Raw genomic sequence first — 57,671 nt, 5'->3', positions numbered from 1 at the left:
TCTGATTATAATCTTTACCATTCGCCCATTTCACTTCCACCATGTCGAGTAGCCGATGATCGTCGATACCTTAAAAAACCGCCATATTTATCAATCCTTAAGCCCTCGGCTTGCGACTGCATTAGCACATCTTGCCACCACAGACTTTAGTCAGCTACCCGTAGGCAATTATCCCCTCGATGGCGACAATATTTTTGTGATAGTCAACGACTACCACACTAAGCATAGATCGACAGAACCCTTTGAAGTACATCAAAAATATATCGATGTGCAATATGTGTTCAGCGGTGAAGAAGAGTTTGGTTATTTGCCACTAGCGGACCAAACACCCTCAAAACCCTATTTTGACAAACACGATTACGCCGAGTTTGATTACGAGACAAACAAAGCCAATGCCTCTTATGTGCAACTCAAAGCGGGTATGTTTGCACTATTTTTCCCCGGCGATGTGCATATGCCTGGCACGGGCGATATTGCCACTGCGGTGCGTAAAGTCGTGATAAAAGTAAAGATCTAACCCTTAAGCCACCTTTACCGAATCTCAGCTCGGGATTTTTAGCGTTATAGCGTCTTAAGCGCGCAGTGATATGCGCTTTGGCTATTTCCGAACCGAGCCAAATATTGCTAAAATTGTCACAAATTTAAAGGAGAGTCCCTGAAATGCCTATTTACGTTGTCGGTCACAAGATCCCCGATTCTGATTCAATCTGCGGTGCTATCGCGTTAGCCTATTTAAAAAACCAAATCGGTGAAGAAGCCATTGCCGCACGTTTAGGTGAATTGTCACCCGAAACCGCTTTTATTCTAGAACGTTTCGGCTTCGAAGCACCGGAATACAAAACCAGCTACGCTGGCGAGCAAGTGTATATCGTTGACCATTCAGAACTGACTCAAGCACCGGATGATATCGCCCAAGCGACCATAGTCGGGATTGTCGATCACCATAAGCTTGGCGATCTGACCACAGATACCCCGTTAGAATGCTGGATCCGCCCAGTAGGTTGCAGCAACACAGTGATCAAGATGATGTTCGACTTTTACCAAGTCGCTATCCCTAAAAATATCGCTGGCATCATGATGTGCGCCATTCTGAGCGATACCGTGATTTTCAAATCACCGACTTGCACTACTGCCGACATTCGTTGCGTTGAAGCCTTAGCTGAAATCGCTGGTGTTGAAGATTTCAAAGAACTGGGCATGGAAATGTTCAAAGTGAAATCAGCCGTACAAGGCACGCCAGCACGCGACCTCGTTATGCGTGACTTTAAAGACTTCAACATGAACGGTAACTTAGTCGGTATCGGCCAGTTAGAAGTCATAGACCTGTCAGTATTTGACGATATCAAGGCCGAGTTAGAAGCCGATATCAAAGCACTAAAAGTGGAAGGTAACCGCCACAGCGTATTGCTACTGCTGACTGATATTATGAAAGAAGGCTCAGAGCTATTAGTCGTTTCTGACGACGCCGACTTGATCAATCGCGCCTATGGCAAGACTCCTGTCGATGGCAAAGTGTGGTTAGACGGTGTATTAAGTCGTAAGAAACAAGTTGTGCCACAACTGCAAGCCGCATTCGCTTAAGCACGATAATAAATATTGAGGGCCGAACTCAGTTCGGCCTTTTTTATTCCCGCCATATTCACCATTAGGCTTGCCGCTTTAGCGCTAAAAATCCTAGATGAAACTTTGCCCATAAACCTATCCAGAGGTTTAGTGTGGCGAGTATGATTGGCCCATCTAGCGTCAATATTGTCTTTATCCCATGCCCGAAGTTCTACAACATCTCATCACCGAAATGACACCTTGGTTGCAGCAATACGGTTATCTGCTGCTATTTATCGCCATCGCCCTTGAAGGATTTGGTATTCCAGCGCCGGGGCAATCCTTATTGATTGTCGCCAGTTTATTAGCTGCTACAGGGCAAATGTCACTGCCATTGGTGTTGATCGTCGCAGCTTGTGCTGCACTCTGCGGTAACAGCTTGGGATATTTTATCGGTTGGCGCTTTGGTGATGTGTTGCTTAAGAAGGGCTGGATAAAACCGCAATTGGAAGACAAAATCCACGGCATTATCGGCCAATATGGCATTGTGGCCTTAGTACTTAGCCGTTTTATTGAAGGATTAAAACAATTTATGTTTATCGGCTGCGGCCTAGCGAAAATGCCCTTTCGGCAATTTGTAGTTGGTAATGTCCTCGCCACCAGCATTTGGGTCACATTGTTTGGTTTAGGCCCAGTGTTAATCCGCGATGAAATCGCCCCAATGCTGGCGTTTTATCATCAACATAAATATCCCACATGGGCTATAGTGAGCCTGCTAATTGCCTTTTTGCTTATCCTCACTTGGCGAAAGTGGCAGACAAAAAATTCGCAATAACTTGTTTATTAGGCATTTTAATGCACGACTAGCATGAACTAGCATTGTAACAACCAATCTGCTTGAGCACGTGGCTAAGGTTTCACCTGAAGCGGCAAACATCAATCTATTAATATGGTTGTTGAGTGATCTAAAATCGTCACGTTAACGTACACTAAACATCAAATAGCAAGAAACCTAATATCAAAATAAGGTGTTATAAATGAATGTAATAAAACGTTTGTATTCAGGCTTCGCAGTGCTGCTATTGATCATGCTTGGTATAACACTCTTTGGCCTGTTCAAAATCAGCATAGCAGATCAAAATTTGACAGAACTGTCCGAGCAAACCGCCGTAGAACAACGTCAAGCCATCAACTTCCGTGGTAGCGTGCATGATAGGGCTATTTCTATTAGGGATGTCGTTTTAGCCAAAGATAGCGATAAATCAAAATTACACCAAAATGACATTATTCGTCTGAATGAGTACTACCAGAAAGCGGCACTTGTATTAGATAACATGTACGCAAGAGTGAAGCACAGTCAAGAAGAGCAAAACCTGTTACGGTCAATTAAAGAAACCGAGGCTTCAACTTTATCTTTGACCGAAAACTTACTGACTATGGTCAACAATGGCCGCCAAGCCGAAGCAACCGATTATTTGATTACCACAGTTTCACCTGCATACAGCGAATGGCTTAAGCGAATTAATAAGTTAATCGATTATCAAGAGGAAGCAATACAACATCAGGTTGCCTCCGCCCGTGAGCAAACAAACAGTTTTCAGTGGATTATGCTCGTTGTGACCACTATTGCGATTATTATCGGCTCCCTTGTGGCTATGAGTACCGTCAATCGATTAAAAAAACTCGTTGGTGGCGAGCTTGAATATGCGGCTGCTGTGATAAAAGAAATAGCATCTGGTGATTTAACGACACAAGTCAAATTCCATACTTCCGAAAGTATTTTAAGTGCACTTAAAGATTTAACTGACCATATGTCGGGGATCACTAAAAATTCGATCAAAGCGGCCAGCGAGTTACTTGCCGCATCAAATGAATTATTACTCACCGCACAGTACAACGAGGAGTTAATAGGTAATCAAAAAGCTGCCACAGAACAAGGCGCAACGGCAATTCATCAAATGTCTTCGACTGTTTCCGAGGTCGCAAACCACACCAGCGATGCGGCGGTGTTAGCGCAAACCGCCATGAATGAATTCACGGCTGGGCAGAATGAAGTCGCTAAAACCCAAGCAAGCATTAATCAGCTCGCGGATAAAGTCAGCGAAGCGGCTGAGGTTATCAATAATCTGTCGGAAGATAGCCGTCAAATTGGTTCAGTATTGGAAGTTATCCAAAGCATTGCAGAGCAAACTAATTTGCTTGCACTCAATGCCGCAATTGAAGCGGCAAGAGCCGGCGAACAAGGTCGTGGTTTTGCTGTTGTTGCCGATGAGGTTCGCAATCTAGCCCGCCGCACTCAGGAATCCACAGGGCAAATACAAACGGTTATCGGGAAGATGCAAGGCAACTCAATGAACGCCGTTGCAGTGATGAATGAAGGTAAAGTTCAGGCTGATATCAGCGTCCAACAAGCCAAATCTGCAGGAGACTCCTTGTATGCGATCAATCTATCAGTCACTAAAATAAGTGATATGAACACCCAGATTGCTACGGCAGCGGAAGAACAATCCGTTGTCGCCTCAGAAATCAATCATAACTTTAGCGAGATAACCCATTCAGCTTCGCTCGCAGAGGAACAAGCCAGTAAAATTACCATGGCAAGTGAAAAGCTTGAGGTGCTGGCAAAAACCTTAGAGCAAAATGTTAAACAGTTTAAAACGGCATAATCTCGTTCAAACGACCACCAGATTGGCAGATAACATCAAGTTCAATCTGGTGGTTATTCGCCCTATCTTTAAGTGATTAAGCGCTTTTCTTAGACTTAAATGTCTTTATTCTAAGGTTGCTATTCAAGATTGTCCTTTAGCTGAATCTCAGGCTGTGGTTCAGGATCAATTGGTGCTGGTGGTTCTTTGGAGATAGATGACTCACCTTTCTTAGAGTCTGAATTTTGCTCACTCGGTAAAGGCTCGACAATTATCACTGGCTCTTCTGGCACTGGCGCTTCACCTTGTGTGGATGTTGCAGCTTCTGACTCTGGTGCTAAAGTACCGAGATCTTGGTTGGCGAGACTTTCAACCGCATGTTTAGGTAATTGATTTCGATACAAATCAATCATACTCATCACTTCAGACAAAGCTTTGGCATGATCCGGTGTGAGAATACCATTGTGTCCTGAGACGATTTCATCTGACACCGCCAGCACCCACACGGCCTGCATATTGGCATCGGGACAGGTTTGCACACTGCGGCGAGCCTGCAGACGAGCGCGAATTTTCCAACCAGAATGGGGCAAGGTCATCATACAGCCAGGGATTTGATCGTGCGCCATCAAGGCCGAAGGCATCTTCATTGGCGTAGTGCAATTACCACCAGAGCATTTGTCAATATCGTGAGTAATCGCCCAAGAGTTCCCGACAGCGCGCTCGCCGTCCTTGATGTAATTGAAGGCTTCTTTCACTGCAAAATCCCCCTTCGATTGCAACACCACCATACTCGGTTTTTGCCTATCTAAGCTCACCAAGGTATCGAGTGGTTGATACTCCTTAGCGGGCACGGCAGGGTTTAACAGTAAGAATAAATTAGGATTATCCTGCTGATGATCGATAGCCGCCTTGATGCGATCTTTGCTGGCATGCAAAACAACTGCCCCGCCAAGACTATGACCAATCACGGTATAACGCAGCAGTTTATGCTCGGCGACTAAGCCATCGAGCTTATCAAGCAGTTGGGATAAACCTAGTTGACCTATGCGTTTAGCAACCCGTTTACGCTGTAAAATGGTAGGAAAATCTAAGGGTTCAATCCAGCTTTTCGCATCATCTGAGCCATCGAGCCAAAAGGGATCGTATTTATCGCCGCGCCAGCCAATATACAAACCCAATAAGTTGCGCTGCGTATCGGACGCTGCCATCTGCTGATAAAACTGCTCGAAGGCGATAAAGTTTTCATCTTTAGGCTCTGCACTATGGTGCCAGCCGTGGACAAAAATCAATAGTTCAGGGATCTGTGCAGGTTCTGGCTGGGATATGCGCGCCTCTAGACCTTGCCATTGCCTTTCGTCATGGGGCTGACCTTGATCGTTAAACTCAATCACATGGAAGTTTTGCTTCGCGATATCTGGTCCGGGAATGTGGTAAGCCTGATCTGGAATAAAAGGGAGTAAGACACAAAGCGACAACAACATTAAAAACAGTAACTTGTACTGGGTAAACTTTTTCAGGCTCATTTATAACAACATAATTAACGGCCAAGCTAGGCCAAAATAGACGTGCTGAAAGGGGCTAACAGCAAAAGTGCCGAAATTATACGCTAACCCCATTGACCCAGCTAGTGCCTAAATCGCTTTTCAACGCGGCAAATAAGCCGATTTAACGCCAAGTATCAGGCAGCGTAACTTGGCTCCACAGCTCTTTACATAGCGGCTGGCTATCGTGCCAATCGCCGCCATCAATCCATTTAACCAGCGCATCCCCGACTTGAGGATAGGCAATCGGATTAGGTGATGCCGTTTTCAGCCAGCGCTTCACGACGCTCACATCGAGACTCATCATGCTGTCTGCGGCCGCCAAGAGTTGCAGCGCCGCCACATTCGATAATTGCTCAAACTGGCCAATCAGTGGCTTCACTAACAGCTTTTTACCTAAGGTTAATGCTTCGCTGGCAAGCTCAAAGCCCGCATTGCCTATCACACCGCCGCAGCTGGCAAGATGTTGCTTAAAGCCCTCACGATTAAAGCCGTGCCACTTAATGTGTTCCGCAACTTGTCCCTTAGGCTGTTGGCTGTGGTACACCAAAAACTGATAGTCACTGAAATGCGACAGGAAACGGGCAATCACATCCGCATCCTCAAATGGCAAATACACTAAGATTTGATGCGTGTGTTCGAATGGGCTGGCATCCACTTCGACAAAAGGCGGCAAGATAGGAAAACCAAAGTGGTGCCAATGACAACCCAGCGCCACATCCACAGGGGCAAAGTTATTGAGCAGCATTTCATTAAACCAAGTGCTACCGAGTTTCGGCACTGGGTGAGTCAACGCCGCCTGATGGCTAATGCCAATGGATGGCACGCCTTGGCGCCGCGCCGCCCAAGCCGATACTGGTTCAAAGTCGTTGAGCACGAGATCGTAGCAACTGAGATCTAAGGCTTTAATATCTTTAAATAACGACAATGACAGATTCTGCCGAACCGTTTGTGGCACATTCACGCGCCCGGAGTGAGTCGCAAACGTCATGCCCGCTTGTACGCGATAATCGCCAAAACACTCCATATCAAAAAACTGATCAGGCTTACGCCCCGAAAATAAAAAGTCTACTTCAATATCTTTTTTCATCAGTGCTTTAGCCATGACGCGTGCACGACTTAAGTGGCCATTCCCTGTGCCTTGAACTCCGTAGAGTATTCGCATTACGTATCCTTAAACTGATGAGTGAAGGAGAATTCCAACTAACTAATGAGATGAAATGATTAACGTGCGTTTGCTTGAATTAAATCACCGGATGAACCAGCAATACCGACCCAATCCCCAATGAGGCTCCCGCCAGAATATCTAAGGGATAATGCACGCCAAGTGCAATACGTGAGCCCCCTATGCTAAAAGCCCATAAATACGCCACAAGAGCCGCAGCTGGATAGATTTGCGCCACGCTCGTTGCCATCACAAAGGCGGCGGCCGTATGTCCCGACGGTAAACTGAAGCGATCCGATGGCTCAAAACCACTCTCAAATCCCACAAGCGCATGGCAAGGTCGTGTACGGCGAATGCTATTTTTCAACACTAAATACAGCGGCAACTCAACCAAAAAACTCGCTAACATCAAGTTGAATAAGGCCTGCCCTTGAGCGTGAGTCAACATCAAGCCCACTGACAAATATAAATACACATGCCCATCGCCACTCGCCGATACCCGCTTTGCATGGGCGTATAAACCATGACGTTGGGTAAAACTCACGATATGGCAAAACATTCGCTTATCTAAGTCTGCAACGTAACTCAACATAAAACAGGCTCCTTGCTGGCATGCCAGCGAGTTTTACTGCGATGTTAATCTGTGCATTCTCTCGACGACGCTTAGAGTGCTTGGTATCACGCAACCAACTCACCAAGGCCCTACTCACGATTGAATTTGTTATTTACTGTTTGCTGGCTAATTTACGGTTTGCTAATAGTCAAACCCAAATCGAATTAGCTAAAGTACTATTAGATAACTTGAGACTAAGAAAGACCTGTGACGGCTAAGTGACATCTGCCCGAAGGTTTTATGACAAGAAGCATGGCTTGGGCTTTGATCTAGAAGGATTCTAGGGACGTTATGCTGGAGCTAAGGGATTTATTTAGGAATAGTGATAGGACTGAGACAGGATATTGTGTTGCTCTAAACGTGAATTCCAAGAGCAACACAATCAAATAAACTTAGGCTGCGGCGGGAGTATTCGCCTTAGCGCGGTAAATTTTCGTCAGATGGTAAATATTAATACAAGCAACAAACGCATTCATACCGGCCACTGGCCAAGCAGAAATAAACACCCCATAAACAACAAACAGGGTACATCCCACAAAATTCAACCATCGCAACCAAATGATATTCTTCATCATTAGAGAGATCGCCACCATTACAGAGGCAAAATAACCAATAATTTCAATCGTATTTACAGCTTCCATAGGCACCTCTCGAAGGCCCTCTACCGTCCATAAGCGTAACGGGGGGTCCATGCCCCTAAAGCAAATTAAGTTAAGTAAGTTAATTTAAACTTGGGATATAATACCAAAGCACGCAACAGAGTTGTAATAAAAAACCGTTATTTAATGACTAATATCAAGTTTTACCGCATAACTTCTAAAGTGCGACGAAAATTTACTACAGATGTGTTAACAGCCCAATGGCAACAATACCGTGATTGATAACACTTTTCTTTTCAAGAATCCCTTTTATACTGGCGTAAACTCGCTAAACTGTACGCAACGCGGATCAATAGGAGTGTAAATATGGAATACAACACCTCAGAATTATGTGACATGTACTTAGATGTCGTAGATGTAGTCGAGCCCATGTTCAGTAACTACGGTGGTTGTAGCTCTTTTGGCGGTTCTATTAGCACCATCAAGTGCTTTGAAGACAACGGCCTAATCACCGAAGTCCTACAAGAGGATGGTCAAGGTAAAGTCTTACTCGTTGATGGCGGTGGCTCATTACGCCGTGCGCTGATCGATGGTGCTATCGCTGAACTTGCGGTTAGCAACAACTGGGAAGGCATTATCGTTTACGGTTCTGTACGCGATGTGGATGCATTGGAAGAGTTAGACATTGGTATTCAGGCTCTTGCCTCAATTCCAGTGGGTGCTGATGGCAATTCAGTGGGCGAAGTGGAAATTCCGGTCAATTTTGGCGGTGTGACTTTCTTACCCGGCGATCACATTTATGCTGATAACACAGGTGTGATTTTATCACCTGAACCACTCGACATTGAGTAATCTCACTGTTCAGCCAAGAAAGCCAGCTAAGCTGGCTTTTTTATTCACTATTTTCAGCGTTTCCCCATTGAATCCTCGCGCCACACTGGCCACAATAGCTCGACTCCGGCCGAATAAGAATATCAATCTATGCCTGAATTTATTCCCTTTACCCATACAGATATTGCCTCATTAGTCAGCCCAAGAACCGGCGAAACTAAGTTAGGCCAATGCGTCCATCTGGCTAATCACGAACACACGTTAGAGACCATACTCGCCACAGCCAAAGCCCATGGGGCAAACTTTGCTATTTTCGGCGTTGGCGAAGATATTGGTCCACGCGCCAATTTGGGCCGCGGCGGCGCGACCGATGCGTTCACAACCTGTATGCGCCAATGGCTCAATCTGCAATCTAATCGCTTTCTTTCCGGTGCCGAATGCCTAGTATTAGGCCAAGTGAACACCGCCGATCTGCAGCAACAAACCGCGGGTAATACAACAGCTAACACTCACGTCACCTTAGATGAATTACGCGATGCGGTGGAGCAACTCGATGAGCGCGTTATCCGTATCGTTAGTACAATTTTAAAAGCGGGTTTAGAACCCATACTCATCGGCGGCGGTCACAACAATGCCTATGGTTTATTGATGGCGACCTACGGCCATTACCAACGCCAAGTGGCCGCAGTGAATCTCGATCCTCATTCGGATTTTCGTCTGCTTGAAGGTCGTCACAGCGGCAATGGTTTTAGTTACGCGGCTGATCGCGGCGCCTTAGGTTGCTACCATGTACTGGGTTTACACGAGTTAAAAAACAGCGAAGCCAACCTAAGCCAACTCATCGAATTTGGTGGCACTTGGCATAGCTTGCAACAAATTTGGGTACGCCGCGAAATCAGCCTCAGCCAAGCCTTGCTTGAGATCGCCGCCAGACTGAATGACACAGGTTTGCCCGTAGGGCTGGAGCTCGACGTCGACGCTATCGCTAAAATGCCCAGTAGCGCCTCAACGGCAGCGGGTGTGCCGCTGCTCGATGCGGCACATTATGTCAGTTATATCGCCCGCCACTGCCCTTGTGCTTATTTGCATTTAGCCGAGGCTGCGCCAAGTTGCCACGAAGCGGGAATTGAAGCCGGATTTAGGGATGTTGGCCAAAGCCTCAGCGAGCTTATCTACGCTTATGTGCAGGCTCGGATGCAGTTTTTGGCGCAATGAGCGCCACCAGTTACCGCCAACTGGGCGCTAAGCTATTCACCAAATCCTGATATTGTGGTCTAATGCCAGGTCAATTTTACGTGGTCGACAAGCACTGAATCCTACGACTGCTAGGGAGTGCCTCAAGCTAAGGCATTGCAGTTAGTTTACTAGCTCGATCACAGAGTGATAGATCAAAGATTCAGCAAATGCAGGCGATGGCTTACACTCGCAACTAATACATTGCAAAACAATAGGAACACATTGATGTCTGAGGGCGAATCTAAAAGTACCCACTTTGGTTACAAAACCGTAGAGGCCGATAAAAAGGCCGAACTCGTTGCCGGCGTGTTTCATTCTGTTGCCGCTAAGTACGACATAATGAACGATGTGATGTCCTTCGGCATTCACCGTTTTTGGAAGCGTTACACCATTGAAGTCTCTGGCGCCCGCCCTGGCATGAAAGTGCTCGATTTGGCTGGCGGCACAGGTGACTTAACCGCAAAATTCTCTCACTTAGTGGGCGATAAAGGTGAAGTGGTTTTAGCTGACATTAACGATTCCATGTTAAAAGTCGGGCGCACTAAACTGCGCGACAAGGGCATAGTCAGCAATGTCAGTTATGTGCAAGCCAACGCCGAAGCACTGCCGTTTCCCGATAACCACTTCGACATCATTACCATCGCCTTTGGTCTGCGTAACGTGACCGATAAAGATGCGGCGCTGCGTTCGATGAACCGCGTGCTTAAGCCAGGTGGCAAGTTATTAGTGCTTGAGTTCTCTAAGCCTCAGCATGAAATCATGCGCAAAGTGTATGATTTATATAGCTTCAAAGTCTTACCTAAGATGGGCGAACTCATCACTAAAGATGCCGACAGCTACGAGTATCTGGCCGAATCGATTCGTATGCATCCAGATCAATATACATTAAAGCAAATGATGGTAGATGCCGGCTTCGAGCAAGTCGACTACACCAACATGACCGACGGCATTGTCGCATTGCACCGTGGTTATAAATTCTAATGATGCCGCAAGAAGTTGTGCTGCTTGTCTGCGCCGCAATTGAAACGGGCCTGAAAAAACTTCAGGCTCAAGCGGGTGACGACTATTCGCGCCAGCGCCAGTTGCATGGCAAAGTGTTTCGTATCCAATTATCGCAGCTCAGCTGGCCACTCTATTTGGTGTTTGCCAAAGAGATCCAAGTACTGAGCCGCTATGAAGGCAATGTCGATGTCAGTCTGCATGCCGATGCGACCACACTTTACCGTGTGTCCGAAGGCGCAAACCTGACTGAACTTATCAAGCAAGATAAGCTCAAGCTTGAGGGCGATCTCAATCTATTACAAAGCTTTAGCCAATATCTACGCGGTATCGAGTTTGACTTTGCCGAGCCAATTTCGCGTTATTTAGGCGATGGGCCCACCCACAAGCTCATCAGCACTGGCCATCAGGCAAAGGGTTTTGCACTCGAAGTGTTGCGTAAAACGCGCTCCCACTTAGGGCAACTCGCCGTTGAAGAGTATCGCCTCGCACCGCACCCAATTGAGTTACTTCATTTTCGCGATCAAATGGATGATTTAGTTGCCGATACCCGCGCGATTGAACAACGGATTGCCCAATTAAGAGACCAAATTAAGCCATGACCCTTGCCAGTATCCGCCGTGGTTACCATGTCATCAAGACCTTGCTTCAGTACGGGTTAGATGACGTATTGCCGCCAAAGATGACACCTTGGTACTTTAAACTCGCCCGTAATAGTCTGTTCTGGATCCGCAATAAGCATAAGAATAAGCCCGGTGGCGAACGCTTAAAATTGGCGATGCAGGAACTCGGCCCCGTTTATATTAAGCTTGGGCAAATGCTCTCGACCCGCCGCGATTTACTCAGCGATGAATGGGCCAGTGAATTGGCCATGCTGCAGGACAAGGTGCCGCCCTTTGATGGCGCGCTTGCTCGCCAAGCAATTGAAGCTGAACTAAAAGCACCAATTGAATCCCTATTCGATGACTTTAATGAAACACCGCTGGCCTCAGCCTCTATTTCGCAGGTGCATACCGCGACCCTGAAATCTAACGGTAAGGACGTCGTACTTAAGGTGTTACGACCGAATGTAGAAGCTAAAATTCAGGCCGATCTGCAGTTGATGTCGCAAACAGCCAAGGTCATCGATTATCTCCTCGGTGAAGGTAATCGCCTGCGCCCTGCTGAAGTGATTGAAGATTACCGCGTGACCATTTTAGGCGAGTTAAACCTTAAGCTCGAAGCCTTAAATGCAGTCAAGCTACGCAATAACTTCCTCGACTCAGATGCGCTCTATGTGCCTTATGTGTATGAAGAGTTTTGCTATCCGCGCCTAATGGTGATGGAGCGCATTTACGGAATTTCGGTCTCAGATATTGCCGCCCTTAAAGCGCAAGGCACCAACTTTAAGTTATTGGCTGAGCGTGGTGTAGAGCTGTTTTTCACCCAAGTGTTCCGCGATAACTTTTTCCATGCCGACATGCATCCGGGCAATATCTTTATTTCCCGCGATCATCCCGAGAACCCTTACTACATTGGCCTCGATTGCGGCATCATGGGCACACTCAGCGAAGTGGATAAACGCTATCTCGCCGAGAATTTCCTCGCCTTCTTTAATCGCGATTATCACCGAATCGCCCAACTCTATATTGAGTCTGGCTGGGTATCGGAAAAAACCGATCTACAAGCTTTTGAACAGGCGATCAAAGTGGTGTGTGAACCTATGTTCAACAAACCGCTCGATGAGATCTCCTTTGGCCATGTGTTGCTGGAACTATTCCGTACCGCACGCCACTTCGATATCGTGGTACAGCCGCAATTAGTATTGCTAGAAAAAACCTTACTCTATATCGAAGGCTTAGGTCGTCAGCTGTATCCGCAGTTGGATTTATGGCAAACCGCTAAACCGTTTTTAGAGCAGTGGATGGCCGACCAAGTGGGTCCTAAGGCTATGTTTAAAAAGGTATCCACAAAACTGCCATATTGGGCTGATAAACTACCAGAATTCCCTGAACTGATTTACGATAACCTTAAATTAGGCAGGAAATTGCTGAGTTCTCAGCAACAAATGCTAGATAAGTATTTGAAATACCAGCAGCAGGCACACAAGAGTAACTACTTGCTTATCACTTCTGCAGTTTTATTGATCTGTGGCACGTTATTGATCAATAGAGACGCTACACTATGGACCCCTTATGTTTGTCTAATTTCAGGCATTATATTGTGGTTTGTCGGATGGCGATCTAGGCCAAAGAATCGCAAATTTTAGCTAGCACTAATTAATCATAGGTTCATAATAGAACCGATATCAATTAAGAGGATACCTTCATGGGTGGTATTAGTATTTGGCAACTTCTTATCGTTGCGTTAATCGTTGTTTTGTTGTTTGGAACTAAGAAATTACGCTCTTTGGGCGGCGATTTAGGTGGTGCGGTGAAAGGCTTCAAAAACGCCATGTCTTCAGAAGAAGATAAAAAGGCATTAGAAGACACCGAAGCGGCTAAAACAGCACAAACGACTCAACAGGCGACTGAAAAGAAACCTGAGTCTAACAAAGAACAGGCGTAACTCTTTATGTTTGACGGTATCGGCTTTATGGAGCTGCTGCTGATCGGTGTTTTGGGGCTAGTGGTTCTTGGCCCCGAACGTCTACCGGTTGCGGTACGTTCGGTAACGAGTTGGATCCGTGCGATGAAACGCATGGCAAACTCGGTAAAAGAAGAACTTGAGCAGGAGTTGAAGATCGAGCAGTTGCATGCCGATCTAAAAAAAGCCGAGAGCAAAGGTTTATCTAACCTCTCGCCGGAACTCAAAGAGTCTATTGAACAACTGAAGCAAGCGGCACAGTCAGTGAACCGTCCTTATCAAGTTCAGGACCCGGTCAAAGACACGCCTGCATCAGAGAATCAAATACATTCTCCAGTTGCGGGCACAGTTCACACTAGTTCAGCTCAAGCGAGCCCAGCTAATCCGACTGCCACAGTAGAGGCGAGTCCAACATCGGCATCTCCCACTACGCCAAATGAGCCAACTCAGGGCGCGGATACCCGTTCTAACCCGAAAGCCAACGGATAATTCATGTCGCAACAGCAGCCACTTATCAGCCATTTGCTTGAACTTAGGTCCAAGCTGCTAAAATCCATTGCCAGCGTGTTATTAGTGTTCATTTGCAGCGTGTACTGGGCAAATGACATTTACCATTATATGGCAATACCTTTAATGCAATCTTTACCCCTTGGTGGCAGCATGATTGCGACTGATGTCGCAGCCCCTTTCTTCGCGCCTTTTAAATTGACCTTAGTATTATCGTTTTTTGTCGCAGTGCCCTATGTGTTGTTCCAGATCTGGTCTTTTGTCGCACCGGGTTTATACAAGCATGAAAAACGTTTAGTGATGCCTCTGCTGTTTAGCAGCACCTTATTGTTTTATCTCGGCATCGCCTTCGCTTATTACATAGTGTTCCCCGTCGTTTTTGGCTTCTTCGCCAATACTGCACCTGAGGGTGTACAAGTCGCGACTGACATTACCAGTTACCTTGATTTCGTCTTGAAGCTGTTCTTTGCCTTCGGCCTGTCCTTTGAAATCCCTATTGCCGTTGTTTTACTCTGTTGGGCGGGCGTGACAACACCTGAAGATCTCAAGCAAAAACGTCCTTATATCGTTGTGGGCGCTTTCGTTGTAGGCATGTTATTAACCCCACCGGATGTAATTTCCCAGACTATGCTTGCGGTACCAATGCTGTTATTGTTCGAAGGCGGTTTATTAGCGGCTCGTTTCTACAGTAAGCAAGGTGATGACGAGTCAGACGAAGATAGCGAACAAACAAACGACTAACGTCCTCGATGGCGTTAGGGGAATAATATAATAAGGAACATTCTCATGCGCTTAACTCTTATGGCAGCAGCAATTATGCTGGTATCAGTCCAAGCAAATGCCAGCATTGAACAACAGTTAACCCAATGTGCTGCAACCGCCGATAAACTCGACCGCTTAATTTGTTATGACAAGCTAGCCGAGAGTGTCAAAGGCGTAACCCCAGCCTTGGCGAGCACTCAAGTTGCGCCAGCGACTGTAGCGACCGTTGTAGCCCCGACTGCTGTAGCAGTAGCGGCCACCGCACCACAAGCGGCAGCGGCTAATATTGTCGATGACTTTGGAATGGAAGCTAAGCGCGTTCAAGAGAATACTGTCGATAAAATTTATCTTGAAGTACAGTCTATTACAGAAGATCCCTACGGTGCTATCAAAGTAACATTCACTAACGGTCAGGTATGGAAACAAACTGACGGCCGTAAGTTCAGCCTAAAGCAAGGCGAAAAAGTCTACATTGAAAAGGCCGCCTTAGGATCTTTCTTAATGGGTACTGATAATCGCAATGCTAAAGCACGGGTGAAACGCCTAAACTAATGCCCTCATACATAGATATCGCTGTCAATTTACTTGGCAGCGCACTCGAACCAGACACAGCATCAATAATACAAGCGGCGGCGGACCAAGGGGTTTCGCCGTTAATTGTTATTGGCAGCGATTTATCTGAAAGTGCAGCAGCAATTGCTATCTGCGAACAATATCCTAATCAACTTTATTGTACTTCTGGTGTGCATCCTCACCATGCCAGTGGCTGGCAAGCAGACTCAAGCAAGCGACAAGCCGAACTCTGCCAAGCACCACAAGTGGTTGCCGTTGGCGAATGTGGCTTAGACTACAATCGTGATTTCTCTCCTCGACCCATACAGCGCCAAGCATTTATTGCCCAACTCGCCTTAGCGGCTGAATTGCAAATGCCCGTGCTGATGCACGAACGCGATGCTCACGCAGACTTTATTGCAATCCTGCGGGAATATCGCCCGCAGCTTAGTGGCGCGCTTTTGCATTGTTTCACTGGCACTCACGCCCAAATGGAAGCCTATATCGACCTCGATTTACACTTAGGCATTACAGGCTGGGTCTGCGATGAAAGACGTGGCCAAGAGTTAGCGCAACTCGTGCCATTTATTCCGCAGAATCGTATTTTAATCGAAACCGATAGTCCGTACTTATTACCTCGCAGCATGAGGCCTAAGCCTAAATCGAGTAAGAACAAGCCCGAATATCTCCCCTACATCGCGAGTTATATTGCAAACTTGCGCGGTGAAAATGCTGATGAGTTTGCAGCGCGTTGCTACCAGAATAGCGTAGCTTTTTTTAATTTGGACCGAGTCCATGCTTAAACGAAACTCGTCACTCATACTCTTGCTGTGGCTATGGATGTGTTCAACACCTTCATTCGCAACCCTATTAAGCATTGATGAATCAACAGCGACACCGTTAAACCTTACGCCTTGGTTGATGGTGAGCCACCCCACTTCGGAGAAGGAATTTACCGAGATCCAAGCCTTGCCAAAAACGGATTGGCATAACTTCACCAATAAAGACATTCAAAAACTCAGCGGCCATGATTTTTGGCTGAGTTTCAGCTTAACCAGCCCAGACGAAACACTTTCACGCATTTTAGCGTTAGATAACCCATTGTTAGACAAAGTGACTATCTACCATTTAATCAATAATAAGCTCGCTAATACTGTGCTTATGGGCGACACCTTTCCCTATAACGAACGGCCATTTTTGAGCAATATCTTCCTGTATCCTTTTAAGCTCAACATGGATGATACCCATACTTTTTATTTGCATATTCAGACCGAAGGCAGCGCTGCAATACCGTTAAACCTCTGGTCATCTAATGACTTAGCCCAGATTGCCGAATCCACCGCCGTCGAACATGGTTTCCAACTCGGCGTACTGGCCGCGATTGGTATCTTTAGCCTCTTTATTGCCATTGCATCGGGCTCATTCAGTTACAGCTATTATTCCGGCTACGTGCTTAGCATGACCTTGCTAGTCGCTACCATCAACGGTTTTGCCTTTCGATTCCTCTGGCCAAATTGGCCGATATTACAGCAAGTTATGGTGCCATTTTTACTGCCAATCGTTATGGCGTTTGCGCTGATGTTTACCGAAAAAATATTACAGCTCAAATATTTAAACCGCCGCATGCTATTAACTTGCCGCTACAGCGCTGTGTATATCCTCTGTGTTGGACTCACCACACCATTTATCCAATATGGCACAGCGCTCTATATCGAGATCATTTCCGTTGCAGTGCTCAGCCTAGTCCTGATGGTCTTTGCCATTAGTCAGGCTATCAATGGCCATAAACTGGCACGTATGTACACTATTGGCTGGGTGAGTATGCTGACAGGAGCTTGCATCAGTAGCTTGCTATATCTCAGCGTGATTGACCTCAACTTAAAACCGCAAACCCCTGTCATGCTCGGCCTGACATTTGAAATCATCTTTATGTCTTTGGTACTTGCCATCCGTTATAACGATGAGCGCAAAGCTAAACTGCGTATCCAGCAAGAAGCCTTGAAACAAGCACAGAAAATTCGTAGTGCGCGGGAAGAAGCCCTAAAAGCAGAAGCCGAGAGCAATGAGAAACTCGAACAGATGGTACAAGAGCGTACTTTAGAACTTGAAATCACCCTCAGAGAATTGCATGAGGTGAATCAAAAGCTCACCGAACAAAGCACTATCGACAGTTTAACTGGGGTCAAAAACCGTAGTGCTTTCGATAAACGTTTGATTGCAGAAAGCAGGATCAGTCGCAGGCAAGAAACACCAATAGCCCTGTTGATGCTCGATATCGATCGCTTCAAGTTGATCAACGACAGATTTGGCCATCTTGCAGGTGATGAAGCTTTACGCACTATTGCCCAAACATTACAGCAACATTTAAAGCGGCCAACGGATCTCGTATCACGTTATGGGGGTGAGGAGTTTGCTATCATCCTACCTAATACAGCAGAAGATGGTGCACTTCAGGTAGCTGAAACGATAAGAGACGCAGTTTCCTCTCTCCATTTCGAATGGGAAGGTGAAGTGATACCTTTGACTATCAGTATTGGGGTCAGTGCCGATATCGTCACTAACGATCAACACAGCACCAAATTATTAGAACAAGCGGATAAAGCCCTCTACCAAGCCAAAAATAGTGGACGTAATCAAGTCAGCTTGTATTCATCCGTTCCAAGTAAGACCAGTACCTAATTAGGAGTCAAATGTGAATATCATTACCAGTGCCTTCCCTCAGCGCAGAATGCGCCGCATGCGTAAACATGATTTTAGCCGTCGCCTCATGGCTGAAAATCAGCTGACGGTCAACGACCTGATTTATCCTATGTTTGTTCTAGAAGGCAGCAATCGCAGTGAAAAGATCGCCTCTATGCCAGGTATTGAACGTTACTCAATCGATTTGCTACTAAAAGAAGCCGAAGAATTGGTTGAGTTAGGCATCCCATTAATTGCACTCTTCCCTGTGACCCCAGCAGAGAAAAAGACCTTAATGGCAGAAGAAGCGTATAACGCCGATGCTTTAGTGCAACGCGCTGTACGCGAGCTTAAAAAAGCCTTTCCACAGCTTGGCATCATGACGGACGTAGCACTGGATCCCTTCACCACTCATGGCCAAGACGGCATCATAGATGAGACTGGCTACATCCTAAACGACATCACTACCGAGATTTTAGTGAAGCAAGCATTGTCACACGCCGAAGCCGGTGCTGACATAGTTGCACCGTCGGACATGATGGATGGCCGCATAGGTGCTATTCGCCAAGCGTTAGAAGCAGCAGGCCACGTAAACACCCAAATCATGGCTTACTCAGCCAAATACTCCTCAAGCTACTACGGCCCCTTCCGTGACGCAGTAGGCTCGGCTGGTAATCTCAAAGGTGGTAACAAACACAGCTACCAAATGGATCCTGCAAACAGTGACGAAGCCCTCCACGAAGTTGCACTTGATATTCAAGAAGGTGCCGATATGGTCATGGTTAAGCCAGGCATGCCATATTTAGATATAGTGCACCGCGTAAAAACTGAACTTGCAGTGCCTACATTCGCCTATCAAGTCAGTGGTGAGTACGCCATGCACATGGCCGCTATCCAAAATGGTTGGTTGGCCGAAAAAGCCATCGTTATGGAATCTCTACTTTGCTTTAAACGCGCAGGCGCAGACGGTATCTTAACTTACTTCGCTAAACGTGCCGCACAGTGGCTGAAAGAAGCTTAGACCTCGCGATAGCTGTGTATAAATTGAAGAAAGCAGCCTTATGGCTGCTTTTTTGTATCTAGCCATTGATAACTATCGAGACTAAATCAGCACATTTGGAGTTATGGAGAGAGTAACCGGAGACAAACCTATACCAACTTAATGAATTAACTGGTCAGAACATTTCACTGGCTAGTACACAACTCTATCACTCTTACTTTCCTCTCATTCCATGCGATAGAACACTGGTCGACAATGTCGCCATAGCCACTAACACAACGATTGGCCAACACATTTTGACCCAGCCATGCCATACCAGCTCCATCGGATTCAACTCCGGTGAATAAGGAGGCAACTTGAGGAGGGTGAGATTATCAAAGTTATCGGTCAAATCCTGTTGATGCCAGCCAACTCCGTCCATGATGACCAGTGCGTGGCGTCCGAATGCCGTTGCGGTTGAGATACCTGTGAGGCTCTGAACCGATTAGATATTTAATCTTAATGATATAAATTGAGTATAAACTAGGTTGATTTCACAAATTTCAAACGCAAAAAAGCCAGCTTATTCAGCTGGCTTCGTTACATCTCAATGAGATAATTAGGCGCTTGGCGATGACCTACTTTCTTTTATCCCCGAAGGGGATACATGGGGGCGAGTCATCATTGCCTAAAATGCGCAGCATTTTGATGATGTGTCGCGCGGAGCAATGTATTGCGCAGCTGGGGAGCCCGCTTTGCGGCGGGGCGACATCGAGATAGGTTTTCGAGAAGCGTATAAACACAAAAGCCCTAGCGGTTTATGCTAGGGCTTTTGTGTTTATTTGGATGCTTGGCGATGACCTACTCTCACATGGGGAGACCCCACACTACCATCGGCGCGTTTGCGTTTCACTTCTGAGTTCGGGATGGGATCAGGTGGTTCCACAAGGCTATTGTCACCAAGCAAATTCTGTTTATTACCGTGTCCATCTCTGGCTCACGCTAATAATAATTCGGAAAGCTGATTGTCTTATTAAGTTAAGACTCACTTTGAGTTCATACTTTATCAAGTATCTCTATTCTGTCTAAGTTCGCTTAGCAAAACCCATCTGGGTTGTATGGTTAAGCCTCTCGAGTCATTAGTACATGTTAGCTCAACGCCTCACAACGCTTACACACCATGCCTATCAACGTCCTAGTCTCGAACGGCTCTTTAGAGGAATTAAATTCCTAGGGATGACTCATCTTAGGGCTCGCTTCCCGCTTAGATGCTTTCAGCGGTTATCGATTCCGAACGTAGCTACCGGGCAATGCCATTGGCATGACAACCCGAACACCAGCGGTTCGTCCACTCCGGTCCTCTCGTACTAGGAGCAGCTCCCTTCAATCATCCAACGCCCACGGCAGATAGGGACCGAACTGTCTCACGACGTTCTGAACCCAGCTCGCGTACCACTTTAAATGGCGAACAGCCATACCCTTGGGACCGACTTCAGCCCCAGGATGTGATGAGCCGACATCGAGGTGCCAAACACCGCCGTCGATATGAACTCTTGGGCGGTATCAGCCTGTTATCCCCGGAGTACCTTTTATCCGTTGAGCGATGGCCCTTCCATTCAGAACCACCGGATCACTATGACCTACTTTCGTACCTGCTCGACGTGTATGTCTCGCAGTTAAGCTGGCTTATGCCATTGCACTAACCGTACGATGTCCGACCGTACTTAGCCAACCTTCGTGCTCCTCCGTTACTCTTTGGGAGGAGACCGCCCCAGTCAAACTACCCACCAGGCACTGTCCCTAATCCCGATAAGGGACCTAGGTTAGAACATCAAAACTACAAGGGTGGTATTTCAAGGACGACTCCATCATGACTAGCGTCACAACTTCAAAGTCTCCCACCTATCCTACACATGTAGGTTCAATGTTCAGTGCCAAGCTATAGTAAAGGTTCACGGGGTCTTTCCGTCTAGCCGCGGGTATACGGCATCTTCACCGCAATTTCAACTTCACTGAGTCTCGGCTGGAGACAGCGTGGCCATCATTACGCCATTCGTGCAGGTCGGAACTTACCCGACAAGGAATTTCGCTACCTTAGGACCGTTATAGTTACGGCCGCCGTTTACCGGGGCTTCGATCATGAGCTTCTCTTGCGATAACCCAATCAATTAACCTTCCGGCACCGGGCAGGCGTCACACCGTATACTTCCTCTTGCGAGTTTGCACAGTGCTGTGTTTTTGATAAACAGTTGCAGCCACCTGGTATCTGCGACTCCCGTCAGCTTAGAGAGCAAGTCTCATCACCAACAGGAGCGTACCTTCTCCCGAAGTTACGGTACCATTTTGCCTAGTTCCTTCAGCCGAGTTCTCTCAAGCGCCTTGGTATTCTCTACCCGACCACCTGTGTCGGTTTGGGGTACGATTCCCGCTAACCTGAAGCTTAGAAGATTTTCCTGGAAGCATGGCATCAACTACTTCAGTCCCTTAGGACCTCGTCATCAGCTCTCAGTGTGTACATCAAAGTACGTGTCCCCGGATTTGCCTAAGAACACCACCTGCCACCTTAAACGCGGACTACCAACGCCGCGCTAGCCTAGCCTTCTCCGTCTCTCCATCGCAGTTAGCGGAAGTACAGAAATATTAATCTGTTTCCCATCGATTACGCCTTTCGGCCTCACCTTAGGGGTCGACTCACCCTGCCCCGATTAACGTTGGACAGGAACCCTTGGTCTTTCGGCGAGGGGGTTTTTCACCCCCTTTATCGTTACTCATGTCAGCATTCGCACTTCTGATACCTCCAGCGTGGGTTACCCCTTCACCTTCAACGGCTTACAGAACGCTCCTCTACCGCGCACAGTAAACTGTGCACCCGTAGCTTCGGTGACTAGCTTAGCCCCGTTACATCTTCCGCGCAGGCCGACTCGACTAGTGAGCTATTACGCTTTCTTTAAATGATGGCTGCTTCTAAGCCAACATCCTAGCTGTCTAAGCCTTCCCACATCGTTTCCCACTTAGCTAGTACTTTGGGACCTTAGCTGACGGTCTGGGTTGTTTCCCTTTTGACGACGGACGTTAGCACCCGCCGTCTGTCTCCCGAGTAGTACTCATTGGTATTCGGAGTTTGCAAAGGGTTGGTAAGTCGGGATGACCCCCTAGCCTTAACAGTGCTCTACCCCCAATGGTATTCGCTCGAGGCGCTACCTAAATAGCTTTCGAGGAGAACCAGATATCTCCCGGTTTGATTGGCCTTTCACCCCCAGCCACAAGTCATCCGCTAATTTTTCAACATTAGTCGGTTCGGTCCTCCAGTTGATGTTACTCAACCTTCAACCTGCCCATGGCTAGATCACCGGGTTTCGGGTCTACACCTTGCAACTAAACGCGCAGTTAACACTCGGTTTCCCTACGGCTCCGCTATTCGCTTAACCTCGCTACAAAATGTAAGTCGCTGACCCATTATACAAAAGGTACGCAGTCACGGTCTCAAGAACCGCTCCCACTGCTTGTACGTATACGGTTTCAGGTTCTATTTCACTCCCCTCACAGGGGTTCTTTTCGCCTTTCCCTCACGGTACTGGTTCACTATCGGTCAGTCAGGAGTATTTAGCCTTGGAGGATGGTCCCCCCATATTCAAACAGGATGTCACGTGTCCCGCCTTACTCGTTTTCATCAATGGTTAGTTTTCATGTACGGGGCTATCACCCTGTGCCGCTGCGCTTTCCAACGCATTCCACTAACACCCCACTGACTTAAGGGCTAATCCCCGTTCGCTCGCCGCTACTAGGGGAATCTCGGTTGATTTCTTTTCCTAAGGGTACTTAGATGTTTCAGTTCCCCTCGTTCGCCTCGCAACACTATGTATTCATGTTGCGATAACAGCTTATGCTGCTGGGTTCCCCCATTCGGACATCGTTAGCTCAAATGCTTGTTACTAGCTCGCCAACGCTTTTCGCAAGTTACTACGTCCTTCATCGCCTCTGACTGCCAAGGCATCCACCGTATACGCTTAGTCGCTTAACCATACAACCCAAATGAGTTTCACTCACCTGAGTCGCACTGCGACCAGCTTGGTTTTACTTGTCTCACTTCTGACCAAAGAAGTGGACGCGCCTTAGACGTAAACTATCCAATAAAGAATAATTTACTTTTGAATATTCAAGACACTTAATAAAGTGTTTGAGAACTCATGATGCAAACGTTTCCACGTTTACATCGGTTTGTAATTAATCACATGACAGACTCATGCAATTAAATACTATCAGCTTTCCAAATTGTTAAAGAACAATGCTAACCGGCTCGCGGCGCATTCAGCTCTGACTTCTCCTAAGAGAAGCTAAACAAGCAATCTGTGTGAACACTCAACAAACATTAAGTTAGTCGTATAGGTAAGGAGGTGATCCAGCCCCAGGTTCCCCTAGGGCTACCTTGTTACGACTTCACCCCAGTCATGAACCACAAAGTGGTGAGCGCCCCCCCGAAGGTTAAGCTACCCACTTCTTTTGCAGCCCACTCCCATGGTGTGACGGGCGGTGTGTACAAGGCCCGGGAACGTATTCACCGTGGCATTCTGATCCACGATTACTAGCGATTCCGACTTCATGGAGTCGAGTTGCAGACTCCAATCCGGACTACGACGAGCTTTGTGAGATTAGCTCCACCTCGCGGCTTTGCAACCCTCTGTACTCGCCATTGTAGCACGTGTGTAGCCCTACTCGTAAGGGCCATGATGACTTGACGTCGTCCCCACCTTCCTCCGGTTTATCACCGGCAGTCTCCCTAGAGTTCCCACCATTACGTGCTGGCAAATAAGGATAGGGGTTGCGCTCGTTGCGGGACTTAACCCAACATTTCACAACACGAGCTGACGACAGCCATGCAGCACCTGTCTCACAGTTCCCGAAGGCACAAGTCCATCTCTGGTCTCTTCTGTGGATGTCAAGAGTAGGTAAGGTTCTTCGCGTTGCATCGAATTAAACCACATGCTCCACCGCTTGTGCGGGCCCCCGTCAATTCATTTGAGTTTTAACCTTGCGGCCGTACTCCCCAGGCGGTCTACTTAATGCGTTAGCTTGAGAGCCCAGTGTTCAAGACACCAAACTCCGAGTAGACATCGTTTACGGCGTGGACTACCAGGGTATCTAATCCTGTTTGCTCCCCACGCTTTCGTGCCTGAGCGTCAGTCTTTGTCCAGGGGGCCGCCTTCGCCACCGGTATTCCTCCAGATCTCTACGCATTTCACCGCTACACCTGGAATTCTACCCCCCTCTACAAGACTCTAGTTCGCCAGTTCGAAATGCAATTCCCAGGTTGAGCCCGGGGCTTTCACATCTCGCTTAACAAACCGCCTGCGCACGCTTTACGCCCAGTAATTCCGATTAACGCTCGAACCCTCCGTATTACCGCGGCTGCTGGCACGGAGTTAGCCGGTCCTTCTTCTGTAGGTAACGTCACAGCAATGGTGTATTAAACCATTACCTTTCCTCCCTACTGAAAGTGCTTTACAACCCGAAGGCCTTCTTCACACACGCGGCATGGCTGCATCAGGGTTTCCCCCATTGTGCAATATTCCCCACTGCTGCCTCCCGTAGGAGTCTGGGCCGTGTCTCAGTCCCAGTGTGGCTGATCATCCTCTCAGAACAGCTAGGGATCGTCGCCTTGGTGAGCCATTACCTCACCAACTAGCTAATCCCACCTAGGTTCATCCAATCGCGGAAGGCCCGAAGGTCCCCTCCTTTCCCCCGTAGGGCGTATGCGGTATTAGCAGTCGTTTCCAACTGTTATCCCCCTCGACTGGGCAGATCCCTAGGCATTACTCACCCGTCCGCCGCTCGCCACCTCAGAAGTAAACTCCCTTGTGCTGCCGCTCGACTTGCATGTGTTAGGCCTGCCGCCAGCGTTCAATCTGAGCCATGATCAAACTCTTCAATTAAAGTTTTGTTGAAACCCTAAGGTTTCGGCTCAATGAATTCTGATTTTTTGTTTCCGCCCTCTCTTCATAAAGAGAAGAAAGCGAAACCAAAATTATGTACATATTGCTATGAACACTCTTCATCATTGATTTAATTCTTTGACTGCCAACCCGAAGGTTAAGCAGTTTCGATTAACTCAATACCTGTGAGTGTCCACACAGATTTCTTGTTTTATCTTGTTAAAGAGCAACTCAACTTCGTAAGAGAAGTTGAGTACCACACTGAGCGCCGAACGCTTCCAGTTGGCTAGGGCTGCGTATTCTACGCATTTCCCGTTTCGCGTCAAGGAGTATTTTTCAACTTCTTGCTGCGCTTGAATTAAATGCTTAAAAGCGACTCAATTCAACTTAACTCGTCAGCTTGCTTTCGCTGTCTGCCGTGTCAGTGGATGCGCATTATAGGGAGCCGGAGATTTTGTGCAACCCCTATTTTAAGGAAATTTGCAGTTAATTCTAATTATCTAATCTAGCCACACTATACCCACCACTTACCCCCAAAGTTATCCACATTTTAGTCAAAACAATGCCTTTACTCTGCATTTTTCATAGCAAAAGCCCATTGAATGATCTGTTGGTAAATATGAAAATAGAAGGGTTCAGTCTTTCAAAAACTAGATTCAGTGAGGTGAAGCCGGACACTGATTGGGATAGCGCCTTTAGTGAACAACCTAAAGACAGATGCACTTGGCTATTTATGCTTATTTATTAATGCTTCGTTATTTATGGAATCCTAGCCTGTTATATGGAAGAGACGAAGCATCACTATTTAGATGAGCTATTTGTACATATATATGCGCAGAGAGAAACTTACCCACAAAAAAGCCAGCTTACGCTGGCTTTTGACATCAAGTTACCTTAACGGTAATCGATTATACGGCTGACTGGAAGATCACTTCAGAGGCTTTCTTAGTGTAAGACTCGATTTGATCGAAGTTCAAGTAACGGTAAGTGTCAGCCGCAGTAGCGTCTAACTCTTTGGCGTATTCTTGATACTCTTCTGGAGACGGTAGACGACCCAACAGTGCAGCAACCGCAGCCAGTTCAGCAGAGGCTAAGTAAACGTTAGCGCCTGTACCTAAACGGTTCGGGAAGTTACGAGTAGAAGTCGATACTACAGTCGAACCTTCAGCAACACGTGCTTGGTTACCCATACACAGTGAACAACCTGGGATCTCGATGCGGGCACCTACGCGACCAAAAATCGCATAGTAACCTTCTTCAGTCAGCTGATCTCTGTCCATCTTAGTCGGTGGCGCAATCCACAGACGAGTTGGCAGCGTTTTAGCAAACTTGTCTAACATCTTACCGGTTGCACGGAAGTGACCTATGTTAGTCATACAAGAGCCAACGAACACTTCGTCAATCTTAGTTTGTGCAACAGATGACAACAGTACCGCATCATCAGGATCATTCGGCGCACACAGGATTGGCTCTTTGATGTCGTTCAGGTCGATTTCGATAACCGCAGCGTACTCAGCATCTTTATCGGCGCTCATCAGTTCAGGATTCGCTAACCATTCTTCCATACCTTTGATACGACGTTCAATGGTACGACGATCGCCGTAACCTTCAGCGATCATCCACTTGAGCATGATGATGTTTGAGTTCAGGTATTCGATGATAGGTTCTTTGTCTAACTTGATAGTACAGCCAGCAGCAGAGCGCTCAGCTGATGCATCAGACAGTTCGAAAGCTTGTTCAACTTTCAAGGTTTCAAGACCTTCGATTTCCAGTACGCGACCAGAGAAGATGTTAACTTTACCTTTCTTCTCAACAGTCAACATGCCGAGCTCAATGGCTTTTAATGGGATGGCATGCACCAGATCACGCAGTGTGATACCGGGTTGCATTTTGCCTTTAAAGCGCACTAATACTGATTCAGGCATATCGAGTGGCATAACGCCCGTCGCCGCAGCAAACGCCACTAAGCCAGAACCTGCTGGGAATGAAATACCAATTGGGAAACGGGTATGCGAGTCACCACCGGTACCAACGGTATCAGGCAGCAGCATACGGTTTAACCATGAATGGATAACACCATCACCTGGACGCAGTGATACACCGCCGCGATTCATAATGAAATCTGGCAGAGTATGATGTGTATTCACATCAACTGGCTTTGGATAAGCCGCAGTGTGACAGAATGACTGCATAGTCAAATCAGCACTGAAACCTAAACAGGCTAAATCTTTCAGCTCGTCACGGGTCATAGGACCTGTGGTGTCTTGTGAACCGACAGACGTCATCTTAGGTTCGCAGTATTGGCCAGGACGCACGCCAGCTACGCCGCATGCTTTACCGACCATCTTCTGCGCTAGCGTGTAACCTTTACCCGTATCAGCAACGTCTTGTGAACGTACAAATACGTCAGATACACCTAAACCGAGTACTTCACGGGCTTTGTCAGTTAAACCACGACCGATGATCAGTGGAATACGACCACCAGCACGGACTTCGTCTAACAGCACGTCAGTTTTTAAGCTGAATTCTGAAATTACTTCGTCGCTATCGTGACGCTTAACCACACCGGCGTATGGGTAGATGTCAATCACATCGCCCATTTCCATTTTGTTTACGTCAAGCTCGATTGGCAGTGCGCCCGCATCTTCCATAGTGTTGAAGAAAATCGGTGCAATTTTACCGCCAAGGCAAAAACCGCCAGCGCGCTTGTTAGGGACAAATGGAATGTCATCGCCCATAAACCACAGTACTGAGTTAGTCGCAGATTTACGTGATGAACCCGTACCGACAACGTCACCCACATACACTAATGGGAAACCTTGTGCTTTCAACGCTTCGATTTTTTTCACTGGGCCAACGGCGCCAGCAACGTCAGGCTCGATACCATCACGGGCGTTTTTCAACATAGCTAACGCGTGCAATGGGATATCAGGACGTGACCATGCATCTGGTGCTGGCGACAAGTCATCGGTGTTGGTTTCACCAGAAACTTTAAATACTGTCAGAGTGACTTTGTCGGCCAGTTTGGGACGGCTTAAATACCAATCTGCATTTGCCCATGCTTCAACTACTTGCTTAGCAAACTCATTGCCCGCTTCCATCTTCTCAACCACATCGTGGAAAGAATCAAACATCAGCAAAGTGTGAGATAAGGCTTTAACAGCTAAAGGTGCTAACGCTGGGTTATCCAGCTGCGCGATCAGAGGTTCGATGTTGTAGCCGCCTTGCATTGTGCCTAACAACTCAGTAGCACGCTCAGCAGATAGAATCGGTGATTTTTCAGTGCCTTTGGCAACCGCATCTAAGAAAGCAGCCTTAACATAAGCGGCTTCATCAACACCTGGGGGAATTCGATTTTCAAGCAGGTCGAGAACGAAAGCCTCTTCACCTGCGGGTGGGTTTTGAACTAACTTAACCAGTTCAGCCACTTGATGTGCATCTAATGGCTTAGGGACTACGCCCTCTGCAGCACGTTCTGCGACGTGTTTACGATATGCTTCTAGCACGGCAACATTCCTCTTTGTTTGGCGCTCTAACAACGAAACTGCACGTCTTCTTAATTGAAGCTGACAGTCCGACATGATCGACCCGTATTTCCGGCCTGCAGTATACTACAGCTTTGCAAAAGTATGAATCAGGTCACACTCGGCAAAAAGCGAAATAAGGACTAAATCCGGCGGCGAATGCCAACTTACGGGAATATTAAAACAAGTGAAATTAGACAATAGTTTGAAAACAGACAAAAAACCATACACTACAAATAGTTAACAATGTTTCATTAATTTTAAATCGAACAGGCAATTTTCAGCGCCCTAGATCAAATATGTGTAAATTTTTCTCATCTTGCGCGATTTTGGCTTTTAAGATGCGGTGCGAGAACTTACACTCAGGCTTAATTTACTGCATATCTCAGTTATTTCCCCAGTCCATCGGAGTACCAATGACATCCCTTAGCATTCAAGCCGTTATTTTTGATATGGATGGCGTTTTAATCGATTCAGAACCCCTATGGCAAAGGGTCGAGTATGAAGTGTTATCCGCACTTGGCGTGCCAGTAACGATAGAGACGATTCAACAAACCACAGGTTTACGTATCGATCAGTGCGTCGATTATTGGTACCACAAAGCTCCTTGGCCTCACTACGATAATGCCAAGGTCAGCCAAGCGATTGTCGATAAGGTCGCCAGTGAAATTCTGGTTAGCGGCGAAGCTATGCTGGGCGTTCACGAAACGATTGATCACTGCCAAGCACTGGGTCTTAAAATCGGCTTAGCCACCTCCTCGTTTTACACTATTATCGAGGCAGTGCTCTCTAAGTTAGGGCTCAGCGATAAATTCATGGCGGTACAATCGGCCGAGGGCCTCACCTACGGCAAGCCCCACCCTGAAGTGTATTTGAATTGTGCTAAGGCGTTAGATGTCGATCCCCGCTATTGTCTTGCGATCGAAGATTCTTTTAACGGCTTAGTTGCCGCCCGAGCGGCCAATATGCAAACGCTTGCGATCCCCGCACCAGAACAAAGAGGCGATGCTAAGTGGGTTATCGCCCACCATCAGGCTGAGAACTTATTGGCCTTGCCGACACTCTTAGCTCAATAACGCCATAACACGCTTAGTCTCTACTAGGCGGATAAGCTGAGTTTTAGTTATATGGATAATGAGCCTTTGCCGTGTGGATGAATAGCAGAATGATATATGCACGAGAGGGGAGCCAATGAAGTACCTGTCTTTATTATCACCCGTATTATTACCCATGGGCTTAATACTCATATCCGTGAGCTTGTCCGCTAATGCGGGTGGTGCTATGCACTGCAAGCAACAAGTGGTCAACACTGGCGATACCTTAACGACTGTGCTGGAGAAGTGCGGCTCACCCAGCAATATTCGTCAGTACAGTCTGCCAGCGACTTATATCAACTCAGACGGCGACCGCGTGATCGATCCCAGCAAGTTGCCGACTGAGTATCAAGAATGGACCTATGACTTTGGACCGACACGCTTAATGCGCCGGCTTTATGCCACGGACAATAAAGTCACTAAAATCGAATCCTTAGGTTACGGACATTAATCGGCAGCATCCTAGATTATGGTCATCAATAGAAAAGCCAGACATTGTCTGGCTTTCTTGTTTCAATCAACTGAATGTATTACCAGATTTTTACACGTTCATCTGGTGTTAAATACATTTTATCGCCTTCTTTCATCTCGAAAGCTTTATAAAAGGCTTCCACGTTACGCGGCGTCCCCATAGCGCGGTAATGACTCGGTGAATGCGGATCTGTCATCAAACGACGGCTCAGCTCTTCATCACGGTAGTTACGACGCCATACTTGCGACCAACCGACAAAGAAGCGTTGCTCACCCGTTAATCCATCAAGCACTGGCGCGGGTTTGCCGTTAAGGCTCATTAGATACGAGCGTGCCGCTACGGTTAAACCACCTAAGTCGCCGATGTTTTCCCCTAAGGTCAAATCACCGTTAACAAACTTGCCGGGCAGTGCTTCATAACCTGAGTATTGCGCTGACAGTTGCTTACCGCGTTTTTGGAATTCTTCGCGGTCTTTATCCGACCACCAATCACGTAGGTTACCGTCGCCATCGTACTTAGCGCCTTGGTCATCGAAACCATGGCTGATTTCATGGCCGATCACTGCACCAATACCACCGTAGTTCACTGCATCATCGGCATCCATATTGAAGAATGGTGGTTGCAGAATCGCAGCTGGGAATACGATTTCGTTTTTCACTGGGCTGTAATAAGCGTTCACCGTTTGTGGCGTCATGCCCCATTCGGTACGATCGATTGGCTTGCCAAGCTTGTTGATCATGTCTTGATATTCAAACTGAGCGTAACGCATGTAGTTACCCACTAACTCGTCAGCCTTGATATCTAAACCTGAGTAATCTTTCCACTTATCTGGATAACCGATTTTATAGGTGAATTTAGCCAGTTTTTCTTGGGCGGCGACTTTGGTTTCTGGCGTCATCCACTCAAGTTCATTGATACTGACCTCAAAACCTTTGATCAAGTTTTTGATCATAGTTTCCATACGCGCTTTAGCTTCTGGCTTGAAGTATTGCTTAACATACTCTTCGCCCACTAACTCACCTATCACTTGGTCAGCGCCATCAACGGCTTTTTTCCAGCGTGGTTGTTGCTCTTCGATACCCATTAAGGTTTTGCTCTTAAAGGCGAAGTTCAAATCAACAAAGTTTTTGCTCAGTAACTCGGCGTAGCTATCCACCAAATGGAACGCGAGGTAATCCTGCCAAGCCGATACCGGGAATATCTCGAAACCTGCACCGAGTTTTTCGAAGTAAGAAGGCTGACGCACTATGATATCAGTCACTTTATCGCCTAAGCCCGCACTCGCAGCAAAGGCATTAAAATCGAATTGACCCATTAACTTTTGCAGTTCAGCACGATCTAACTTGTTGTATGCCTTGTTGGCATCACGGGATTCGACTCGGCTCCACTGACTTTTGGCGATCATCATTTCGATGTCGGCGACGTTTTTAGCCGCGCGTTTAGCATCCTTGTAACCCGCTTCGGTCAGTATGTCTGTCACATATTTGGCCATGGCTTGGCGATTAGCGGCAAACTTAGGGTCATCTTTAAGATAATAATCGCGGTCCGGCAGCGTAAGGCCCGACTGGCTTAGATACACGGCGTACTGAGTTGAGTTTTTGGCGTCGTTATTGACGTAAAAACCAAAGGGAATACCAGAACCGGTCGTCAGCAATTTACCCATAACGGCAGGTAAATCAGCGTGTGTTTTGGCGCCAGCGATATCGGCCAGCAATGGCTTAAGCGGAGTAACACCTAAGGTCTCAAGCAAATCGGTATTCATAAAGCTAGCGTTGAAATCACCAATCTTCTGATCATTCGAGCCCGCCGCGGGATTCTTTTTAGCGGCCGCTTCGTCGATGATTTTTTTCAATGCATCTTGGCTTTGATCGTACAGCACAGAAAATGCGCCATAGTTAGATTTGTCGGCAGGTATTGGCGTATTCGCCAACCATTTACCGTTAACGCTGTAATAGAAATCGTCTTGATGACGAACTGAGGCATCAAAGTTTTGCAATTCAATGCCAGAAACCGCAGCGACTTCAGTTTTAGGCTCGCTGCTGCAAGCGGCTAAACCTAAACTCAGGGCGATACCCAGTGCCAGTGTGCTTATCTTCTTCATTATTTTCCCCAGCTTACGTTGAGAGTTATTATTTTTCCCGCAAAACCTTAGCATCTTGCTACGCCCCACAGTAGCAAGATTTTGTAAAAGGATATGACACTTTAGTGGCGCATGAACCGATTTAGGCACTATGCCACCAAGTCCGTTTAGGGGGAGCATCGCACAAAAAATAAGGGCACGCCCTCAGTCATGCCCTTAAGCTCTTAAGCTCTTAAGCTCTTAAGCTCTTAAGCTCTTAAGCTCTTAAGCTCTTAAGCTCTTAAGCTCTTAACATCAATCTCAAACTAGAACTCAAACTAGAAGTTTTTACCCACAAATAAATAGAAGGACTTATCGCCAAGATCTGTGATCCCAAAGCCGATTGCCGCAGGTCCCATGGAAGTATCAGTACCAATGTAGAGACTCGATGCATAAATCAGATCAGTGAGAGTGACTTCAGAGCGCTCATCCCAGACATTGCCCGCTTCCAAACTCCAACCTAGATACAAAGGATAATCTGTCATACCGAGCGCATCACGCCCGAGATCATATTGATAAACAAAGGCGCCAAAGACTTTATGCGCCCCCGTCAACGAGTCTTTATGGTAACCAGATAGATTTAAAAAACCACCCAGCTCAGATAGATGCAGCGTAGTCATCCCATCATTATCGTTGGTTGAAATCGAAGCCTTACCCACAAAAGCATGATTACCGACACTCAAGGCGCCCTTCCAGTCGGCCTCAATCTGCACACTGTATTCGTTTTGGTTATCATCGATAACATCATCGAAATCTTCATTACGCACATAGACGTTTAAGGTCACGCGGTTACCCGATGTCGGGAAACTAATACTGTCTAAGCTGTCGTAGCCGAATCTAAAGTAAGCCCCATAAGAGCTATAATCCAAGTCCCTTGACAGCCAAGCATCATTAATTATCGCGCCCTTCTCCGCCACTAAACCCAGTTCAATCATGCCCTGAGAGGTGTAGTTATAGCCAATACCGAGTTCGATAGTATGGGTTTTCTTGTCGAAGGTGAGCAGGCGATTGTTATTATCGTATAAGTCCCAATTACGGGTATCGTATTGATAACGAGCGCGGCTAAAGAATTGTTGATCTCTGTCTAAGGGCTGATAAAACTCAGTCGCAAACAACTTTTCCATACCGAGTTTGATTTCATTGCGCCACTCGCCGCCATTGAAGGTCAAATCCGTCATGGTATAGGCCATGTCAAAACTGATGGCCGATTCAGAGTTAAAATCATCCTCCCAGTTAAAACCTAATTGGAAATAATTTGGCCCCCAAGACTTAGCTTTAGTGGTCACAGTCAGTACACGGCCGTCTTCACCCTCGACAAACTCAGCATCGACACGCTCAAACTTATTGAGGGAGTAAATACGCTTTAACGCCTCATTAAGCTCATCCTTAGACACAGCTTGGCCAGGCTTAATATTCAAAGTTTCAGTTAGGAGATTCAAACTCACCTTAGATTGGTTATCGAAGACAATTTCATTAACGGAATGACGCACATCTGCCATTAATAACTTACCTTTGGCTTTTTTGGCCTCGACGTAGGCGGCATATTCATCAGGGCTCACGCTCATGCTGCTCAGCTTATCAAGCTGACCATTAGCGGCTTCTTTACCGAGCGTTAATGCCAACGGCATGATAGTGAAATCTGTGGTGCTCAAGGCGTCGATCGCAGGACGGATCAACACATCTTTATCAGTCAGCAGCAGTTTTTGTTTTTCGGTGCTGGCATTGGTCAAAAAGTTGGAGAGCTGATCGAGCACGGCAATAGTGCTGTCTAATTTATCTTTTTTGACTAGAGGTGAGCCAATATCGACGGCAATAATAATATCGGCGCCCATGGCCTTAACAACATCGACGGGCATATTGTTGGCAATACCGCCATCGACCAATAACTTACCTTCTATTTGAGCGGGCTGCAGCGCACCGGGAACCGTCGCGGACGCTTGCATGGCTTTGACCATACTGCCGTGACTGATCACCACAGGTAAGCTGGTTTCTAAATCAGTCGCCACTGCACGGTAAGGAATGGCTAAATCATCAAAATCACCAAATTGCTGAACTAGATCCGTAGACTGACGCAAAAGTTGCGACATAGTCTGACCACGCAGCAGCCCACTTGGTGCCCTTACTTGGCCTTCGTTATAACCAATGTTCAGTGGAATATTGTAGCGATCGCGTAATTGTTTATCCCTATAACTCAAAATATTACGCGGGATAGTATCCGAGTAGCCGCTGTCCCAATCAACCCCCATCATGATAGCTTCGACTTCGCTGGCGCTGTAACCCAAGGAGTACATGCCTGCGACATAGGCACCGATACTCGTGCCCGCGATGTAATCGACCGGGATATTATGTTCTTCTAATATTTTAAGCACCCCCACATGGGCTGCGCCTTTAGCGCCACCACCACTGAGTACGACACCAATTTTAAGGCGCTCTGCCGCCATCGACGGAGTCATGCACAAACACAAAATAATAGAAGCGAGTAGTTGACGCATCATGGTGAGGTTACTTTTTTATGGGATAAAAATCCGAGTTATATTACCAAACTTATCGATTTAACCGTCAGTCATATTTTATCTGGACCGACTAGTGATAAGACTGTGTACTATTTACACAAACAGGTGAAGTTTAATTGAATAAATGCCGAAACAAAATATCAATCCTAACTGAATATATCGTCATTTAAATTTCAAGGACGCTAGTGAATATCTTGCTGTTATAGCCTAGCTTAATGTTCAATAACGACGATTCTGTTATCTGTTTCTAAATAGCGTTCAAAATCATCCACGCACATAGGCTTAGCAAAATAATACCCTTGAATAATATAACAGCCGCGGCTAAAAACTTGCTCTAACTGTTCAACCGTCTCAATCCCTTCGGCAACCACATTTAATTTAAGGTTACGGGCTAATTCAATAATACTGCTCACAATCGCCTGATCGGCCGTATTAGTGGCGATATCAATTAAGAAGGAGCGATCGATTTTTAAGGTGTTTACTTCAAAATGGCGCAAATAGGCCAACGAAGAATATCCCGTCCCAAAGTCATCAATGGCGACTTCAATCCCTAAGGATTTCAAACGTGTAAGATGATCTTGAGCAACATGCAGCTCCTTCATCAATACGCCTTCGGTGATTTCTAAACCTAAAGATGCCGTCGGCATTTGGGTGTCATGCAGGATTCTTTGTATGTCTTCAATAAAATCTGGCTGCCTAAAATGCACCGCCGAAATATTAACCGACAACTTAAAAGTAGCGCCATAACGCTTTGCCCAATGCGCCCCCTGTACACAGGCTTGCCTTAACACCCAACGATCAATATCCACAATTAAGCCGCAGGCCTCGGCAACTTTAATGAAAATATCGGGACGAATAAAACCGTCCTGCGGATGTTTCCAGCGGATTAATGCTTCCATTCCTATGGGTTTATCGTTACGTAAAATATCAATTTGCGGCTGGTAATAAAGCTCAAACTCTTGCCGCTCGATGGCTTTACGTAAATCGGCCTCAAGCCGTAAATGATAGAGGGCTTGGGCATTACGTTCAGAGGAATAATATTGGAAATTTCCCCGCCCTTCTTCTTTGGCGTGGTACATAGCGAGATCGGCATTCTTGATAAAAGCTTCAGGCTGCACCGCATCGTCGGGCCAAATACTGATGCCAATACTGGTCGAAATATAAAACTCACGACCATATAACTTAAAGGGCGCCACAATTTGTTCCAGCAGGCGCTCGGCAATGTGATTGATCTCGTCAATGCTATTAGCATTTCTGAGTAAAATCACAAATTCATCGCCGCCAAAGCGGCAGAGCATATGTTCGCTAGCAATACAAGATTGCAGTCGGCTTGAGGCTTCGACCAGCAAGGCATCGCCCATGCTATGTCCATAGGAGTCATTAACATGCTTAAATCTATCGAGATCTAAAAAGAGTAACGCTAATTTCTCACCCGTTTGCTGCGCGGCCTGAATCGACTGTAATAGACGGCTAGAAAATAAGGAACGGTTTGGCAACCCAGTAAGCACATCGTAATTAGCTAAGCGGCGTAAATCGGCCTCAGTGCGTTTACGTTCGGTAATATCCGAGAATACCACCACATAATGGGTCACTTTACCGTTAGTACTTTGCATCACCGACACGTTCAGCCACACGGGACAAGGTTGCTGACTGGCATTGATTAACTCACGCTCGCCCGTCCAAGACTGGCTATCACTAAGAAGTTGCTGGATTTCCGATGCCAAGCCGTCATTCATCAGCACGAATTGAGCAAAGGATTGACCGACTAAATCGTCAGAATCGATGCCGATAATTTGTTGTGCAGCGTAATTCGCCACGCGAATACTGCCTTCGACATCTAAAATCAGTACACCTTCAGAGGTGTTACCAAAGGCTTTTGCCAGCAAATTCACTTCATCTTCTAACTGACGTTGCACGGTAATATCACTATAAATACCCGCGACCCGCTCAACCTCATTGGAGTGTTTATTGCGTGCGACGGGTCGCCCTTTTACCCTTAACCAACCCCAATTACCCTCCTTGCGCTGATAACGATATTCGGCTTCGAATCTATCGTTCTCCCCCGACATCATGCTATTCCACTGATCGATCACTTTTTCCCTATCCTGTGGATGCACGGGCAAATCCTCTAAACTCACCACAATCTCATTGGCATGGGTACCAAGCACAGAACCGCGATTATCGAGGTGAAATGCCTGCGTACTCTTATGCCATTCCCAGAGATCTGAGTCACTGCCGCGTAAAGATTGCCTTAGTCTGTCATCACTCTCAGTTAATGCCTGATTCATTTGTTTAAAGGTATTGATCTGACGTTGCCGGTACCAAGCAAGACTTAAGGCAATAATGGAAAATAACAGCAGTAAAATGCCTTTAAAACCTTGGGATAACCACCAATGCTGCTCAACATAAAAGGGATAGGTAAAAGGTTTGTCTGACCATATGCCATTCACCTGACTCAAAATATCTAATACATAACCACCCGCAGCTAAACCTGCGAGGTTAATCTGCGCCTCCCCCTGAAGCAGCACATAACGACTCTCTTCATCTTGATGACGTAAGCGATATTTAAATTGGATGGGCGAATCATCGAGATAATCTAAGTTAGTGATTTGAAAACTAACCATATTGGCTTCGGGTTTGATGGTCATCAGGTTACGCGGCAACAAGGACACTTCTGTCGTGTTGTTATAGTACACAGAGACAGATTCAAGCATCACATGGTCATCGGTTATACGGTTGACCAGTCTATTGACATCGAGTCGCATCACACCTTCAGGTGTTCCTAAGTAAAAGCCTGTTTTTGGTGAATAAAAATAAGCGCCCTCGTTCATTTCATCGGAAATCAAACCATCGAGTTGATTAAACATGGCGATATTGCCCGTTTGAATATCCTGACGAATCAAAGAATCCGAGCAGCCCACAAGATTAGACTTAGGCGTTTTTTGAATAAAAAACACTGAGCTACAATTTAATTGCCATTCGGAAGTCAGTGAAATTAACGATCCCGTTTGCTGATGGTATTCGAATAAACCTTTTTCATAGGAGCCAAACCAGATTACCCCAGGTGACATTTCTTCAATATGACTGACCGTTGGCTGTGCCGCAAAGGCGTTAAATAACTGCCGCTGATCATGAAACTCGTTTTGGCTGTCGATATAGCCAAAGACTTTTTTACCGCTAACCCACAGACGACCGTCGGAAGTACGATAAATCGTGCGGATAACGGGTCGCTTGGGGCCATCAAATTTGTCCGATGATTTATCAATATCAAAGGGCTGAGGCTCATAGAGTCCCATTTCCCAAAAATACAGCCCTGATGTGGTCGCAATCCAAATGCGTCCTTTCAGTTTAGGGTCGAGGTAGGTTTTATAAATGAGCTTATTTTTAAAGCCATCATTACCGTGGGTCCACTTAGCAAAACTGCTGCCTTGCAAAGTGTCTTTATCGACAACAAAGAGACCGCTAGTTGTCGATAATAGTAAATAATGTCCCTCAAACTCACTGATATCATAAATGCTTTCATGGGGATTAAATCCCTCAATCGGCACGTTAAATGCCTTACTACTGCCTTTAGCAATAAAATCCAAATTGGAAGAACCTAGCCAAACGCCTTCATCACTGGCATGCACTGACCAAGTCATGGCATCACTCAATTGATAGGGTTCATCGCCGGTATAAGTGTCGAGGATAAAATCAGGCTGCGATGCCAATAACGCCAATCCATCGCCTGAACCTCCGACCCACATCAAACCCGCATCATCAAACAACATGGCTTTTAGCGTTTCCATGTCTGCCTCAGACTTCAACTCTTTTTGATAGTTTTCAATCTGGCGTGTTTCGGGCGACCATTTCAATAAACCGATACGACTGGAAAACCATAAATATCCTTTCGCATCTTCAACGATCGCTGTGCTCCAATCGGGCAATTCTGGCACGGGGATAATCTGCCTAGAAACTTGATCTAATTGATAAACGCCGCGGCCAGTCGCAATCCAGATCCTATGCTGAGAATCCTCTAACATATCGAGAATACTGCCCATAGATTCGGTCCAAGAGTATTGGAATACCCGCTCGCCATTTTGCTCTAGCAACTCTAATTGCAAGGTTCCCGCGACCAGCATTTGACCATTCGGCATGACCAGCAATTTACGCCAAGGAAGATCGCGGTTAACCGGCAACTGAGTAATAAGGCGCAGCTCGGACTTTGAAGGGGAGAATTCATATATCTGGCCATTATCAATTAACAATCGCCATGTTTTACTATTTTTTCGGGCTGCCGAGACCAGTGCACCACCGGGAAACTGCGGGAATAAATAGGGAGAACCAAAGGCGGTAAATTGATTTTGGACAATATCGTAGAGGTAAATCGCTGCGTTAGTGCTGACCAATAATTTGTCACGTTCTATGTTTACTACTGAGGTTAAAAAGTCATCTGACAGTCGCGATTCGGTGCCGATTTTATCGATACGCCGCACCTTAGAATTACTGACTCGATACAAGCCCTGCTCAGTCGCTGCCCATACAAAACCGTAATCATCTAAGGCCAAACCGCGGATACTGGTGACCGCTAAACCGTCCCTATCGGTAAAGACACGCTGCACAAAGCCACCCGCCCAAGCCGAGTGGATGCCAGTCAGTGAAAGGATGAAACATGTCAGAATTATTCTAATTATTTTTGTTTGCATGTGACGGCTTACTTCATACATATACCCAAACCACCTCAAAATGCAGAATTCAGCGGCTGATGTTAACGGCATGGTAACGCACTTTCAGCAAGGCTATTTATTGCTCCTGCATAAATGGCATTCACGACATATATGGCGATTGCGGCTATTTGTAGGCCTAGTGGGCTAAGTCAAAAATAGCCAACACGGCATAAAGTGCGTTACCCCGTGGTTAACATCAGCCACCGGGACGGAGCACCCAGGGCACTCCACTTCCATGTTGCATCAATTCAAAAGGTGGCCGACATTTTTTCATTGATGCGCCTTGAATTGAAGCACCCTGGGCGCTCTGAAACTCGTATTTTGAGGTCGCTTGGGTATAACTGTACTGTAGCAGCTCAATCCTATCAATTCATCCGCTTGTTTACATAAAAGTTACAAAAAAATACAGGCAATAAAAAAGCGCTCAAGTGAGCGCTTTTTTAATCGACAGCTAAATTACTTTTTCTTTGCCTTTGGGTTTGGCAAATCAGTAATAGAACCTTCGTACATTTCAGCCGCTAAGCCCACTGATTCGTGCAGTGTTGGGTGAGCGTGAATGGTTAATGCTAAATCTTCAGCATCACAACCCATTTCAATCGCTAAACCGATTTCGCCTAACAGCTCGCCGCCGTTAACGCCAACAATCGCACCACCGATTACGCGATGAGTGTCTTTGTCGAAAATCAGTTTAGTCATGCCCTCAGAGCAATCAGACGCAATCGCACGACCACTTGCAGCCCATGGGAAAGTTGCGGTTTCGTAAGCAATACCTTGCTCTTTCGCTTCTTTCTCAGTCAAACCAACCCAAGCTACTTCAGGGTCAGTGTAAGCAATTGATGGGATGACTTTTGGATCGAAGTAGTGCTTCATGCCAGCGATAACTTCAGCTGCTACGTGGCCTTCGTGCACGCCTTTGTGAGCGAGCATTGGTTGACCAACGATGTCACCAATAGCGTAGATGTGCGGTACGTTAGTACGCAGTTGCTTATCAACCTTGATAAAGCCACGCTCATCAACATTAACACCTGCTTTTTCAGCATCTAACGACTTGCCATTAGGTGCACGGCCAATTGCTACTAATACCGCATCGTAACGGACGGCTTCAGTTGGTGCGCTCTTACCTTCCATAGAAACATAAATACCGTCTTCACGGGCTTCTACCGCTGTGACTTTAGTTTCAAGGATCAGGTTGAATTTCTTCTTGATTTGCTTAGTGAATACGCGAACAACATCTTTATCAGCTGCTGGGATCACTTGGTCGAACATTTCAACCACGTCGATTTCACTGCCTAAAGAAGCGTACACAGTACCCATTTCTAGGCCGATAATACCGCCGCCCATCACTAACAACTTGCCTGGAACTTCTTTCAGTTCTAATGCGTCAGTCGAATCCCAAATACGTGGATCTTCATGCGGAATGAATGGCAGTTTGATTGGGCGAGAACCCGCAGCAATGATCGCTTGCTCGAAATGAACTACTTTGACAGTGCCATCTTCAGCAGTCACTTCTAGCGTGTTAGGGCCAGTGAATTTACCAAAACCGTTAACCACGTTAACTTTACGCATTTTGGACATACCGCCCAATCCGCCAGTTAATTGGCCAATAACTTTTTCTTTAAAGCCACGTAACTTATCTAAATCGATAGTTGGCTCGCCGAAAACCACACCGTGAGCAGCAACGGCTTTGGCTTCTTCGATAACTTTAGCAACATGTAATAGGGCTTTAGATGGGATACAACCCACGTTAAGACACACGCCGCCTAAAGTGCTAAAACGTTCAACGATAATGGTTTCTAGACCTAAGTCCGCTGCACGGAAAGCCGCAGAATAACCTGCAGGACCTGCACCTAATACCACTACCTGAGTTTTGATTTCGTTACTCATGTTTTCCTCTAATTCTCATTCAATCCGTTGGAGGAGCTATCCTGCCAACCGAAAATGCGCCAGCGCGTAAGGTGGGCGCATTTTAACCTGTGTTTGATACTGATCACAATAAACAAAAGGCCACTCAAGATGAGCAGCCTTATATGCTTACAGAACCAAAGTACGAATATCGGACAGAATTCCTGACAGCGTCACGCTAAAGCGAGCCGCCATGGCACCATCAATCACGCGGTGATCGTATGACAGTGACAATGGCAACATCAATTTAGGTTCGAACTCTTTACCATTCCACTTAGGCTTAATTTCAGATTTAGACACACCTAAAATCGCCACATCTGGGTAGTTCACGATAGGCGTAAACGCCGTACCGCCAATGCCACCTAAACTTGAAATAGTAAAACAGCTACCTTGCATGTCAGCAGATTTCAGCTTGCCATCACGGGCACGGATAGAGATATCAGCCAGTTCACGAGATAACTCGATAATGCCTTTTTTATCCACGTCACGCACGACTGGCACAACCAAACCGTTTGGCGTATCAACCGCCACACCGATATGGAAATACTTCTTCTGGATCAGTGATTCGCCATCAGAGCTTAAGCTCGAGTTGAACACTGGGAACTGTTGCAACGTTTTAGCCACAGCTTTCATCATAAAGACCAGCGGAGTGATCTTATAATCGGCTTTTTTCTTCGCCGCGACATCGTTTTGCTGCTTGCGGAACTCTTCCATTTCGGTGATATCAGCTTCATCGAACTGAGTCACGTGAGGAATGGTTACCCAGTTACGGTGCAGGTTTGGACCAGAGATCTTCTGGATACGACTTAATGGAATCTCTTCCACTTCACCAAACTTGCTGAAATCCACTTTCGGTGCTGCAATCACTTGCAGACCGCCGCCACTACCGTCACCAGAGCCTGAACCAACAGAGGTTGCCGCAGTCGCTTTCGGACGAGACAGTTCGTATTTCACATACGCCTGAACGTCTTCTTTCATGATGCGACCTTTACGGCCAGAACCTGTCACTTGGGTCAAATCGACACCAAACTCACGGGCTAAACGACGTACTGCAGGAGACGCATGTACCGCACCGGTAGACACAGGTGTACCTGCGCTTGGGTGATGGGGTACTGGAGGACGGCTTGCAGGTGCAGGAGCTGCAACGGGCGCAGCACTCACAGGAGCAGGAGCAGCAGCTTGAGCAACCGCTGCTGGAGCGGCACCCGCACTTACTGTTGCAACAGAAGTCGTCTCAATCGTCGCAATAACGCTACCTTGAGAAACCTTGTCACCCACTTTAACAGTCAAAGACAGCAGTTTACCGGCGAATGGCGCAGGCACTTCCATGGTGGCTTTGTCAGTTTCAAGGGTGATCAAACCTTGGTCAGCCGTGATTTCATCACCGACTGACACTAGCACTTCGATCACATCGACATTGCTAGCATCGCCAATATCCGGCACTTGAATTTCTTTTACCGCAACCACACTTGCCGCTGGTGCAGTAGCCACTGGCGCTACCGTAGCGGCAGGAGCAGCTTGAGCCACAGTTGCAGCTGCCGCGCTAACGCTTGGAGCCACAGCAGGTGCAGCACCGCCCACTTCAAGCATGATGACTAAAGAGCCTTGCGACACTTTATCGCCAACCGCAACTTTAACGTCTTTAACCACACCCGCGAAAGGTGATGGCACGTCCATCGTCGCTTTGTCTGTTTCTAGGGTAATTAAACCGCTATCAACTTCAATCTTGTCACCGACAGCAACCAGGACTTCGATAACCGATACATCAGTGTCGCCACCGATATCTGGTACTGTCACTTCAACCACTTTGGTTGCGCCCGTCGCAGGAGCAGCAGCCACAGGGGCAGGAGCCGCTTGAACTGGTGCAGATGCTGGTGCCGCCTGAGCGGGTGCTGCAACTGCTGCCGCGCCCGCCGCTTGCATCATAGCAATCAAAGTACCTTCAGATACTTTATCGCCCACAGCCACTTTCAATTCGGCTAAAACACCGGCGAAAGGCGCAGGAATATCCATAGTCGCCTTGTCGCTTTCGACGGTAAGAATCGATTCTTCTGCGGCTAAGGTATCACCCACAGCCACACAGATTTCGATCACTTGCACTTCATCGCCGCCGATATCAGGAACAAAAACTTCTTTTAATTCAGCCATTTTTATTGCCTCTTACGCGTACTGTGGATTGATCTTGTCAGCGTCGATACCATATTCTTTAATGGCTTTTGCTAACACATCGACAGGCAGCTCTTTGCGATCAACCAGTGATTTCAGTGCCGCAATAACGATAAACTTAGCGTCCACTTCAAAGTGGTGACGCAGATTCTCGCGGCTGTCTGAACGACCGAAACCGTCAGTACCTAACACTTTGTAATCGGTAGGAATATAAGCACGTAACTGTTCGCCGTAAATCTTCATATAGTCAGTCGCGACGATTGCAGGTGCATCACTTGAAATCACTTGGCTGATATAAGCTTGTTTTGGCGTTTCGGTTGGGTGCAGCATGTTCCAACGCTCAGCGGCTTGACCATCGCGAGTCAATTCGTTGAAGCTAGTTACGCTAAATACGTCGGCAGTAATACCGAAGTCTTTCGCCAGTGCTTGCGCCGCTTTACGGGTTTGTTCAAGGATAGTGCCACAGCTCATTAACTGAACTTTGCCTTTACCTGAGCCCGCAACCGTTTCTAACTTATAGATACCTTTCACTATGCCCACTTCCGCGCCTTCTGGCATGGCTGGTTGCTCATAGTTTTCGTTCATTGTGGTCAAGTAGTAGAAGATATCTTCTTGATTTTCGCCGTACATACGACGGATACCATCTTGTACCACAACGGCGATTTCGTAGCCGTAGGTTGGATCGTAAGTAATACAGTTAGGGATAGTGTTCGCCAATACGTGGCTATGACCATCTTGATGCTGTAAACCTTCGCCGTTAAGCGTTGTACGACCTGAAGTACCACCGACTAAGAAACCACGAGCACGCATGTCACCCGCAGCCCAAGCCATGTCGCCAATACGTTGGAAACCGAACATTGAGTAGTAGATGTAGAACGGGATCATAGGTGTATCGTTGACTGAGTAGCTCGTCGCTGCTGATACCCATGAAGACATAGCGCCGAGTTCGTTAATCCCTTCTTGCAATACTTGGCCGGTTTTATCTTCACGGTAGTAAGCAACTTGGTCAGAATCCTGCGGAATATATTTTTGACCTTCGTGAGCATAAATACCCACTTGACGGAACAAACCTTCCATACCGAAAGTACGAGCTTCGTCAGGAATAATTGGCACAATATTTTTGCCAATTTTCTTGTCTTTCAGCAGAGCAGTCAGAACACGAACGAATGCCATAGTCGATGAAATTTCACGGCCGTTAGAGCCCTGTAAAATCGAATCGAAAATCTTCAGTGACGGCACTTCCATCTCTTCGGTGAACTTTTGACGACGTTGTGGCACGCTACCATGCAGCGCTTCACGACGGCTCATCATGTACTTCACTTCTTCAGAATCTGGACCTGGGTGATAGAAAGGCAGATCTTCTAACTGGTCATCTGGGATCGGAATATTGAAGCGATCGCGGAAGTAACGGATAGACTCGATACCCATTTTCTTCACGTTGTGAGCGATGTTTTTACCTTCACCCGCATCACCTAAGCCATAACCTTTTACGGTTTTAGCTAAAATCACCGTTGGGCGACCTTTGGTTTTTTGTGCGTGATCTAAGGCAGCGTACACTTTCACTGGATCATGACCGCCACGGTTTAAGCGCCAAATGTCATCATCTGACATGTTAGCCACCATTTCGGCCGTTTCAGGATACTTACCAAAGAAGTGTTCGCGAGTATAAGCGCCACCTTTGGCTTTACAGTTTTGGTATTCACCGTCAACGGTTTCTTCCATTAACTGCAGTAACTTACCGCTTGTATCACGGGCCAATAATGGATCCCAGTAACGACCCCAAATCACTTTAACGACTTCCCAGCCTGCACCGCGGAATTCGCCTTCAAGTTCTTGGATGATCTTACCGTTACCACGTACAGGGCCATCGAGACGCTGTAAGTTACAGTTAACGATGAAGACTAAGTTATCTAATTCTTCACGGGCCGCTAAACCAATCGCACCTAAGGCTTCTGGCTCGTCACACTCACCGTCACCTAAGAAACAGTAAACGGTTTGTGCTGAACAATCTTTCAGACCACGGTCAGTCAGATATTTCAGGAAACGCGCCTGATAAATCGCTTGGATAGGACCTAAGCCCATAGAAACTGTTGGGAATTGCCAGTAATCCGGCATCAGTTTTGGATGTGGGTATGAAGACAGACCCTTGCCATCCACTTCTTGACGGAAGTTAGCCAGTTGGTCTTCGCTTAAGCGACCTTCTAAGAATGAACGCGCATAAATACCAGGGGCAATATGGCCTTGGAAATACACTAAATCGCCACCGTCTTTTTCATTGGGTGCGCGGAAGAAGTGGTTAAAACATACGTCATAAATAGTCGCGCTTGAGGCGAAGCTTGAAATATGGCCGCCTAATTCTAAATCTTTCTTAGAACCACGAAGCACCATAGCTAAAGCGTTCCAACGGATGATGGCGCGAATGCGACGTTCCATCTCTTGGTTGCCAGGCATGTGCGGCTCTTGACCCGCAGGGATAGTGTTCAGGTAAGCCGTTGTGGCGTTATAAGGCAAGTGAGTGCCATTACGACGCGCTTTATCGATCAGCTTTTCTAGTAAAAAATGCGCGCGCTCTGGGCCTTCCTGTTCCAACACTGCTTGCAGGGCATCAACCCATTCCTGAGTCTCTAACGGATCTACGTCTTGTAGCATATCTTCAGACATGACACTGTCCTTCTCTATATACATGATAATGAATGGTGTTTGCGGCATATTCCGATTTAGCTGGCAGCTAAATCACAGAACTTAAGCGCCACTCTTTAAACGGCGCAAGCTTCGCTGCAACCGGCTATCTTCTTCCCGCACAGATAACATCACCTCTTCGATGTAACTTAAGTGTTCATTCGAGGCTTCTCTGGCGGCGTCGGGATCACGACGAACGATGGCAGCGAGCAAGGCCCGTCTGTGATCGTTAGCCATAGTAGAAGCTTCTTCGCGGCGGCTTAAAAGCTCCAGGTTTTGCGCCACATTTTGATGCAGCACAGGGGTTAAACTAAGAACGAGGTGTAACATAGCCACGTTATGTGACGCTTCCGCCACAGCACGATAAAAACGCACAATCGCAGCAGCTTTTTGTTCGATATCGGTGGCGGCTTCCACCTCGAGGATCATACGCTTGATATTTTGCATATCGGCGTCGGTACCACGAAGGGCCGCAAAATAGGCCATCATGCCTTCGGTGGCATGGCGGAACTCCAGTAAGTCGTACTGACTTTCTGGATCTGAATTCATCAGTTCAACAATAGGATCGGCAAGGGTCTGCCAGAGTTGTTCTTTGACATAAGTACCACCGCCTTGGCGGCGCATTAACAGTCCTTTTGCCTCAAGCTTTTGAATAGCTTCACGCAAAGAAGGTCGAGACACTTCAAACTGGATCGCCAGTTCGCGTTCAGGCGGTAACTTCTGACCGGGCTGTAAACTCCCCTCTAAGATCATTTGCTCTAATTGCGCCATGATCACGTCAGAAATTTTTGGCTGATTAATTTTACTATAGGCCATCAGGCGCTCAGCTCCGTTGTAAATTGGTCTTACCAATTTTTTTGAGTGAGCGCACTTTATCAAATCAGCGTTTTGATGTCCAGATTGAAGATCACTCCTTAAAAGCGATCTCGATCAAAAGCACTCACGAAGAGAGAGCATAGCGGAAAAAAATGTTTATGGGGTCAGACCATTTGACAAAAGCACGGACTTCGCCCCACTAGGCGCTGCCAAAAGCGCAGCGGATAGATTCTAGGTTCTAGACTAGAAGGAGCACAGCGACGCCCTAGCAGCGAAGCGTTCTCGATTCTCGCTGCAAAGCATCCTTCTTTTAACTCACCAATCCGAAAATGGTCAGTAATGAAAGTATTGCAACAATAAGTGTAAAGTTACGTTTACTGAGCACTAATAATGCTAAGGTTGATTGTACACATATAGGTGCACTTGCGACCTCAGGTAAAGGTTGTGCCGCTAATGCCGTTTCAGCAACCACAGTGCGAGCGCTCACATTTAAAGTCAATCCATTATGGCGCCACGCCGCTAAACCTTCACTAAATTGGCCACTTAAGGCATAACCAAAGGCGAAAATCCGGCTCGGTAACCAATCCAGTATCGTAATCACTTCGTTGACTAAGGGTAGCTCTAGGGATTTACGGGCATTCTCTTCGGCATAAAAACGTACCGTGCAATACAGTACAGCACCGACTGGACCTAAAAAAATGAAAAACAGCGCCACGGCACCATAATAACGATAGTTAATCCAAGCAACACTTTGACCTACTTTGGCACCAAGGTCTTTCTCGGATACAGCATCCAAACACTCGCTACAATCGAGTTCGGCGGCATAATGGTAACAAGCTTGGACGTCTGAGCGACAAGCGGCTTGCATATATTTTTTGAAAATATCACGCTGTTTCTGATGGTTAAAACAAACCACGGCCACAACAATCCATAGGGCTAAACTTAATAAGCCCCAAAACATTCCCGCCACTAACCAAGATAAAACATATACCAACAAGGCTGGTAGCACTAACGCCAACGCCATCATCACGCTTGTCAGTGACGCTTTATCACCGAAAAATGTTGTCTGATAGGATTGCAGTAAACGATCAAATTGCCATGATGAAGGAAGAAATTTAAGTCGCTCCACTAAAATGGCGACCAAGAGTGAAAATAATGCCATGGGCTGTACCTCTATAATTTGTCCATAAATAGTCTAGGTTTATATGGAATACGTCTAAAATCCAAAAAGTTAAGTGATTAACTAAGAGCGCAACGCCTGAGTATATTCCTTTAACTTGCCTAAATATCCTTCCCAATCAAAACTTTGCCCTGGGTCCGTTTTCCGCATTGGCGCAATATCACAATGACCCACAATCCGTTCAATACTCAGCAATGGATATTCTACCAGTAGGGCTTGTGTTAACTCGATGAGTGACTGATATTGCTCAGGAGTGTAAGGCTCAGTATCTGTGCCTTCCAGTTCAATACCAATGGAAAAATCATTACAATTCTCTCTCTCACCATAACGAGACACCCCAGCATGCCAAGCCCTGTCATTACAGCTTACATATTGGACACGCTCGCCATTGCGGCGGATCAAAAAGTGCGCCGAGACTTCCAAGCCCTGCAGCGGTGCAAAACTGGCATCGGCATTGGTATCTAAGCACCCTTGAAATAATTGATCAATATAGGGTAATCCAAAGCAACCTGCTGGCAGACTAATATTGTGGATCACCAACAAACTCACTTCACCCAAGGGACGTTGATTAAAATGTGGCGACTCACAACGCCTCGCACTATCACACCAACCTGAATCAAACCGCATGATGAGCTTATCCTCTATGCCACATAAACTCGGTTACTCTAACAGTATTCAGCCAAGCAAAGAAGAAACCCAGCACACGGAACTGACTGACTTCATCATCTTTTTAACATTGAGATTATAAAGCAAACCATTCACTCCCAACATAAATAAGCCATAGGCTAAGTCCTGCCGCACATTCCTCCACGCTGTTCCGTGAGACCTAAGGCCGTGGTAATCTTAACCTAAAATGCAAGTAGGCCGTAATGCAAGGACTCCGCTTATGTTAGAAAATGATATCCGCCAATCAGTAAAATCCGCCCTCAGTGAAGACTTAGGTGGCACCGAAATCAATGGTCAAACCAAAGCCATCGCTTATGGCGACATCACAGCAATGTTGATCCCCGCCGATAAGTACGCTGAAGCCACTTTAATCACCCGTGAAGAAGGCGTTTTTTGTGGTAAAGCATGGGCAGAGCAGGTTTTTAACCAACTCGGTGGTGAAGTCGCACTGCATTGGCATGTGGATGATGGCGATCTAGTATTACCCAACCAGCTATTATGTGAATTATCAGGTCCTGCGCGCGCTATTCTCACTGGCGAACGCACGGCAATGAACTTTATCCAAACACTTTCTGGTGTTGCCACCTTAACCAAACATTATGTCGATAAACTGGCGGGGACTCACACTCGCTTGTTAGATACTCGCAAGACAATTCCAGGTCTGCGCACTGCCCAGAAATATGCTGTCACCTGCGGCGGCGGCAAAAACCACCGCATTGGCTTATATGATGCATTTTTGATTAAAGAAAACCACATTATGGCCTGTGGCGGTATTCGCCAAGCCGTAGATACCGCCCGCAGCTTGTACCCGAATAAACCCGTTGAAGTCGAAGTGGAATCACTCGAAGAACTCGCCTTAGCACTCGACTCTGGCACAGATATCATCATGTTAGATAACTTTGATATCACTATGATGGTCGAAGCCGTAGAGATGAATAATCAATATCGAGCTAAAGACAAAGCAAAAGGCGCTAAGCTTGAAGTCTCCGGCAATGTCACCTTAAACACTTTAGCCGAATTCGCCAAAACTGGTGTCGACTATATCTCAGTTGGTGCACTCACTAAGCATGTTCGCGCCCTAGACTTATCGCTTAGATTGAAAGCTTAAAACTGACTTAAAGTAAACCGTAACATGTGTTAAATCACAAAACGCTTTGCATGTACCAGACTCAAAAAGCAAAGCGTTTTGCCCTTATGATACGAATATCAGCAATGGCTAAACTCCTTCAAAAATCAATCGAAAATCCGCCATCACCTTGACTCTAGCGCTAATACCAGTCAATCAAACTGACATTGTCAAAATTTTGTTGTAACACAATGTGTTTAATCTCCTATTTCTTAGACAAATGAATCATTTTATTAGTACTTTATGAGTAAAAGTTGTTTCATTTTATGCAACTTTGTACTAACTTTTACAAAGGCGAGATGGCCGTTTGGTCAACCTCACCTAAGGTCAGCACTGGAATGCCTGTCAAAATACTCTAATTTGCGTTTTAAAGAGCACATCTTGAGGGGCATTAGCCTAAGGTGCGGTTACCGAAAGGATTTATTCAAACAGACATTAGCTCAGTAAGTGGCTTTGGATAAATCAGCATGAGTCATTACACATGGGTCATTCAAGATCATCGGTGTACTGTTAATGTTACATAGATCATATAAATGATTTTATTGACATAAATGAGTAATAAAGTTTGATGAGATAAAACAATTTATAGGGTAAAACAGCGGTTAGGTTAAACACTCTATTCAACCCTTACTGCAACCATAGTAAGTCACTAAATAGTTAGCTGGAGAGAAAAATGAAGGCCATGCATTTAAACAAAAGATTAAACAAAGCATTAAGTAAAAAAGCTCAGGGTTTTACTCTGATCGAACTAATGATCGTAGTTGCCATTATCGGTATTTTGGCTGCGATCGCACTACCTGCGTATAAAGATTACGTCGTTACTGCTGGAGGAGGTTCATCTATGAAAGCAGTAAGCTCAATGACTTCAACCGCTGCAGCATGTGTTACTTCTGATATTGGTTGTCCAACAGTTGCAACCAACATGACAGCTATGGATTTAACAGGTTCAGTTGAATTTGGAAAAGATTCCACCTTAGTTTATACAGGTAGCAAGTGTAAAGTGACTGCTGATATAAAGAAAGATGGAAGTGTTAGCTATTCTGCTTTAGGTGTTGATACTACTGATAACGCACTGTGCCAAAAAGGCGCAGGTATCAAATCTAGTACCTAATCTTATTGTTTTATAGAAAGCCCCTTTCTGGGGCTTTTTTATTTCTCTCAATTAATTATCCCGGTTAACCATAATCTTGGATAAAGTTGCTGATTAAGCGCGGCATCACAAAGGCTATCAATTAACAGTGCACCACAGATTATCACTATTGCCACTAAAGCAACTTTTAATGGCAGTGCTATTGCTCGCGGTTGATATTGGCGGCAATTAAGCGCCAATAATGCCACTAATAATGCTTGGGATAATGGCATCACAATTACCCCATCAAACATGGCATAAACCCATGTCGCGCACAGTGAAAACACCAGCACAATATCGGTTGTGCCCGTGTCGATGTCGAGGTTTTTGTTAATGCTACTTTGTGGTTGTTCAGCCAAATGCTCATTCGACTTTACCCTTAATAATTTAAGCCGCTTTAATATTACCCGTAATTTCATCAGCGACCAACTCGCCAGCAAGATAAACGCAAATACACCAAACTCATATAAAAACTGCAGTAGGGCATTATGAGGATGGGCATTAGGCAAAGGCCTAGCTTCTGCCCATGCAAAACTCATTGGCCCGTGACCTAACCAAACATGTTCGGGGATTGTTTGTAAAATATAAATCCACATGTCAATGCGACCTGAGCTATTGGTCCTTAGCTGCCAAATTTGGCTATCAAAAAGAAACAGTGGAATAATAATGATCAACACTAACCACAAAAGCGTGCCTAAAGTCACAGCCTTCATAATTGGGCGAATAAACGCTTTACGCAGATCAGCAGATAAAAAGCTATACACAACAAACGCTGCCACCACCATTGCGAGTAATGCCCCGCGAGCCTCTGATTGCAACAAGATTAACCACAACACACTAAAAGCCAACATGGCTGCCCGTTTATATTTTTTAAGTTGTTCAATATAAAAAGATAAGCACAATAGCGGCATCAGCATAACTTGCAACTGATTGAAAAATCTCACATTCATAAAGCCAGTAACTAAAGAATGCACATCGGGCCGATTAGCATCGAAGGCATGAAAAAGCAGTAGCAAAAAAAACTTAACTGAAATACAAACCGAAAAAAATAATGCAAACCAAAAAAAATATTGCAGTACAACAGTTTTGCCTATATCCGCAATCAGTACACCGACGATGTAAAACAAGCAGAGCAACAATAAAAAGTTGGCTAACTCAAGCAATGACCAAAATGTGTGTTTACTATTTAGTGCAGAAATAAAACCCAAAATAAATATTACACAGACAACCCAACATGTGTAAGGAGAAAGTATAGCTATCGGTACAGATTTTCTGTATGAAAGCAACACCATAGCGACCATCACAAATACGATAACTAAAATCCGTTTCAGATCATAAGAGTTACCCAGTCCAGCGAAACCACTGAAATAGCCCGAAAGAAGAGAGCCCATAAAAAAGATGGCAAAAAATAAAAAAAGAATTATTCGAGAAACGACATGAGAGAGTATCAACTTGAACATCCTTATTGACGACTTAGACCAGGGCGACCGCACGTATGTGCAACTTTTAAGCAATTGGAGCAACGCGTTCTTCAACTATGAAATAACGAATCTCAATACGCCTAAATATTGAACCGTTGCTGCTTTAAATACAATCTTGTATTGAGCGAAAAACGTTCATGCGGTTACCCTGCGACTTAGACCATAGCAATGATTATTAAAAATAATATTATTGATTTTAAAAAGTAATTATATGTTTGATAAGGACTTTACTCATATAGAACAATAAAAGTCGATTCTAAAATGCCCCCAATCAGAACACTAATAAAGATACAAAAGTAGAAACTAACAGTACCCGATCGCTAAAGCATATACATCAAACTGCATCTCTATGATGAACATCATTTTTCTTCGATTATTGAGCCTTTATTATATATGACAAATGCTTTTTTTGGCGCTATTATGAGCTACTTTATTAAGATAGGAGTGTGTTATGCCATCTACAGGCCTTCACTTAGGGCTGTCGACCCTTTTTATCCGCAAAGGTCTGCTAAATGAAGAGCAGATGGCTAACGCTATCACTAAATCTCGACAAAACAAACACGCCCTCGTAAGCACTTTAGTTCAAAGTAAGCTAATCTCTGCCCGTGCAATAGCTGAGCTTTGCTACGAAGAGTACGGAACGCCACTACTCGATCTCAATGAGTTTGATCTTGCTTCCATCCCTGAGGACTTCCTCAATAAAAAACTGATTGAGAAACACCGCTGCTTGCCCTTATTTAAACGTGGGAATCGCCTCTATATAGGCACATCCGACCCAACCAATATTGCCGCCCTCGAAGATTTTCAGTTTAGTGCAGGCCTGCACGCCGAAGCGATTCTAGTTGAGGAAGATAAGCTCGCTAAAGCGCTAGAGAAAATTCTCGAAGAAGATATCAGTGGTCTCGATTTAGGCGGTATGGACGATGCTGCGCTTGCAGCGATAGAAATTACTGATACCGACAGACGTAGCGAAGAGTCTACAGGTGAGAGTAGTGACGATGCGCCTATCGTTATTTATATCAATAAAATTTTAACCGATGCGATTCGCAAGGGTGCGTCAGATTTGCACTTTGAACCCTATGAAAAGCGCTACCGTATTCGTTTTCGTATAGATGGTATTCTGCACGAAGTCTCTGAGCCGCCGATTAGTCTGGCTGGTCGTCTTTCTGCACGCCTAAAAGTGATGTCGAAACTCGATATCGCCGAACGGCGCGTGCCACAAGATGGTCGAATTAAGATGAAACTATCCCGCACTAAGTCTATCGACTTTCGGGTTAGTACTCTGCCGACCCTGTGGGGTGAAAAGATTGTAATGCGGATTTTAGACTCATCCTCCGCACAATTAGGCATTGAAAAGCTCGGCTACGAGCCAGACCAAGAAAAGCTCTACCTTGAGATGCTAGCAAAACCCCAAGGGATGATTTTAGTAACGGGCCCAACGGGTTCAGGTAAGACCGTCTCCCTTTACACAGGGTTAAATATTCTCAATACCGAAGAGCGTAATATATCTACCGCCGAAGATCCGGTGGAGATTAACCTCGAAGGCGTGAACCAAGTTCACATTAATTTAAAGGCAGGCCTCACCTTCGCCTCCGCACTGCGTTCGTTCTTACGCCAAGATCCCGATGTGGTGATGGTGGGTGAAATCCGCGATCTGGAAACCGCCGAAATTGCCATTAAAGCGGCGCAAACGGGTCACTTAGTCTTATCGACCTTACACACTAACTCGGCGGCCGAAACCTTAACCCGTTTAATCAACATGGGGGTTCCTGGCTACAATATCGCTAGTTCAGTAAACCTGATTATTGCACAGCGCTTAGCCCGCCGCCTCTGCCCCGAATGTAAGCAAGCAGAAGTGATCCCCGAGCATGAATTACTGCGCCTAGGTTTTGACCAAACACAAATTACTCAAGGCTTTACCACCTTTAAACCTGTTGGCTGCGAGCATTGCTCTGCAGGCTACAAAGGCCGGGTCGGTATTTACGAAGTAATGAAGATGTCCGATGAAATCGCGCGCACTATTATGGAAGGCGGTAACTCATTACAAATCGCCTCCCAAGCTAAAGCGCAAGGTATGCGAGATTTGCGTCAATCAGGATTATTAAAAGTGATCCACGGTGTAACGAGTATTGCTGAAGTCAACCGAGTAACCAGTTTTGGCTAAATCCAATCTTTATATATCTAAAGCTAAATCTAAAATGCAGGCAATAGCGCATCATTACTCGCATATTTGAATCTTAGAGTCCAAACTATTTCACAAGCACTGCGTTCAGTTAACTAAAAATCTAGAACGATTTATTTACAGGAATCATTTATGGCTACGGCAACGACAACAAGAAAGCCTCGCACCAAGAAAGCCGAGCAAAAGAGCCAACCAAAAATCTATACCTTCGAATGGAAAGGTGTAAATCGCGACGGCAAGAAAACAGCAGGTGAACTCAGGGGCGCAACCGCCGCTGAAATCCGTAGCCAATTGAAATCCCAAGGCGTAAATCCAAAGAGCGTGCGTAAACAGTCTTCTGCGCTATTTAAACTAGGGGATCCGAAAATCACCCCTATGGATATTGCTGTAATGACCCGCCAAATTGCGACTATGCTAGCGGCGGGTGTACCTTTAGTGACAACTATTGAGCTACTCGGCCGCGGTCACGAAAAAGCTAAAATGCGAGAACTATTAGGAAATATCCTTAGCGAAATTCAATCGGGTATTCCTTTATCCGATGCTATGCGTCCCCATAGACGTTACTTCGACGAACTTTATGTTGACCTAGTTGCAGCCGGTGAACATTCTGGTTCACTAGACTTGGTTTTCGATCGCGTAGCGACCTACAGAGAAAAATCAGAAGCACTGAAATCCAAAATAAAGAAGGCCATGTTCTATCCTGCTGCCGTTGTCATGGTAGCCATTTTAGTCACGGCTTTGTTACTCTTATTTGTCGTACCTCAATTCGAAGATATATTTAAAGGCTTTGGTGCTGAACTGCCCGCCTTTACTCAATTAGTACTGCATATTTCCCGCGGCTTACAATCCTCTTGGTATATCTTTTTAGCCGCCATTGTTGGGGGCGTATTTTTGTTCGTACGGGCGCACCGAAACTCACAAATGGTGCGAGATAGAGTAGACGAAGCTGTGCTTAAAATCCCAGCCATTGGGCCCATTTTACATAAAGGGGCCATGGCTCGATTCGCTCGTACTTTAGCAACCACTTTCGCTGCGGGCGTGCCGTTGATTGACGGTCTAGAATCCGCCGCAGGCGCATCGGGTAATGCAGTCTATCGAAAAGCGATTTTAAAAATTCGTCAAGAAGTGATGGCGGGGATGCAGATGAATGTGGCTATGCAGACCACTGGACTTTTCCCCGACATGTTAGTGCAAATGGTGATGATAGGCGAAGAATCAGGTTCACTAGATAACATGCTCAATAAAGTCTCTACTATCTACGAAATGCAAGTAGACGATGCCGTAGATGGCTTATCAAGCCTGATAGAACCGATTATGATGGTGGTAATCGGTACTGTCGTCGGCGGATTAATTGTTGCTATGTACTTGCCAATCTTCCAGATGGGTAAAGTTGTTAGCGGCTAGTTTAATTTCTCATCCTCAAAATATATATAAGAACATCAAATGTCAGAATTCATCTCCCTTTTAGGCCAGTCTCTAGATCAGAGTCCTTGGCTGTTTATTGCGTTAAGCTTTATTTTTGCCGCTACCATAGGTAGTTTTTTAAACGTAGTGATCCACAGATTTCCTGTGATGATGAAACGGGAGTGGCAGCAAGAATGTAATCAGTATTTGCAGGAATACCACGAAGACACAGTCAAAAAAATAGGGATAGACCAACTCAATAGACCTATTGATGCCTTCCCTGAAAAGTACAATCTTGTTGTGCCTGGTTCAGCCTGCCCTAAATGTAAAACCGCGATTAAACCTTGGCATAATTTGCCTGTATTAGGCTGGTTAATGCTCAAAGGCAATTGCGCCGCCTGTCACGCCCCTATTTCTGCTCGCTACCCTATTATTGAATTCATCACAGGGCTACTTATCGCGACTTTAGCTTGGCATTTTGGTCCAAGCTGGCAGTTTGTTTTTGCGAGCATACTCACCTTTGTGCTTGTAGCACTGACGGGTATCGATCTTGATGAGATGTTGCTCCCCGACCAAATGACGCTACCGTTGCTTTGGCTCGGCTTGATAATCAATCTAAATCATACCTTTGCGAGCCCAACCGATGCCATTATCGGTGCGGCGGCAGGCTATTTAAGCCTGTGGTCCATTTTTTGGCTATTTAAGATCCTCACCGGCAAGGAAGGCATGGGTTATGGTGACTTTAAACTGCTAGCCGTATTCGGTGCTTGGCTTGGCTGGCAAATGCTGCCGCTGGTGATTTTACTTTCGTCCCTCGTTGGCGCAGTCGTTGGCATCACTATGATTGTCAGTAAACGCCTGAAACAAGGGAATCCAATCCCATTTGGCCCTTATATTGCCGCAGCTGGCTGGATAGCCTTGCTATTTGGACAACAGATTGTCGATTGGTATCTATCAACACTGTAAGAGCTAGCAAACTAAGCACTGAGCTATCCGGAGTATGTTATGTCAAAGTTTGTTGTTGGTCTTACTGGCGGTATCGGCAGCGGTAAAACGACTGTTGCCAATTTGTTCGCCGCCGAAGGAATAACCCTAGTCGACGCCGATATCGTTGCCCGCGAGGTCGTCGCTCCGGGTTCAAAAGGGCTGGAAGCGATCGTCACTCATTTTGGTGCTGAGATATTAACACCAGAGGGTGAACTCGATCGCGCCAAGTTGCGGCAGCGGATATTTAGCCATCCAGAAGAGCGCGAATGGCTAAACCAACTATTACACCCCATGATCCGCCAAGAAATGCTAGCGCAGGTAGAAAAAGCGACCTCTGCCTATGTAATTATGGTCGTGCCCTTGCTATTTGAGAACGGGTT

At 46.2% G+C, this 57,671-nt stretch carries 39 protein-coding genes, 3 rRNA genes and 1 pseudogene (1 of these 43 only partly in view); 24 read left to right on the top strand and 19 right to left on the bottom strand.

Annotated features, from left to right (window positions below):
- The first annotated feature begins 55 nt into the window (after window positions 1-55).
- From AYJ58_RS05095 to AYJ58_RS05080, 4 genes are all read left to right on the top strand, one after another.
- Entirely contained in the window at window positions 56-517 is a 462-nt protein-coding gene (locus AYJ58_RS05095; protein ID WP_106649244.1) for a YhcH/YjgK/YiaL family protein, read from the top strand.
- Window positions 518-660: 143 nt separating this feature from the next.
- Window positions 661-1,581 carry a manganese-dependent inorganic pyrophosphatase gene (locus AYJ58_RS05090; RefSeq protein ID WP_106649243.1) on the top strand — a complete coding sequence of 307 codons (921 nt, stop codon included), beginning with the start codon at window positions 661-663 and terminating at the stop codon, window positions 1,579-1,581.
- Window positions 1,582-1,762: 181 nt separating this feature from the next.
- Window positions 1,763-2,377: a DedA family protein gene (locus AYJ58_RS05085; protein WP_106649242.1), complete on the top strand. Its 615-nt coding sequence runs from the start codon at window positions 1,763-1,765 to the stop codon at window positions 2,375-2,377.
- A 202-nt stretch (window positions 2,378-2,579) separates the two neighbouring features.
- Window positions 2,580-4,208: a methyl-accepting chemotaxis protein gene (locus AYJ58_RS05080; RefSeq protein WP_106649241.1), complete on the top strand. Its 1,629-nt coding sequence runs from the start codon at window positions 2,580-2,582 to the stop codon at window positions 4,206-4,208.
- 119 nt (window positions 4,209-4,327) lie between these two features.
- On the opposite strand, the gene AYJ58_RS05075 is transcribed toward AYJ58_RS05080, so the two are convergent.
- The 4 genes from AYJ58_RS05075 to AYJ58_RS05060 all read right to left on the bottom strand — a co-directional run bounded on the left by AYJ58_RS05075 (window position 4,328) and on the right by AYJ58_RS05060 (window position 8,147).
- Entirely contained in the window at window positions 4,328-5,710 is a 1,383-nt protein-coding gene (locus AYJ58_RS05075) for an alpha/beta hydrolase family protein (RefSeq protein WP_106649240.1), read from the bottom strand.
- A 142-nt stretch (window positions 5,711-5,852) separates the two neighbouring features.
- Window positions 5,853-6,893, bottom strand: coding sequence for an MJ1255/VC2487 family glycosyltransferase (locus tag AYJ58_RS05070; RefSeq protein ID WP_106649239.1), 1,041 nt, complete (start codon window positions 6,891-6,893; stop codon window positions 5,853-5,855).
- A gap of 79 nt (window positions 6,894-6,972) precedes the next feature.
- Window positions 6,973-7,485 carry a phosphatase PAP2 family protein gene (locus tag AYJ58_RS05065; protein WP_106649238.1) on the bottom strand — a complete coding sequence of 171 codons (513 nt, stop codon included), beginning with the start codon at window positions 7,483-7,485 and terminating at the stop codon, window positions 6,973-6,975.
- 413 nt (window positions 7,486-7,898) lie between these two features.
- Window positions 7,899-8,147: a YgjV family protein gene (locus AYJ58_RS05060; RefSeq protein WP_006083323.1), complete on the bottom strand. Its 249-nt coding sequence runs from the start codon at window positions 8,145-8,147 to the stop codon at window positions 7,899-7,901.
- A 324-nt stretch (window positions 8,148-8,471) separates the two neighbouring features.
- On the opposite strand from AYJ58_RS05060, the gene rraA reads away from it, so the two are divergent.
- The 12 genes from rraA to hemB all read left to right on the top strand — a co-directional run bounded on the left by rraA (window position 8,472) and on the right by hemB (window position 19,257).
- Window positions 8,472-8,957 (top strand): ribonuclease E activity regulator RraA, encoded by a 486-nt coding sequence (rraA, locus tag AYJ58_RS05055; protein WP_006083324.1) that lies wholly within the window; start codon window positions 8,472-8,474, stop codon window positions 8,955-8,957.
- 129 nt (window positions 8,958-9,086) lie between these two features.
- Window positions 9,087-10,151, top strand: coding sequence for a formimidoylglutamase (locus AYJ58_RS05050; RefSeq protein WP_106649237.1), 1,065 nt, complete (start codon window positions 9,087-9,089; stop codon window positions 10,149-10,151).
- 246 nt (window positions 10,152-10,397) lie between these two features.
- Window positions 10,398-11,153 carry a bifunctional demethylmenaquinone methyltransferase/2-methoxy-6-polyprenyl-1,4-benzoquinol methylase UbiE gene (gene ubiE, locus AYJ58_RS05045; RefSeq protein WP_106649236.1) on the top strand — a complete coding sequence of 252 codons (756 nt, stop codon included), beginning with the start codon at window positions 10,398-10,400 and terminating at the stop codon, window positions 11,151-11,153.
- Entirely contained in the window at window positions 11,153-11,773 is a 621-nt protein-coding gene (locus tag AYJ58_RS05040) for a ubiquinone biosynthesis accessory factor UbiJ (RefSeq protein WP_106649235.1), read from the top strand. The genes ubiE and AYJ58_RS05040 overlap by 1 nt, the downstream gene beginning before the upstream one ends.
- Window positions 11,770-13,419 carry a ubiquinone biosynthesis regulatory protein kinase UbiB gene (gene ubiB, locus AYJ58_RS05035; protein WP_106649234.1) on the top strand — a complete coding sequence of 550 codons (1,650 nt, stop codon included), beginning with the start codon at window positions 11,770-11,772 and terminating at the stop codon, window positions 13,417-13,419. The genes AYJ58_RS05040 and ubiB overlap by 4 nt, the downstream gene beginning before the upstream one ends.
- A gap of 59 nt (window positions 13,420-13,478) precedes the next feature.
- Complete coding sequence (gene tatA / locus AYJ58_RS05030) at window positions 13,479-13,718, top strand: Sec-independent protein translocase subunit TatA (RefSeq protein ID WP_006083329.1); 240 nt, start codon at window positions 13,479-13,481, stop codon at window positions 13,716-13,718.
- Window positions 13,719-13,724: 6 nt separating this feature from the next.
- Window positions 13,725-14,225, top strand: a complete 501-nt coding sequence (gene tatB / locus AYJ58_RS05025; RefSeq protein ID WP_006083330.1) for a Sec-independent protein translocase protein TatB — start codon at window positions 13,725-13,727, stop codon at window positions 14,223-14,225.
- 3 nt (window positions 14,226-14,228) lie between these two features.
- The gene (gene tatC / locus AYJ58_RS05020) at window positions 14,229-14,984 is read left to right on the top strand and encodes a twin-arginine translocase subunit TatC (protein ID WP_106649233.1); all 756 of its coding nucleotides are present in this window, start codon (window positions 14,229-14,231) and stop codon (window positions 14,982-14,984) included.
- Window positions 14,985-15,029: 45 nt separating this feature from the next.
- Window positions 15,030-15,557, top strand: a complete 528-nt coding sequence (locus tag AYJ58_RS05015; RefSeq protein ID WP_106649232.1) for a hypothetical protein — start codon at window positions 15,030-15,032, stop codon at window positions 15,555-15,557.
- The gene (locus AYJ58_RS05010) at window positions 15,557-16,360 is read left to right on the top strand and encodes a TatD family hydrolase (protein ID WP_106649231.1); all 804 of its coding nucleotides are present in this window, start codon (window positions 15,557-15,559) and stop codon (window positions 16,358-16,360) included. Before AYJ58_RS05015 ends, AYJ58_RS05010 begins: the two co-directional genes overlap by 1 nt.
- Complete coding sequence (locus AYJ58_RS05005; protein ID WP_106649230.1) at window positions 16,353-18,236, top strand: sensor domain-containing diguanylate cyclase; 1,884 nt, start codon at window positions 16,353-16,355, stop codon at window positions 18,234-18,236. The genes AYJ58_RS05010 and AYJ58_RS05005 overlap by 8 nt, the downstream gene beginning before the upstream one ends.
- Before the next feature lie 13 nt (window positions 18,237-18,249).
- Window positions 18,250-19,257 (top strand): porphobilinogen synthase, encoded by a 1,008-nt coding sequence (gene hemB / locus AYJ58_RS05000; RefSeq protein ID WP_106649229.1) that lies wholly within the window; start codon window positions 18,250-18,252, stop codon window positions 19,255-19,257.
- Between the two features lie 164 nt (window positions 19,258-19,421).
- Here the strand turns inward: hemB and AYJ58_RS04995 are convergent.
- The 5 genes and pseudogenes from AYJ58_RS04995 to acnB all read right to left on the bottom strand — a co-directional run.
- Window positions 19,422-19,699: pseudogene (locus tag AYJ58_RS04995) on the bottom strand (transposase); the annotation flags it as partial.
- A 364-nt stretch (window positions 19,700-20,063) separates the two neighbouring features.
- Window positions 20,064-20,179: ribosomal RNA gene (gene rrf, locus AYJ58_RS04985) — 5S ribosomal RNA — on the bottom strand.
- 154 nt (window positions 20,180-20,333) lie between these two features.
- Window positions 20,334-23,236: ribosomal RNA gene (locus AYJ58_RS04980) — 23S ribosomal RNA — on the bottom strand.
- 366 nt (window positions 23,237-23,602) lie between these two features.
- A 16S ribosomal RNA gene (locus tag AYJ58_RS04975) occupies window positions 23,603-25,145 on the bottom strand.
- Together the 16S, 23S and 5S rRNA genes form the textbook arrangement of a ribosomal RNA operon.
- Window positions 25,146-26,053: 908 nt before the next feature.
- Window positions 26,054-28,651 carry a bifunctional aconitate hydratase 2/2-methylisocitrate dehydratase gene (gene acnB, locus AYJ58_RS04970; RefSeq protein WP_106649228.1) on the bottom strand — a complete coding sequence of 866 codons (2,598 nt, stop codon included), beginning with the start codon at window positions 28,649-28,651 and terminating at the stop codon, window positions 26,054-26,056.
- A gap of 434 nt (window positions 28,652-29,085) precedes the next feature.
- Between acnB and hxpB the strand changes: the two genes are divergently transcribed.
- On the top strand, window positions 29,086-29,745 hold the full coding sequence (gene hxpB / locus AYJ58_RS04965; protein ID WP_106649227.1) for a hexitol phosphatase HxpB: 660 nt from the start codon (window positions 29,086-29,088) through the stop codon (window positions 29,743-29,745).
- A 115-nt stretch (window positions 29,746-29,860) separates the two neighbouring features.
- Window positions 29,861-30,214, top strand: a complete 354-nt coding sequence (locus AYJ58_RS04960; protein ID WP_106649226.1) for a DUF2845 domain-containing protein — start codon at window positions 29,861-29,863, stop codon at window positions 30,212-30,214.
- Window positions 30,215-30,293: 79 nt separating this feature from the next.
- On the opposite strand, the gene AYJ58_RS04955 is transcribed toward AYJ58_RS04960, so the two are convergent.
- The 9 genes from AYJ58_RS04955 to ampD form a co-directional block, all read right to left on the bottom strand.
- The gene (locus AYJ58_RS04955; RefSeq protein ID WP_106649225.1) at window positions 30,294-32,336 is read right to left on the bottom strand and encodes a M13 family metallopeptidase; all 2,043 of its coding nucleotides are present in this window, start codon (window positions 32,334-32,336) and stop codon (window positions 30,294-30,296) included.
- A gap of 296 nt (window positions 32,337-32,632) precedes the next feature.
- The gene (locus tag AYJ58_RS04950) at window positions 32,633-34,849 is read right to left on the bottom strand and encodes a patatin-like phospholipase family protein (RefSeq protein ID WP_198555600.1); all 2,217 of its coding nucleotides are present in this window, start codon (window positions 34,847-34,849) and stop codon (window positions 32,633-32,635) included.
- Between the two features lie 230 nt (window positions 34,850-35,079).
- Window positions 35,080-39,573, bottom strand: a complete 4,494-nt coding sequence (locus AYJ58_RS04945; RefSeq protein WP_198555598.1) for an EAL domain-containing protein — start codon at window positions 39,571-39,573, stop codon at window positions 35,080-35,082.
- 456 nt (window positions 39,574-40,029) lie between these two features.
- Window positions 40,030-41,457: a dihydrolipoyl dehydrogenase gene (gene lpdA, locus AYJ58_RS04935; protein WP_106649224.1), complete on the bottom strand. Its 1,428-nt coding sequence runs from the start codon at window positions 41,455-41,457 to the stop codon at window positions 40,030-40,032.
- A gap of 147 nt (window positions 41,458-41,604) precedes the next feature.
- Complete coding sequence (gene aceF, locus AYJ58_RS04930) at window positions 41,605-43,623, bottom strand: dihydrolipoyllysine-residue acetyltransferase (protein WP_106649223.1); 2,019 nt, start codon at window positions 43,621-43,623, stop codon at window positions 41,605-41,607.
- A gap of 12 nt (window positions 43,624-43,635) precedes the next feature.
- Window positions 43,636-46,302 carry a pyruvate dehydrogenase (acetyl-transferring), homodimeric type gene (gene aceE / locus AYJ58_RS04925; RefSeq protein WP_105250400.1) on the bottom strand — a complete coding sequence of 889 codons (2,667 nt, stop codon included), beginning with the start codon at window positions 46,300-46,302 and terminating at the stop codon, window positions 43,636-43,638.
- Between the two features lie 81 nt (window positions 46,303-46,383).
- Window positions 46,384-47,136, bottom strand: coding sequence for a pyruvate dehydrogenase complex transcriptional repressor PdhR (pdhR, locus tag AYJ58_RS04920; protein ID WP_105250401.1), 753 nt, complete (start codon window positions 47,134-47,136; stop codon window positions 46,384-46,386).
- A 310-nt stretch (window positions 47,137-47,446) separates the two neighbouring features.
- Window positions 47,447-48,298 carry a beta-lactamase regulator AmpE gene (ampE, locus tag AYJ58_RS04915; protein WP_106649222.1) on the bottom strand — a complete coding sequence of 284 codons (852 nt, stop codon included), beginning with the start codon at window positions 48,296-48,298 and terminating at the stop codon, window positions 47,447-47,449.
- A gap of 81 nt (window positions 48,299-48,379) precedes the next feature.
- Window positions 48,380-48,943: a 1,6-anhydro-N-acetylmuramyl-L-alanine amidase AmpD gene (ampD, locus tag AYJ58_RS04910; protein ID WP_106649221.1), complete on the bottom strand. Its 564-nt coding sequence runs from the start codon at window positions 48,941-48,943 to the stop codon at window positions 48,380-48,382.
- Window positions 48,944-49,202: 259 nt separating this feature from the next.
- Between ampD and nadC the strand changes: the two genes are divergently transcribed.
- Together nadC and AYJ58_RS22110 are read left to right on the top strand one after the other, a co-directional pair.
- Window positions 49,203-50,090, top strand: coding sequence for a carboxylating nicotinate-nucleotide diphosphorylase (gene nadC / locus AYJ58_RS04905; RefSeq protein WP_106649220.1), 888 nt, complete (start codon window positions 49,203-49,205; stop codon window positions 50,088-50,090).
- Window positions 50,091-50,781: 691 nt separating this feature from the next.
- Window positions 50,782-51,219, top strand: coding sequence for a type IV pilin protein (locus AYJ58_RS22110; protein WP_106649219.1), 438 nt, complete (start codon window positions 50,782-50,784; stop codon window positions 51,217-51,219).
- Window positions 51,220-51,266: 47 nt separating this feature from the next.
- On the opposite strand, the gene AYJ58_RS21865 is transcribed toward AYJ58_RS22110, so the two are convergent.
- Window positions 51,267-52,445: an O-antigen ligase family protein gene (locus AYJ58_RS21865; protein WP_198555596.1), complete on the bottom strand. Its 1,179-nt coding sequence runs from the start codon at window positions 52,443-52,445 to the stop codon at window positions 51,267-51,269.
- 724 nt (window positions 52,446-53,169) lie between these two features.
- On the opposite strand from AYJ58_RS21865, the gene pilB reads away from it, so the two are divergent.
- From pilB to coaE, 4 genes are all read left to right on the top strand, one after another.
- Complete coding sequence (gene pilB, locus AYJ58_RS04890) at window positions 53,170-54,882, top strand: type IV-A pilus assembly ATPase PilB (RefSeq protein WP_106649217.1); 1,713 nt, start codon at window positions 53,170-53,172, stop codon at window positions 54,880-54,882.
- Between the two features lie 150 nt (window positions 54,883-55,032).
- Entirely contained in the window at window positions 55,033-56,304 is a 1,272-nt protein-coding gene (locus AYJ58_RS04885; protein WP_106649216.1) for a type II secretion system F family protein, read from the top strand.
- Between the two features lie 39 nt (window positions 56,305-56,343).
- Window positions 56,344-57,270 carry a prepilin peptidase gene (locus AYJ58_RS04880; RefSeq protein ID WP_106649215.1) on the top strand — a complete coding sequence of 309 codons (927 nt, stop codon included), beginning with the start codon at window positions 56,344-56,346 and terminating at the stop codon, window positions 57,268-57,270.
- A 39-nt stretch (window positions 57,271-57,309) separates the two neighbouring features.
- Window positions 57,310-57,671, top strand: the 5' portion of a protein-coding gene (gene coaE / locus AYJ58_RS04875) for a dephospho-CoA kinase (protein WP_063884698.1). Its footprint extends 256 nt past the window's final position; the window shows 362 of its 618 coding nt (coding positions 1-362); it begins with the start codon at window positions 57,310-57,312; its stop codon lies beyond the right edge, outside the window.

The sequence above is a fragment of the Shewanella sp. Pdp11 genome, from assembly GCF_002838165.1.
Classification (GTDB): domain Bacteria; phylum Pseudomonadota; class Gammaproteobacteria; order Enterobacterales; family Shewanellaceae; genus Shewanella; species Shewanella hafniensis.
This window is presented reverse-complemented; position numbering and strand designations above follow the sequence as displayed.

Bases quoted from the DNA above. Each gene is read 5' to 3' on its own strand.
- tatA (WP_006083329.1), top strand. From the start codon at position 13,479: ATGGGTGGTATTAGTATTTGGCAACTTCTTATCGTTGCGTTAATCGTT.
- AYJ58_RS05075 (WP_106649240.1), bottom strand. From the start codon at position 5,710: ATGAGCCTGAAAAAGTTTACCCAGTACAAGTTACTGTTTTTAATGTTG.
- pdhR (WP_105250401.1), bottom strand. From the start codon at position 47,136: ATGGCCTATAGTAAAATTAATCAGCCAAAAATTTCTGACGTGATCATG.
- AYJ58_RS05060 (WP_006083323.1), bottom strand. From the start codon at position 8,147: ATGGAAGCTGTAAATACGATTGAAATTATTGGTTATTTTGCCTCTGTA.
- pilB (WP_106649217.1), top strand. From the start codon at position 53,170: ATGCCATCTACAGGCCTTCACTTAGGGCTGTCGACCCTTTTTATCCGC.
- nadC (WP_106649220.1), top strand. From the start codon at position 49,203: ATGTTAGAAAATGATATCCGCCAATCAGTAAAATCCGCCCTCAGTGAA.
- AYJ58_RS05080 (WP_106649241.1), top strand. From the start codon at position 2,580: ATGAATGTAATAAAACGTTTGTATTCAGGCTTCGCAGTGCTGCTATTG.
- AYJ58_RS04955 (WP_106649225.1), bottom strand. From the start codon at position 32,336: ATGAAGAAGATAAGCACACTGGCACTGGGTATCGCCCTGAGTTTAGGT.
- AYJ58_RS05005 (WP_106649230.1), top strand. From the start codon at position 16,353: ATGCTTAAACGAAACTCGTCACTCATACTCTTGCTGTGGCTATGGATG.
- rraA (WP_006083324.1), top strand. From the start codon at position 8,472: ATGGAATACAACACCTCAGAATTATGTGACATGTACTTAGATGTCGTA.
- lpdA (WP_106649224.1), bottom strand. From the start codon at position 41,457: ATGAGTAACGAAATCAAAACTCAGGTAGTGGTATTAGGTGCAGGTCCT.
- AYJ58_RS04885 (WP_106649216.1), top strand. From the start codon at position 55,033: ATGGCTACGGCAACGACAACAAGAAAGCCTCGCACCAAGAAAGCCGAG.
- AYJ58_RS05085 (WP_106649242.1), top strand. From the start codon at position 1,763: ATGCCCGAAGTTCTACAACATCTCATCACCGAAATGACACCTTGGTTG.
- ubiE (WP_106649236.1), top strand. From the start codon at position 10,398: ATGTCTGAGGGCGAATCTAAAAGTACCCACTTTGGTTACAAAACCGTA.
- tatC (WP_106649233.1), top strand. From the start codon at position 14,229: ATGTCGCAACAGCAGCCACTTATCAGCCATTTGCTTGAACTTAGGTCC.
- AYJ58_RS05015 (WP_106649232.1), top strand. From the start codon at position 15,030: ATGCGCTTAACTCTTATGGCAGCAGCAATTATGCTGGTATCAGTCCAA.
- AYJ58_RS22110 (WP_106649219.1), top strand. From the start codon at position 50,782: ATGAAGGCCATGCATTTAAACAAAAGATTAAACAAAGCATTAAGTAAA.
- AYJ58_RS05010 (WP_106649231.1), top strand. From the start codon at position 15,557: ATGCCCTCATACATAGATATCGCTGTCAATTTACTTGGCAGCGCACTC.
- AYJ58_RS04950 (WP_198555600.1), bottom strand. From the start codon at position 34,849: ATGATGCGTCAACTACTCGCTTCTATTATTTTGTGTTTGTGCATGACT.
- tatB (WP_006083330.1), top strand. From the start codon at position 13,725: ATGTTTGACGGTATCGGCTTTATGGAGCTGCTGCTGATCGGTGTTTTG.
- AYJ58_RS04880 (WP_106649215.1), top strand. From the start codon at position 56,344: ATGTCAGAATTCATCTCCCTTTTAGGCCAGTCTCTAGATCAGAGTCCT.
- AYJ58_RS05070 (WP_106649239.1), bottom strand. From the start codon at position 6,893: ATGCGAATACTCTACGGAGTTCAAGGCACAGGGAATGGCCACTTAAGT.
- ampD (WP_106649221.1), bottom strand. From the start codon at position 48,943: ATGCGGTTTGATTCAGGTTGGTGTGATAGTGCGAGGCGTTGTGAGTCG.
- AYJ58_RS05065 (WP_106649238.1), bottom strand. From the start codon at position 7,485: ATGTTGAGTTACGTTGCAGACTTAGATAAGCGAATGTTTTGCCATATC.
- AYJ58_RS05050 (WP_106649237.1), top strand. From the start codon at position 9,087: ATGCCTGAATTTATTCCCTTTACCCATACAGATATTGCCTCATTAGTC.
- AYJ58_RS05040 (WP_106649235.1), top strand. From the start codon at position 11,153: ATGATGCCGCAAGAAGTTGTGCTGCTTGTCTGCGCCGCAATTGAAACG.
- aceF (WP_106649223.1), bottom strand. From the start codon at position 43,623: ATGGCTGAATTAAAAGAAGTTTTTGTTCCTGATATCGGCGGCGATGAA.
- ubiB (WP_106649234.1), top strand. From the start codon at position 11,770: ATGACCCTTGCCAGTATCCGCCGTGGTTACCATGTCATCAAGACCTTG.
- AYJ58_RS05090 (WP_106649243.1), top strand. From the start codon at position 661: ATGCCTATTTACGTTGTCGGTCACAAGATCCCCGATTCTGATTCAATC.
- AYJ58_RS04960 (WP_106649226.1), top strand. From the start codon at position 29,861: ATGAAGTACCTGTCTTTATTATCACCCGTATTATTACCCATGGGCTTA.
- hxpB (WP_106649227.1), top strand. From the start codon at position 29,086: ATGACATCCCTTAGCATTCAAGCCGTTATTTTTGATATGGATGGCGTT.
- ampE (WP_106649222.1), bottom strand. From the start codon at position 48,298: ATGGCATTATTTTCACTCTTGGTCGCCATTTTAGTGGAGCGACTTAAA.
- aceE (WP_105250400.1), bottom strand. From the start codon at position 46,302: ATGTCTGAAGATATGCTACAAGACGTAGATCCGTTAGAGACTCAGGAA.
- AYJ58_RS04945 (WP_198555598.1), bottom strand. From the start codon at position 39,573: ATGTATGAAGTAAGCCGTCACATGCAAACAAAAATAATTAGAATAATT.
- AYJ58_RS05095 (WP_106649244.1), top strand. From the start codon at position 56: ATGATCGTCGATACCTTAAAAAACCGCCATATTTATCAATCCTTAAGC.